At 64.2% G+C, this 56,092-nt stretch carries 59 protein-coding genes, 3 tRNA genes and 1 pseudogene (1 of these 63 cut by a window edge); 41 read left to right on the top strand and 22 right to left on the bottom strand.

The window, feature by feature from the left end; translation table 11 throughout:
- Positions 1–882, top strand: the 3' portion of a protein-coding gene (locus tag ABZ470_RS23965; RefSeq protein WP_362913947.1) for a lipopolysaccharide kinase InaA family protein. The gene continues 81 nt to the left of window position 1, outside the view; the window shows 882 of its 963 coding nt (coding positions 82–963); its start codon lies off the left edge, out of view; it ends in the stop codon at positions 880–882.
- Positions 883–888: 6 nt separating this feature from the next.
- Here ABZ470_RS23965 and ABZ470_RS23960 read toward each other — a convergent pair whose 3' ends face one another.
- The gene (locus tag ABZ470_RS23960; RefSeq protein ID WP_362913945.1) at positions 889–1,785 is read right to left on the bottom strand and encodes an LLM class F420-dependent oxidoreductase; all 897 of its coding nucleotides are present in this window, start codon (positions 1,783–1,785) and stop codon (positions 889–891) included.
- Between the two features lie 94 nt (positions 1,786–1,879).
- Here ABZ470_RS23960 and ABZ470_RS23955 point away from each other — a divergent pair, with 94 nt between their 5' ends.
- From ABZ470_RS23955 to ABZ470_RS23945, 3 genes are all read left to right on the top strand, one after another.
- Positions 1,880–2,413 (top strand): helix-turn-helix domain-containing protein, encoded by a 534-nt coding sequence (locus tag ABZ470_RS23955; protein WP_362913943.1) that lies wholly within the window; start codon positions 1,880–1,882, stop codon positions 2,411–2,413.
- A 91-nt stretch (positions 2,414–2,504) separates the two neighbouring features.
- Positions 2,505–3,452 (top strand): hypothetical protein, encoded by a 948-nt coding sequence (locus tag ABZ470_RS23950; RefSeq protein WP_352015229.1) that lies wholly within the window; start codon positions 2,505–2,507, stop codon positions 3,450–3,452.
- A gap of 11 nt (positions 3,453–3,463) precedes the next feature.
- On the top strand, positions 3,464–4,690 hold the full coding sequence (locus ABZ470_RS23945) for an adenylosuccinate synthetase (protein ID WP_362778123.1): 1,227 nt from the start codon (positions 3,464–3,466) through the stop codon (positions 4,688–4,690).
- Here ABZ470_RS23945 and ABZ470_RS23940 read toward each other — a convergent pair.
- On the bottom strand, positions 4,680–4,973 hold the full coding sequence (locus ABZ470_RS23940) for a Dabb family protein (RefSeq protein ID WP_362913941.1): 294 nt from the start codon (positions 4,971–4,973) through the stop codon (positions 4,680–4,682). The genes ABZ470_RS23945 and ABZ470_RS23940 overlap by 11 nt on opposite strands.
- Positions 4,974–5,240: 267 nt before the next feature.
- On the opposite strand from ABZ470_RS23940, the gene ABZ470_RS23935 reads away from it, so the two are divergent.
- Positions 5,241–5,528, top strand: coding sequence for a hypothetical protein (locus ABZ470_RS23935; RefSeq protein ID WP_352015232.1), 288 nt, complete (start codon positions 5,241–5,243; stop codon positions 5,526–5,528).
- Between the two features lie 110 nt (positions 5,529–5,638).
- Here the strand turns inward: ABZ470_RS23935 and ABZ470_RS23930 are convergent, their stop codons facing one another.
- From ABZ470_RS23930 to pdhA, 4 genes are all read right to left on the bottom strand, one after another.
- Entirely contained in the window at positions 5,639–7,546 is a 1,908-nt protein-coding gene (locus ABZ470_RS23930) for an ABC transporter ATP-binding protein (RefSeq protein ID WP_362913939.1), read from the bottom strand.
- A 463-nt stretch (positions 7,547–8,009) separates the two neighbouring features.
- Positions 8,010–9,380, bottom strand: a complete 1,371-nt coding sequence (locus ABZ470_RS23925) for a dihydrolipoamide acetyltransferase family protein (RefSeq protein ID WP_362913937.1) — start codon at positions 9,378–9,380, stop codon at positions 8,010–8,012.
- Between the two features lie 12 nt (positions 9,381–9,392).
- Positions 9,393–10,376, bottom strand: coding sequence for an alpha-ketoacid dehydrogenase subunit beta (locus tag ABZ470_RS23920; protein ID WP_352015235.1), 984 nt, complete (start codon positions 10,374–10,376; stop codon positions 9,393–9,395).
- Entirely contained in the window at positions 10,373–11,464 is a 1,092-nt protein-coding gene (pdhA, locus tag ABZ470_RS23915; RefSeq protein WP_362913935.1) for a pyruvate dehydrogenase (acetyl-transferring) E1 component subunit alpha, read from the bottom strand. The genes ABZ470_RS23920 and pdhA overlap by 4 nt, the downstream gene beginning before the upstream one ends.
- 345 nt (positions 11,465–11,809) lie before the next feature.
- Between pdhA and purS the strand changes: the two genes are divergently transcribed.
- The 4 genes from purS (at position 11,810) to purL (ending at position 16,275) form a co-directional block, all read left to right on the top strand.
- Positions 11,810–12,055 carry a phosphoribosylformylglycinamidine synthase subunit PurS gene (gene purS, locus ABZ470_RS23910; RefSeq protein WP_352015237.1) on the top strand — a complete coding sequence of 82 codons (246 nt, stop codon included), beginning with the start codon at positions 11,810–11,812 and terminating at the stop codon, positions 12,053–12,055.
- A 562-nt stretch (positions 12,056–12,617) separates the two neighbouring features.
- Positions 12,618–13,136: an ATP-binding protein gene (locus ABZ470_RS23905; RefSeq protein ID WP_352015238.1), complete on the top strand. Its 519-nt coding sequence runs from the start codon at positions 12,618–12,620 to the stop codon at positions 13,134–13,136.
- Between the two features lie 173 nt (positions 13,137–13,309).
- Positions 13,310–13,993 (top strand): phosphoribosylformylglycinamidine synthase subunit PurQ, encoded by a 684-nt coding sequence (gene purQ, locus ABZ470_RS23900; protein WP_362913933.1) that lies wholly within the window; start codon positions 13,310–13,312, stop codon positions 13,991–13,993.
- Positions 13,994–14,025: 32 nt separating this feature from the next.
- A complete protein-coding gene (gene purL, locus ABZ470_RS23895) occupies positions 14,026–16,275 on the top strand; it encodes a phosphoribosylformylglycinamidine synthase subunit PurL (RefSeq protein ID WP_352015371.1) in 2,250 nt (749 codons plus the stop codon).
- 97 nt (positions 16,276–16,372) lie between these two features.
- Here purL and ABZ470_RS23890 read toward each other — a convergent pair whose 3' ends face one another.
- Together ABZ470_RS23890 and ABZ470_RS23885 are read right to left on the bottom strand one after the other, a co-directional pair.
- Positions 16,373–16,498, bottom strand: a complete 126-nt coding sequence (locus ABZ470_RS23890) for a hypothetical protein (RefSeq protein ID WP_352015240.1) — start codon at positions 16,496–16,498, stop codon at positions 16,373–16,375.
- A 105-nt stretch (positions 16,499–16,603) separates the two neighbouring features.
- Positions 16,604–17,221 (bottom strand): TetR family transcriptional regulator C-terminal domain-containing protein, encoded by a 618-nt coding sequence (locus ABZ470_RS23885; protein ID WP_362778139.1) that lies wholly within the window; start codon positions 17,219–17,221, stop codon positions 16,604–16,606.
- Positions 17,222–17,287: 66 nt separating this feature from the next.
- On the opposite strand from ABZ470_RS23885, the gene ABZ470_RS23880 reads away from it, so the two are divergent.
- Positions 17,288–17,656 (top strand): hypothetical protein, encoded by a 369-nt coding sequence (locus ABZ470_RS23880; RefSeq protein ID WP_362913931.1) that lies wholly within the window; start codon positions 17,288–17,290, stop codon positions 17,654–17,656.
- Positions 17,653–17,811 (top strand): hypothetical protein, encoded by a 159-nt coding sequence (locus tag ABZ470_RS23875; RefSeq protein ID WP_352015243.1) that lies wholly within the window; start codon positions 17,653–17,655, stop codon positions 17,809–17,811. Before ABZ470_RS23880 ends, ABZ470_RS23875 begins: the two co-directional genes overlap by 4 nt.
- Positions 17,812–18,237: 426 nt before the next feature.
- On the opposite strand, the gene ABZ470_RS23870 is transcribed toward ABZ470_RS23875, so the two are convergent.
- Entirely contained in the window at positions 18,238–19,113 is an 876-nt protein-coding gene (locus ABZ470_RS23870) for a hypothetical protein (protein WP_362913929.1), read from the bottom strand.
- 155 nt (positions 19,114–19,268) lie between these two features.
- A complete protein-coding gene (locus ABZ470_RS23865; protein ID WP_362913970.1) occupies positions 19,269–19,937 on the bottom strand; it encodes a TetR family transcriptional regulator in 669 nt (222 codons plus the stop codon).
- Positions 19,938–20,664: 727 nt separating this feature from the next.
- Between ABZ470_RS23865 and ABZ470_RS23860 the strand changes: the two genes are divergently transcribed.
- The 14 genes and pseudogenes from ABZ470_RS23860 to ABZ470_RS23795 all read left to right on the top strand — a co-directional run bounded on the left by ABZ470_RS23860 (position 20,665) and on the right by ABZ470_RS23795 (position 28,157).
- Entirely contained in the window at positions 20,665–21,585 is a 921-nt protein-coding gene (locus ABZ470_RS23860) for a PD-(D/E)XK nuclease family protein (protein WP_362913927.1), read from the top strand.
- Between the two features lie 293 nt (positions 21,586–21,878).
- Complete coding sequence (locus ABZ470_RS23855) at positions 21,879–22,310, top strand: hypothetical protein (protein ID WP_362913925.1); 432 nt, start codon at positions 21,879–21,881, stop codon at positions 22,308–22,310.
- On the top strand, positions 22,310–23,131 hold the full coding sequence (locus tag ABZ470_RS23850) for an AAA family ATPase (protein WP_362913923.1): 822 nt from the start codon (positions 22,310–22,312) through the stop codon (positions 23,129–23,131). Before ABZ470_RS23855 ends, ABZ470_RS23850 begins: the two co-directional genes overlap by 1 nt.
- Positions 23,132–23,752: 621 nt before the next feature.
- Positions 23,753–24,073 (top strand): hypothetical protein, encoded by a 321-nt coding sequence (locus ABZ470_RS23845; RefSeq protein ID WP_362913921.1) that lies wholly within the window; start codon positions 23,753–23,755, stop codon positions 24,071–24,073.
- On the top strand, positions 24,070–24,459 hold the full coding sequence (locus tag ABZ470_RS23840; protein WP_362913919.1) for a hypothetical protein: 390 nt from the start codon (positions 24,070–24,072) through the stop codon (positions 24,457–24,459). Before ABZ470_RS23845 ends, ABZ470_RS23840 begins: the two co-directional genes overlap by 4 nt.
- Positions 24,456–24,881 carry a hypothetical protein gene (locus ABZ470_RS23835; RefSeq protein ID WP_362913917.1) on the top strand — a complete coding sequence of 142 codons (426 nt, stop codon included), beginning with the start codon at positions 24,456–24,458 and terminating at the stop codon, positions 24,879–24,881. The genes ABZ470_RS23840 and ABZ470_RS23835 overlap by 4 nt, the downstream gene beginning before the upstream one ends.
- Entirely contained in the window at positions 24,878–25,081 is a 204-nt protein-coding gene (locus ABZ470_RS23830) for a hypothetical protein (protein WP_362913915.1), read from the top strand. Before ABZ470_RS23835 ends, ABZ470_RS23830 begins: the two co-directional genes overlap by 4 nt.
- Positions 25,078–25,629 (top strand): hypothetical protein, encoded by a 552-nt coding sequence (locus ABZ470_RS23825; RefSeq protein ID WP_362913975.1) that lies wholly within the window; start codon positions 25,078–25,080, stop codon positions 25,627–25,629. The genes ABZ470_RS23830 and ABZ470_RS23825 overlap by 4 nt, the downstream gene beginning before the upstream one ends.
- Positions 25,592–25,792: pseudogene (locus tag ABZ470_RS23820) on the top strand (CHC2 zinc finger domain-containing protein); the annotation flags it as partial. The gene ABZ470_RS23825 and the pseudogene ABZ470_RS23820, both read left to right, overlap by 38 nt.
- Before the next feature lie 13 nt (positions 25,793–25,805).
- Positions 25,806–26,507, top strand: coding sequence for a hypothetical protein (locus ABZ470_RS23815; RefSeq protein WP_362913973.1), 702 nt, complete (start codon positions 25,806–25,808; stop codon positions 26,505–26,507).
- Positions 26,504–26,698, top strand: a complete 195-nt coding sequence (locus tag ABZ470_RS23810) for a hypothetical protein (RefSeq protein WP_362913913.1) — start codon at positions 26,504–26,506, stop codon at positions 26,696–26,698. The genes ABZ470_RS23815 and ABZ470_RS23810 overlap by 4 nt, the downstream gene beginning before the upstream one ends.
- On the top strand, positions 26,658–27,035 hold the full coding sequence (locus tag ABZ470_RS23805) for a hypothetical protein (protein WP_362913911.1): 378 nt from the start codon (positions 26,658–26,660) through the stop codon (positions 27,033–27,035). Before ABZ470_RS23810 ends, ABZ470_RS23805 begins: the two co-directional genes overlap by 41 nt.
- Complete coding sequence (locus ABZ470_RS23800; protein WP_362913909.1) at positions 27,032–27,388, top strand: hypothetical protein; 357 nt, start codon at positions 27,032–27,034, stop codon at positions 27,386–27,388. The genes ABZ470_RS23805 and ABZ470_RS23800 overlap by 4 nt, the downstream gene beginning before the upstream one ends.
- A 31-nt stretch (positions 27,389–27,419) precedes the next feature.
- Positions 27,420–28,157, top strand: a complete 738-nt coding sequence (locus ABZ470_RS23795) for a hypothetical protein (protein WP_362913907.1) — start codon at positions 27,420–27,422, stop codon at positions 28,155–28,157.
- 39 nt (positions 28,158–28,196) lie between these two features.
- Here ABZ470_RS23795 and ABZ470_RS23790 read toward each other — a convergent pair whose 3' ends face one another.
- The 12 genes from ABZ470_RS23790 to ABZ470_RS23735 all read right to left on the bottom strand — a co-directional run bounded on the left by ABZ470_RS23790 (position 28,197) and on the right by ABZ470_RS23735 (position 38,920).
- Positions 28,197–28,745, bottom strand: a complete 549-nt coding sequence (locus ABZ470_RS23790) for a histone-like nucleoid-structuring protein Lsr2 (protein WP_362913905.1) — start codon at positions 28,743–28,745, stop codon at positions 28,197–28,199.
- A gap of 1,735 nt (positions 28,746–30,480) precedes the next feature.
- Positions 30,481–30,789 (bottom strand): helix-turn-helix domain-containing protein, encoded by a 309-nt coding sequence (locus ABZ470_RS23785; protein ID WP_362913903.1) that lies wholly within the window; start codon positions 30,787–30,789, stop codon positions 30,481–30,483.
- Positions 30,790–31,247: 458 nt separating this feature from the next.
- On the bottom strand, positions 31,248–32,042 hold the full coding sequence (locus ABZ470_RS23780) for a hypothetical protein (protein ID WP_362913901.1): 795 nt from the start codon (positions 32,040–32,042) through the stop codon (positions 31,248–31,250).
- A gap of 94 nt (positions 32,043–32,136) precedes the next feature.
- Positions 32,137–32,448: a hypothetical protein gene (locus tag ABZ470_RS23775; RefSeq protein WP_362913899.1), complete on the bottom strand. Its 312-nt coding sequence runs from the start codon at positions 32,446–32,448 to the stop codon at positions 32,137–32,139.
- Between the two features lie 225 nt (positions 32,449–32,673).
- Positions 32,674–32,859, bottom strand: coding sequence for a hypothetical protein (locus ABZ470_RS23770; RefSeq protein ID WP_362913897.1), 186 nt, complete (start codon positions 32,857–32,859; stop codon positions 32,674–32,676).
- Between the two features lie 84 nt (positions 32,860–32,943).
- Positions 32,944–33,267 carry a hypothetical protein gene (locus tag ABZ470_RS23765; RefSeq protein ID WP_362913895.1) on the bottom strand — a complete coding sequence of 108 codons (324 nt, stop codon included), beginning with the start codon at positions 33,265–33,267 and terminating at the stop codon, positions 32,944–32,946.
- Positions 33,268–33,600: 333 nt separating this feature from the next.
- Entirely contained in the window at positions 33,601–33,870 is a 270-nt protein-coding gene (locus tag ABZ470_RS23760) for a hypothetical protein (protein ID WP_362913893.1), read from the bottom strand.
- Positions 33,871–34,375: 505 nt separating this feature from the next.
- Positions 34,376–34,798: a hypothetical protein gene (locus ABZ470_RS23755; RefSeq protein ID WP_362913891.1), complete on the bottom strand. Its 423-nt coding sequence runs from the start codon at positions 34,796–34,798 to the stop codon at positions 34,376–34,378.
- A gap of 112 nt (positions 34,799–34,910) precedes the next feature.
- Positions 34,911–35,165 carry a hypothetical protein gene (locus ABZ470_RS23750; protein WP_362913889.1) on the bottom strand — a complete coding sequence of 85 codons (255 nt, stop codon included), beginning with the start codon at positions 35,163–35,165 and terminating at the stop codon, positions 34,911–34,913.
- A 784-nt stretch (positions 35,166–35,949) separates the two neighbouring features.
- A complete protein-coding gene (locus tag ABZ470_RS23745; RefSeq protein ID WP_362913887.1) occupies positions 35,950–36,315 on the bottom strand; it encodes a hypothetical protein in 366 nt (121 codons plus the stop codon).
- A 1,841-nt stretch (positions 36,316–38,156) separates the two neighbouring features.
- The gene (locus ABZ470_RS23740; RefSeq protein WP_362913885.1) at positions 38,157–38,357 is read right to left on the bottom strand and encodes a helix-turn-helix transcriptional regulator; all 201 of its coding nucleotides are present in this window, start codon (positions 38,355–38,357) and stop codon (positions 38,157–38,159) included.
- Between the two features lie 47 nt (positions 38,358–38,404).
- A complete protein-coding gene (locus ABZ470_RS23735) occupies positions 38,405–38,920 on the bottom strand; it encodes a YkgJ family cysteine cluster protein (RefSeq protein WP_362913883.1) in 516 nt (171 codons plus the stop codon).
- 356 nt (positions 38,921–39,276) lie between these two features.
- On the opposite strand from ABZ470_RS23735, the gene ABZ470_RS23730 reads away from it, so the two are divergent.
- The 16 genes from ABZ470_RS23730 (at position 39,277) to ABZ470_RS23655 (ending at position 56,086) form a co-directional block, all read left to right on the top strand.
- On the top strand, positions 39,277–41,130 hold the full coding sequence (locus tag ABZ470_RS23730; protein WP_362913881.1) for a hypothetical protein: 1,854 nt from the start codon (positions 39,277–39,279) through the stop codon (positions 41,128–41,130).
- Positions 41,127–42,905: a hypothetical protein gene (locus ABZ470_RS23725; RefSeq protein WP_362913879.1), complete on the top strand. Its 1,779-nt coding sequence runs from the start codon at positions 41,127–41,129 to the stop codon at positions 42,903–42,905. The genes ABZ470_RS23730 and ABZ470_RS23725 overlap by 4 nt, the downstream gene beginning before the upstream one ends.
- A gap of 174 nt (positions 42,906–43,079) precedes the next feature.
- Positions 43,080–43,487 (top strand): hypothetical protein, encoded by a 408-nt coding sequence (locus tag ABZ470_RS23720; RefSeq protein ID WP_362913877.1) that lies wholly within the window; start codon positions 43,080–43,082, stop codon positions 43,485–43,487.
- Between the two features lie 560 nt (positions 43,488–44,047).
- On the top strand, positions 44,048–44,206 hold the full coding sequence (locus ABZ470_RS23715; protein ID WP_362913875.1) for a hypothetical protein: 159 nt from the start codon (positions 44,048–44,050) through the stop codon (positions 44,204–44,206).
- On the top strand, positions 44,206–48,798 hold the full coding sequence (locus ABZ470_RS23710) for a hypothetical protein (protein WP_362913873.1): 4,593 nt from the start codon (positions 44,206–44,208) through the stop codon (positions 48,796–48,798). Before ABZ470_RS23715 ends, ABZ470_RS23710 begins: the two co-directional genes overlap by 1 nt.
- Positions 48,782–49,852 (top strand): hypothetical protein, encoded by a 1,071-nt coding sequence (locus ABZ470_RS23705; RefSeq protein WP_362913871.1) that lies wholly within the window; start codon positions 48,782–48,784, stop codon positions 49,850–49,852. Before ABZ470_RS23710 ends, ABZ470_RS23705 begins: the two co-directional genes overlap by 17 nt.
- Before the next feature lie 98 nt (positions 49,853–49,950).
- Positions 49,951–50,490 (top strand): C40 family peptidase, encoded by a 540-nt coding sequence (locus ABZ470_RS23700; RefSeq protein WP_362913869.1) that lies wholly within the window; start codon positions 49,951–49,953, stop codon positions 50,488–50,490.
- The gene (locus ABZ470_RS23695) at positions 50,490–51,362 is read left to right on the top strand and encodes a hypothetical protein (protein WP_362913867.1); all 873 of its coding nucleotides are present in this window, start codon (positions 50,490–50,492) and stop codon (positions 51,360–51,362) included. The genes ABZ470_RS23700 and ABZ470_RS23695 overlap by 1 nt, the downstream gene beginning before the upstream one ends.
- Positions 51,362–52,441, top strand: coding sequence for a hypothetical protein (locus tag ABZ470_RS23690; RefSeq protein ID WP_362913865.1), 1,080 nt, complete (start codon positions 51,362–51,364; stop codon positions 52,439–52,441). The genes ABZ470_RS23695 and ABZ470_RS23690 overlap by 1 nt, the downstream gene beginning before the upstream one ends.
- 7 nt (positions 52,442–52,448) lie before the next feature.
- Positions 52,449–52,760 carry a hypothetical protein gene (locus ABZ470_RS23685; protein ID WP_362913863.1) on the top strand — a complete coding sequence of 104 codons (312 nt, stop codon included), beginning with the start codon at positions 52,449–52,451 and terminating at the stop codon, positions 52,758–52,760.
- 74 nt (positions 52,761–52,834) lie between these two features.
- The gene (locus tag ABZ470_RS23680) at positions 52,835–54,010 is read left to right on the top strand and encodes a helix-turn-helix transcriptional regulator (RefSeq protein WP_362913861.1); all 1,176 of its coding nucleotides are present in this window, start codon (positions 52,835–52,837) and stop codon (positions 54,008–54,010) included.
- 79 nt (positions 54,011–54,089) lie between these two features.
- Complete coding sequence (locus ABZ470_RS23675; protein ID WP_362913859.1) at positions 54,090–54,527, top strand: hypothetical protein; 438 nt, start codon at positions 54,090–54,092, stop codon at positions 54,525–54,527.
- Between the two features lie 348 nt (positions 54,528–54,875).
- Positions 54,876–54,946: transfer RNA gene (locus ABZ470_RS23670), tRNA-Pro, on the top strand.
- Between the two features lie 275 nt (positions 54,947–55,221).
- Entirely contained in the window at positions 55,222–55,404 is a 183-nt protein-coding gene (locus ABZ470_RS23665; protein WP_362913968.1) for a helix-turn-helix domain-containing protein, read from the top strand.
- Positions 55,405–55,458: 54 nt separating this feature from the next.
- Positions 55,459–55,533, top strand: a tRNA-Asn gene (locus ABZ470_RS23660).
- A gap of 481 nt (positions 55,534–56,014) precedes the next feature.
- A tRNA-Gln gene (locus ABZ470_RS23655) sits at positions 56,015–56,086 on the top strand.
- The last annotated feature ends 6 nt before the right edge of the window (positions 56,087–56,092 follow it).

Here is a 56,092-nt window from a genome sequence, read left to right as displayed (position 1 = left end):
CGGACGTACCGGAGACTGGCCCGGCTGCTGCACCCCGACCTGACGCCGGGTGCCGAGGCCGCCGGGGCGTTCGCCAGGCTGGCGAGCCTGTGGGCCGAGCACACCGGACACACCCCCACGGACGACCTGGCCGGAACGGTGGTCGGAACCCACCACGTCGGGCGGCTGCTCCACGAGGGCGCGACCGCCCTGCTGTACGACTGCGCCCCCGGCGCCCTGCTCAAGATCCCGCGCGGTCCCGCGGACAACGACCTCATGCGGCGCGAGGCGCAGGCGCTCAGGACGATCGAACGGGAGGGCGATCCGACGCTGCTGCCGTACGTGCCCCGGCTGGTCGACTCCCTCCGGCACGGCTCCGGCGACGCGCGGCGGCGGGCGAACGTGATCAGCCGGGTCCCCGACGGGTTCGTGAGCCTGGCGGAGATCGCGCGGCGGCGGCCGGTACTCGACCCGAGGGACGCGGCGTGGATCTGGCGGCGGCTGCTGGTCGCGATCGGGGCGGCGCACCGCGCCGGGGTGGTGCACGGCGCGGTGTTCGGCCACCACGTCCTGGTCCACCCGATCGACCACGGTCTGGTGCTCGTCGACTGGAGCCAGTCGGTCCCGCTCGGCAGCCCGTTGACGGCCCTGGTCGCCAGGCACCGTGACGACTACCCGCCGGAGGTCCACACCGGGGCGCCCGCGACCGAGACCCTGGACATCAGGCTCGCCACCCGCTGCGTCGCCGCCCTCATGGGGGACCGGGTGCCCGGTGCGATCGGCCGTTTCGTGCGGGGCAGCCTGGTCGCGCCGCCCCGGGACGCCTGGCGGCTGCTGGGTGAGCTCGACGAGTTGCTCGACGATCTCTACGGTCCCAGGACCTACCGTCCGCTGAACCTCTGAGATCCCTCAGACCGAGGCGAACAGTTCGACGGTCCTGGCCCGTTCGCGCTCGTCGCCGAGCGGGTTCACCAGCAGCTCCGTCGTCCCGGCGTCGGCGTATCGCCGTACGGCCCGCGCCACGCTCTCCTCGTCGCCCGCCAGGACCGTCTCGTGGACGCCCGACTTGCCCTGCCGATCGAGCATCGCCCGGTAGCTGGGGAGTTGGGCGGCGAACCCGACCCGCTCGGCCACCCCGCGCCTGATCCCCTCGGGGTCGGCGGTGACGCTCGCCATCACCGCGGCCACGACCCTGGGGGCGGGCCGTCCCGCCTCCTCTGCCGCGCGGGTGATCGCGGGCCTGACGTGGTCGGCGATCGCCTCGGGCCCCGTCCACACGGTCACCGTGCCGTCCGCGAGCTCTCCGGCGACGCGCAGCATGACCGGACCGAGCGCCGAAAGCAGCACCGAGGGCGCCTTCGCGCCGGGCACGTCCACCCGCCCCGAGGCGGAGACGGTCTCCCCGTGGTGGTCGACGGCCTCCCCGCGCAGCAACGGCCGCAGCACCGACAGGTACTCCCTGATGTGCCGGACGGGCCTGTCGTAGGAGTAGCCGAACTGTCCCTCGATGATCTGCCGGTGGCTCGGCCCGACACCGAGGGTGAGGCGGTCGCCGCCGGCGGCCTGCACGGTGAGCGCCTGTCCGGCCAGTGCGAGCGGATGCCTGGGGTAGGTCTGCACGACCGCCGTTCCCAGGTCGACGCCGGGCACCTCACGCGCGGCGATCGCCAGGACGGCGAGCGCGTCCCACGAGGTGAGCTGGCTGAGGAAGGCGCTGTCGAGTCCGGCGTCGGCCGCCTCCCGCACCTGTCCGATCATCGCGTCCAGGCTCAGCCCGATGCCGCTGATGTAGAGGCCTCTTCGCACGAATCCCCCAAAGTGAAGCGGATCTTCCGGTTCCGAAAGACCACGGTACATTAACCTGAGGCCGGGATTCCGGTTAACTCAGGAAGGACGGGCCGTGCGAGCCGACGCGCGACGCAACCGCGAACTCATCGTCACGACCGCGCTCGGCCTGTTCGCCGAACGCGGTGCCGCCGTCTCGATGGAGGAGATCGCCCGTGCGGCGGGACTGGGGGTCGGCACCCTCTACCGCCACTTCCCCGACCGGCAGGCCCTGGTCGAGGACATCGCCCTTGACGCGCTGCGCCGTCTCATGACCTTCGGCGAGACCGTGACCGCCGAGGGCATGACCGGCGACAGGCCGTGCTGGCAGTCCCTGCGCCTGGTCGTCGAGCACTGCGCCGGGCTCCCCCTGGCGCTGATCAAGGCCCTGTCGCCCGAGACGACCGCCAACCCCGAGCTGGCGCGGCTCGAACGCGACCTCAACGCCCTGCTCGAACGGCTGGCCAGGGGCGCCCAGGAGGAGGGGACACTGCGCGACGACATCCCGCCCGGCGAGGTCGTCGGCCTGCTCAACGTGGCCGTCTGCCGCCCCGGCGCCCGCGCGGGCGACCACCTCACCACCGTCATCCTCGACGGCCTCAGACGCTGACCCTCCCGTGACGGACCTCGCGGGTTGACGCGGCCCATTGTTATTCTCATAATGAGATTAACTCAACCTGAGAACAACCAAGGGGACCCACATGGGAAGCGGAATCTGGTCGACCGACGTCTACTCCGCCGCCGCGAGCTACCGCGCCGCCAAGGGCACCAGCGCCTTCGCCTACAGCGACAGCGGCGCGCGCGCCACGCACGAGGACCTCGACCCGTACGGCGTCGCCGCCCGCGAGAGCCGTGACTCCGACGAGCACCCCGACAGCCTCGCCATCGCTGTCCTGTTCGACGTGACCGGCTCGATGGGCGGGGTCCCCCGTACGCTCCAGACCAAGCTGCCCGACCTGCTGGGCCTGCTGATGCGCAAGGGCTACGCCACCGACCCGCAGATCCTCTTCGGCGCGATCGGCGACGCGACCTGCGACCGCGCCCCGCTCCAGATCGGCCAGTTCGAGTCCGACAACCGGATGGACGAGGACCTCGGCAAGATCCTGCTCGAAGGCGGGGGCGGCGGCCAGAAGACCGAGTCCTACGAGCTGGCGATGTACTTCATGGCCAGGCACACCTCGATCGACTGCTTCGAGAGGCGAGGGCGCAAGGGCTACCTGTTCATCATCGGCGACGAACTGCCCTACCCGAAGGTCAGCCGTCGTCAGGTCCGCCAGGTGATCGGCGACTCCCCGCTGCGGGACATCACGACGAAGGACATCGTCGCCGAGCTGACCAGGGCCTACCACGTCTACTACATCCTGCCCGCCGGGGCGAGCTACGCCGGGGACGGCCAGGTGCTGGCCGCCTGGCGCGACCTACTCGGTCAGAACGTCCTCGAACTGGACGACCTGGACGCGGTCTGCGAGACCATCGCGCTCACCGTCGGCCTCGGCGAGGACGCCATCGACCTGGACGAGGGGCTGGACGACCTCGACGAGATGGGCTCGGAGGCCGGCCAGGCCGTGGGCAGGGCGCTGGCCCGTCTCGACCGGCGGACGCTCGCGGTGCCCGAGGAGCCGGGCGCAAGCGGCGTGATCCGGCTGTGAGGGGTACGGGCGTGCGCGAACACGTGATCGTCGCCGACCTCGGGTACGGCGACGCGGGCAAGGGGACCGTCGTGGACTGGCTCTGCTCACAGGAGCCGGTGCGGGCGGTCGTCCGCTTCAACGGTGGCGGGCAGGCGGCGCACAACGTCGTCCTGCCCGACGGGCGGCACCACACCTTCGCCCAGTTCGGGGCGGGGACGTTCCGGGGCGTGCCGACCCACCTGTCACGCTTCACGATCGTGGACCCGCTCGCCCTGGCCTCCGAGGCGGCGAACCTGGCCCGCCTCGGGGTGCCCGACCCGTTCGGGCTGCTCACCGTGGACCGGGACGCCCTGCTCGCGACGCCGTACCACGTGGCGGCCGGGCGGGCCAGGGAGCTGGCGCGCGGCGAGGACCGGCACGGGTCGTGCGGGATGGGCGTCGGGGAGACCGTCTCCTACGCCCTGGCGCATCCGGGCCTCGCGCCGACCGTGGGTGACTGCGCCGCCCCGGTACGGCTGGCCCGCAAGCTGCGCGCGCTGCGCCGGGAGGTCGAGGAGACCTGGTGGGTGGCCGGGCCGGTGGCGACGGAGCTTCCCCCGGTCGAGGACTGCGTCGCGGCCTACCGGGCGTTCGCCGAGCGGGTGACCCTCACCGGCCCCGCGCGGCTCGCGGCCCTGCTGCGCGAGGGACCGGTCGTCTTCGAGGGGGCCCAGGGCGTGCTGCTCGACGAGTGGCACGGCTTCCACCCGTACACGACCTGGAGCACGACGACCTTCGCGAACGCCCTCGAACTGCTCGGCGGGGCGGGTGCCGTACGGCTCGGGGTGCTGCGTTCCCACACGCCCAGGCACGGTCCCGGGCCCCTGGTCACCGAGGACCGGACGCTGCGGGTGCCCGAGCGGCACAACGGGACGGGGCCGTGGCAGGGGCCGTTCAGGGTCGGGCACTTCGACGCGGTCGCGCACCGCTACGCGCTGGCGGTCACCGGCGGGGCGGACGCGCTCGCGCTCACCCACCTGGACGTGCCGGTCTCGCGGATGTGCGTCTCCTACGACATCGGCGAGCCACCCGTGGGTACGGCGGGCGACCTCGACGGGCAGGCGAGGCTGACGGAACGGCTGCTGCGGGCCCGTCCCCACTACGTGGACGGTGTCGACGACTGGCCGGGGGCGGTCGAGGAGGCCCTCGGAGTGCCGGTGTGGCTCGGCTCCTGGGGCCCGACCTCGGCCGACAAACGCGCGTGGGTCAGATCGTGAACTGTACGGCGGCGCGGGAGGCCACGATGGGCTTGATGTGCTTGGCGATCACCGCCTGGTGCTCCGGGTGGTCCCGGTAGACCAGGAAGTCGTCGGCGTTGTCGAAGTCCGCGACGATGGCGAACTCGTGGTTGCCGGGGTTCACACCCGCGTCGGCCCCCAGCGTGTAGGCGCGGATCTCCGGGATGATCTCCGTCAGCCTGAGAAGCTCGGTCTTGACCGTCGCCTTCTGCTCCTCGGTCGTCCCCTCGGCCCAGGTGAACAGCACGACATGACGGAACATGATCTCCCCTTCGGTCGGATGCCCAGTAAGCGTACGGCCGCCCTTTACGCGGGACGAGCGCGGGGCGTCCTGCGGTATTCGGCGCGGCGACTCCCCTTCGCCCGAAATGCTCCGATATATGCCATTTATTTATTATTTATACAGATCTGTGCGCCTTTGCCAAACTATAAGTGCTTTGCGGTGTCGTGGTAGGTGCGTCTCCTGCGATGTTTGGGGTGTTCGAGCCCAGGAAGGCGAAATCGTCTTCCCGTGAAACCGGAGGATCGCATGGGATCGAAGACTGCTGCCTCGCTCTTCGCGAGCACCATGGGCGCGGGGCTCCTCGCCGGAGTCCTCATCGCCGGCCCGGCGGAGGCCACGACCACGCCCACAGCGGCGGTCCCGGCCGTCCAGACGTCCGTCTCGGCCGGATTCCTCACCGCGGGCTGCTGCCGGCGGCGCTGCTGCCGGTGCGGTTGCGGGTGGCGGAGTCGCTGTGGCTGGCGAGGCGGCTGCGGCTGGCGCGGCGGCTGGCGGTGGAGCAACTGGGGATGGGACGACGACTGGGGATGGTGACGGCGGTCGCGTTTCGTCCCGTTCCGGCTTAGGGAAACTCATCGGGAAACGCCTCGCGTGAATCGGTGACTTCCCTCGGCCTCGCCGGAATTCGGGAATGAGAGGACCGGTCAGCCCCTGAGTGGACCCGTCCCCGTCCGGGGGCGGGTTCGCCATGCCGTACGACCGAACCTGGTCCGCGTCCGCCCCGGAGCGGCACCGAGCACGACCGTGCGGGCCGTCCCGGGGACGAACCGCAGGTCATGGGTGAGCAGGATGGTCGTACGGCCCGCCATGAGACGGCCGAGCGGCTCCATGACCCGGGCGGCGGTCTCCGGGTCCAGGCCGGTCATCGGCTCGTCGAGGACGAGCACCGGGGCGTCACGCAGGATCGCCCTGGCGATGGCCAGGCGCTGGCGCTGGCCACCGGACAGCAGCCTGCCTCGCTGCCCGACCTGGGTGTCGTACCTCGCCGGAAGCCGCTCGACGAACTCGTGCGCCCCGGCCATGACGGCGGCCCTGACGATCTCGTCCATCCCACAGCCGGGACGGCCGTAGGCGATGTTGTCGCGTACGGTGCCGGAGAAGAGCAGGTTCTCCTGCTGCAGAACGGTCACGGCCTCACGCAGCGCCGTACGAGGAATGTCCCTGATGTCCACGCCGTCGAGCAGGACACGCCCCTCGGCCGGGTCGTGGAAGCGCAGCAGGAGTTTGGCCACGGTCGACTTGCCCGCGCCGCTCGGGCCGACGCACACGACCAGTTCGCCCGGTTCCGCGTGGAAGGTCAGGTGCCGCAGCGTGGGAGTCGACCTGCCCGGATAGGTGAAGCCGACGTCGGCGAAGTCGATCCGTCCCCGTGGTGGCGCGGCGGGCGGTACGGCCCCGGCGGAATCGGTGACCCGGGGCCGGATCCGCAGGATCTCGATCACCCGGTCGGAGCCCGCCGCGGCCTGGGAGACGGTCAGCGCGAGTTGCCCGAGCCCCTGGACCGCCGGGTAGAGGTAGGCGAGGTAGGCCGCGAAGGCGAGCAGCCCGCCGATCGTGAGGCGGCCCGCCATGATCTCCCACGCGCCGACCCCGATGACGACGAGCAGGCAGACGGTCTCGATGATCTGGACGACCGGCCCGTACATCGCGGAGAGCCTGGCCTGGGTCACGTTGGCCCTCATCCAGGCGCGCCCCTGGGTGTGCAGCCGCCGTGCCTCGGTGCCCTGCCGGTTGAAGGCCTGCACCAGCGCCTGGTTGGCCAGGCCCTCCTCGATGACACCGTTCATGACGCCGTTGCTGAGCCGCTCACGCGCGGCGGCCGTCCTGAGGCGCGAGGCGAAGAGCTTGGAGACGACCAGGAACGCCGGGACCATCGCGAACGTCACCAGCGCCAGGTCCCAGCGGGTCAGCAGGGCGGCCCCGGCGAAGAAGAACACGCTGACGGTCGTCGTGAGAATCCTGACCACACCGGAGCCGACCAGTTCCTCGATGGCCTCGACGTCGTCGGTGAGCCTGGCCATCAGGTCGCCGAGCCTGCGCCGGTCGAAGAAGTCGGGGGTCAGGGTCTGCATGTGCGCGAACACCCGGTCCCGCAGGCGCAGCAGGAAGCGCTCGCCGCCGACGGCGGTGGCGTAGGAACCGAGGAAGGAGGCCAGCCCGGCGACGACCATCAGGCCGAGCCAGACGAAGGCGGGCTCCCAGAAGGCGTCCAGGTTCTGTCCCGCGAGGACCTCGTCGGTGATGCGGCCGAAGAGCCGGATCGCCCCGATCTCACAGAGGGCCGCCACGATCGCCAGCAGCACCCCGGCCACGAACAGCCTGCGGACCCCCCGGGTGTGCGGCCAGAACCGCCCGAAGGCCTCCCTGATGGAGACGAAAGGGGCCGGTGGGGGGTCGTCCGGGGGACGTGCGGGGGTGGAAAAGGAGAACCGGCGGGTTACCCGCCGGTTCGTCGCTGAGGGAACTACCACCACCAGCCGCCCCAGCCCCAGCCACCACGGCGCCAGCCCCGGCCACCGCATCCGCAGCGACGGCGTCGGCAGCCGCCCCACGCGAGCGGGGCACCGCCGGCCGGGAAGAGCTTTTCGAGTCTCATTGGCTTTCCCTTCTGGTGGAACCTTTCGTGAATCTCCAAATCACGACACTAGCACCGATATATGCATTAACCACTAAACCCCCGATGAATGGATAACGTTTTAACCGGATATGTCATGACATCCTCCGACGCGCCACCGGCCACTCCAAGGGGAACATCACCGCAGGTCAAACCGACCCCACGGAGCACGCCGTACGGCAAAGCCCCTTCCCCGAAATCAGGGAGAAGCGGAACACCGGATTCACAGAAAGGTCATCGACCCGCACGGGAGCCCGGTCGCCGCGGACCGGTCCGCGGGCTTCACGCGTCAATCGAAACGCCCCTGGAAAGGCCACGGAAACGGCGGCGCCGCAAACGCCGGGTAAAAGGGGACGGGCCCGCCCCCGTGAGGGGACGGGCCCGTCGGGCCGGTGCGGGGCTCAGCCCCAGGCGAGCATGCGCAGCGGGTCCTCCAGCATGGCGCCCACGTCGCGCAGGAAGAGCGAGCCCAGTTCGCCGTCCACGATCCGGTGGTCGAACGACAGCGCGAGCGTGCACACCTTCCTGGGCACGATCTGCCCGTCGACCACCCAGGGCAGGTCCCTGATCTGCCCGAAGGCCAGGATCGCCGACTCGCCCGGGTTGAGGATCGGGGTCCCGGCGTCCACCCCGAACACGCCCACGTTCGTGATCGTGATCGTGCCGCCCGACATGTCGGCGGGCTGGGTACGGCCCGCCCGCGCGGTCTCGACCAGCGCCCCCAGGGCGCGGGCGAGGTCGGGCAGCGACAGCGCGTGGGCGTCCTTGACATTGGGCACGATCAGGCCGCGCGGGGTCGCCGCGGCGATGCCCAGGTTCACCCGGTGCTTGACCACGATCTCCTGGTTCGCCTCGTCCCAGGAGGAGTTGACCATCGGGTAGCGACGGGCCGCGACCAGCATCGCCTTGGCCACCAGCAGCAGCGGCGAGACCTTGACCTCGGCGAAGTCGTCGAGCAGCCGCAGCCGCCTGACGGCCTCCATCGTCCCGGTCACGTCCACCTGGAGGAACTCGGTGACGTGCGGCGCGGTGAACGCCGAGGACACCATGGCCTGCGCGGTCGCCCTGCGCACTCCCTTGATGGGGATGCGCTCCTCGTCGGGTCCCTGCGCCACGGCCGTCGCGCCACGCCCGGGCGCGGCGACCGCGGCGTGGACGTCGTCCCGGGTGATGCTCCCGTTCGGGCCCGTCCCGGTGAGCGCGCCCAGGTCGACACCGAGGTCCTTGGCGAGCTTGCGCACCGGGGGCTTGGCCAGCACCGCGCCCCGCGCGACACCGGACCCGGCGGGCGCGGCAGGCCCAGCGGGCGTGACAGCGGGCTCAGCCTGCCGTACCGGAGCCGCCGGAGCCGGAGCCTCGACGGCCGCCGGAGCGGGAACCGGGGCGGTGGCCGCCGGAGCGGCGGACTTGCGGGGCCTGCGCTTGGCCGTACCCGGCTTGACGCCGTAGCCGACCAGCACGGGCTGCCGCTCCGGCTTGGGGATCGTGGGGACCATGTCCTCGGCGGGGGTCCCGGCCGGTGTCTCCGGAGGACCCGAGCCGTCGTCGACGGTGATGATCGGCTTGCCGACGTCGACGGTCTGCCCCTCCTCGGCCAGCAGCGCGGCGATCACCCCCTCGTACGGCGAGGGCAGCTCGACGATGGCCTTGGCCGTCTCGATCTCCACGATGATCTGGTTGACCTTGACCGGGTCGCCGGGCTTGACGTGCCAGCGGACGATCTCGGCCTCAAGCAGGCCCTCCCCCACGTCGGGGAGCTTGAACTCCTTCACGTCGTCTCCCCTCTAGAACGCGAACACGCGGTCGACGGCTTCGAGGACCCGGTCCAGATCCGGGAGGTAGTGGTCCTCCAGCCTTGAGGGCGGGTAGGGGGTCGAGGGCCCGCCGACGCGCAGCACCGGGGCCTCCAGGTTGTAGAAGCACCTCTCGGTGACCCTGGCGGCGATCTCGGCGCCGAACCCGTTGTAGACGGGCGCCTCGTGGACCACGACGCACCGCCCGGTACGGCGCACCGACTCCACGACCCGGTCCACGTCGAGCGGGTTGAGCGAGCGCAGGTCGACCACCTCGACGGACCTGCCGTCCTCCTCGGCCGCCGTCGCGACCTCAAGGCAGGTCTTCACCATCGGGCCGTAGGCCAGCAGCGTCACGTCGCCGCCCTGCCGTACGATCCTGGCCTGGTCGAAGGGGGTCCAGTCGGCGGCGGAGGAGGCGGTGTCCACCTCGGCCTTCTCCCAGTAGCGCCGCTTGGGCTCGAAGAAGACGACCGGGTCGTCGCTCCTGATCGCCTGCTGGATCATGGTGTAGCCGTCGACGGGGTTGGAGCAGGCCACGACCCGCAGGCCACCGGTGTGGGTGAAGTAGGCCTCCGGCGACTCGCTGTGGTGCTCGACCGCGCCGATGCCGCCGCCACAGGGGATGCGCACCACGACGGGCAGCTTCAGCTTGCCCAGCGAGCGCAGCGGCATCTTGGCGAGCTGGGTGATGATCTGGTCGGCCGCCGGGAAGACGAAACCGTCGAACTGGATCTCACAGACCGGGCGGTAGCCCCTGAGCGCGAGTCCGATCGCCGTGCCGATGATGCCGGACTCGGCCAGCGGGGTGTCGATGACCCGCTGCTCGCCGAAGTCCTTCTGCAGGCCGTCCGTGACGCGGAAGACACCGCCGAGCTTGCCGACGTCCTCACCCATGATCAGAACCTTGGGGTCGTCCTCCATGGCCTTGCGCATGCCCTCGTTGAGGGCCTTGGCCAGCGTGAGACTCGTCATCCCTCGAACCCCTCCAGGTAGGCGGCGAACTCCGCGCGCTCCTCCTCCATCAGCCGGTGCGGCTCCGCGTACACGTGGTCGAAGATCGCCAGTGGCTCGGGGTCCGGCAGCGCCAGACAACGCCTGCGGACGTCCTTGCCCAGCACGTCGGCCTCGGCGTCGATCGCGTCGAAGAATTCCTGGTCGGCGATCTCGTTCTTGAACATGTAGGCGCGGACCCGCTCGATCGGGTCCTTGAGCTTCCACGCCTCAAGCTCGCTGGCCACGCGGTAGCGGGTCGGGTCGTCGGAGGTGGTGTGGGCGCCCATCCGGTAGGTGAAGGCCTCGATGAGGGTGGGTCCCTGGCCGGAACGCACGTCGGCCAGGGCCTTGCGGGTGACCGCCAGGCAGGCGAAGACGTCGTTGCCGTCCACCCGGACACCGGGGAAGCCGAAGCCGCTGGCCCTGCGGTACAGCGGGATGCGGGTCTGCTTCTCCAGCGGCTCCGAGATGGCCCACTGGTTGTTCTGGCAGAAGAAGACCACGGGGGCGTTGAAGACCGACGCCCAGATGAACGACTCGTTCACGTCGCCCTGGGAGGTGGCGCCGTCGCCGAAGTAGACCAGCGTCGCGTTCTCCGCGCCGTCGCGCTGCACACCCATGGCGTAGCCGACGGCGTGCAGGGTCTGGCTGCCGATGACGATCGTGTAGAGGTGGAAGTTGTGCTCAGCCGGGTCCCAGCCGCCGTGGTTGACCCCACGGAACATGCCCAGGAGGTTGACCGGGTCGACCCCCCGGCACCAGGCGACGCCGTGCTCACGGTAGGTGGGGAAGACCATGTCCGTCGCGGCGAGCGCCCGTCCGGAGCCGATCTGCGCGGCCTCCTGGCCGAGCAGGGAGGCCCACAGGCCGAGTTCGCCCTGGCGCTGCAGGGCGACCGCTTCCAGGTCGACGCGGCGCACCAGGACCAGGTCCCGGTAGAGACCGCGGATCTCCTCCGGGGTCAGGTCGATGTCGTAGTCGGGATGCTCGACCCGTTCCCCCTCCGGGGTCAGCAACTGGACGAGCTCCGCAGGTGCTTGCGCACCACGAGGGGCCTCGGCTGTCACGTGCCACTCCTGTGTGCTCAGGGCCTTGGGAGGTGGGTTCACCACCGCTGTCCGGCCGGTTAGCAGCGCATCCGATCCGACTGGTGGTGGTTCGTATGCGTTTGTGGACATCGTGGCAGAGGTCACATACCTGTGCGCAAGACCTGCCCCGACATCCATCTCGCCCCTTGTTCCCGCCGGATCACCCCTCTCACCCTCGCATGGACCGCTCCCTCGGCGCACGGACCGGTTCGTCGTGTGGAACGTGCCCGTCTCGCGGCCACCCGGGCCCCGGGACCAAACGTCCGGCGGAGCCCGTTACTCTTGAGGCGCCTAACCGTCCCCGCAGCGACCAGGAGGAACACCGTGGCGCGCGTCATCGTCGACGTCATGCTGAAGCCCGAGATTCTCGACGCGCAGGGCCAGGCCATCGCCCGCGCGCTGCCGCGGCTCGGCTTCTCCGGCGTCTCCGCGGTACGGCAGGGCAAGCGGTTCGAGGTCGAGATCGACGGCCCCGCCGACGAGGCCGCCCTGGCCGAGGTCAGGAAGATGGCCGAGACCCTGCTGGCCAACACCGTCATCGAGGACTACACGGTCACCGCCGAGGCGTGAGTTCTTTGCGCCGCCTCGCGGCGGCGCGGGCTTGGGCGCTTCGAGCCAACGCTTTCCCTCGTCGCTCATCCGCTTCGCTCCTTCGCTCCTCAGTCCAAGCGTCGGCGCGCCCAAGCCGGGTTTCTTTGCGGCGTCGCGGGCAGTGCCTTTTTGCTCCGCCTGGCGGCGGCGCGGGGCTTGGGCGCCTCGGGTCGGTGTCTTCCCCCGTCACTGCGTCGCTTCGCTCCTGCGTTCCTCGGTCCAGACACCGACGCGCCCAAGCCGAAACTCCTCGCGCACGGCACCGGTAACCCGTACCTTTTGGCGTCGTGGGTTCGGGGTGGCTGTCATCGTGCGTCGAAGTAGGACCTGGACTGTGGCCTACACGGCGAAGATCCACACAGATCCCGGAACGCCCCTTATCTCAGGGGTAGATCCCTTACGCCCAGGTAGATCACTTTCTGGACCTGCCGTAATCCCACAGCTTGACCAACACTAAATAACATTAAGGTTATTTTGCGGTTAGCCCGGATTCCGCGGGGAAACCTTGACAGGGTGACGTCTGGCCCGGGAAGGGGGTCCGGTGGATATCGAGTTCTCGCTGGCTCTGCCGAGAGAGGCCGTCGGCATACCGATGGTCCGCAGAGCCCTTGGCGACTCGCTTCGCTCACTCGGCGTCACCGAAAGCTGCGTGTCCGACATCCTGCTCGCGGTCACCGAGGCGTGCGCCAACGCCGTACGCCACGGGGGCCCCGCCAACCGCTACGAGGTCGAGGTCGCGATCGGCTACGGCCGTTGTGACGTCCAGATCATCGACAGGGGGCAGGGCCTGGCCCGGCTCCCCGAGCACTACCCTCCGGGCGACACGGAGAACGGCCGGGGCATCCTGATCATGCAGGCCGTGGTCGACGAGATCTCCTTCGGCGTCACGCCGGGCCGGGGCACGACCGTGCACCTGCGCAAGCACCTCGACTGGGACGACGACGCCCTCCTGCTGCGCGAGAGCCTCGCGTGCGAAGGCCTCGTGCGTGAGGGGCTCATGTGTGACAACCGCGTGCGCGTCGGGCTGCCCCGCGAGGACCGCGTCCTCGCCGCGGTGTGAGAGACCCCACAGTTTCACCAGGTCACATGACTGAGAAGGCCTTGCCGTACGGCCCGGCGACCTGCGCGTGTGACCCGCTTGTCGGGAACGGATAGCCTGGGCGCACCGCCGCAGACCGCTGTCCACCGTGAGAGACGCCGGCGCGGCGCTCGTTTGTGGAGGGGAACGCTGTCATGAGTGCTGCCCGCGTGGGCGTCGTCACTTTTCCCGGGACTCTTGACGATCAGGACGCGGCGCGTGCCGTACGTCACGCGGGCGGCGAGGCCGTTCCGCTGTGGCACGCCGACCCTGATCTCAAGGGAGTGGACGCGGTCTTCCTGCCCGGTGGGTTCTCCTACGGGGACTACCTCCGGTGCGGAGCCATCTCCAGGTTCGCGCCCCTGATGGAGGAGCTGATCCCGGCGGCCAGGGCCGGGCTTCCTGTTCTGGGCACCTGCAACGGCTTCCAGATCCTCTGCGAGGCCCACCTGCTGCCCGGCGCGCTGATGCGCAACGCGGGGCTGCACTACATCTGCCGCGACCAGGGCATCAGGGTCGAGAGCACCGCGACCCCCTGGACCTCCGACTTCACCGAGGGCCAGGAGATCGTGCTGCCGATCAAGCACGGCGAGGGCCGTTACGTGGCCGACCAGGAGACCCTCGGTGCCCTTGAGGCCAACGGGCAGGTCGTCTTCCGCTACGTCGGGGGCAACCCGAACGGCTCGCTGAACGACATCGCGGGCATCAGGAACGAGGCGGGCAACGTCATCGGCCTCATGCCGCACCCCGAGCACGCGGTCGAAGACCTCACCGGAGCCCCGAGCACCGACGGCCGGGGCTTCTTCACCTCCATCCTGAAGAAGCTGGTGAACCTGTGAGCGAGCACGAGACCCCGCGCCCCGAAGCGGTTCTGGACACCGTCAAGCGGGCCCAGGACACCCCCGACGAGCGGCAGCCGTACGCCGAGCTGGGCATGAAGCTCGACGAGTACGACCGGGTCCGCGAGATCCTCGGCCGCAGGCCGACCAGCTCCGAGCTGGCCATCTACAGCGTCATGTGGAGCGAGCACTGCTCCTACAAGTCCTCCAAGGTGCACCTGCGCCAGTTCGGCACCAAGGCCCCCAAGTCGGAGGCCCTGCTGGTCGGCATGGGGGAGAACGCCGGCGTCGTGGACGTCGGCGACGGCTGGGCGGCCACCTTCAAGATCGAGTCGCACAACCACCCGTCCTACGTCGAACCGCACCAGGGCGCGGCGACCGGTGTCGGCGGCATCGTGCGCGACATCATGTCGATGGGCGCCAGGCCGATCGCGGTCATGGACGCCCTGCGCTTCGGCGGCGCCGACGCCCACGACACGCGGCGGGTGCTGCCCGGCGTGGTCGAGGGCATCAGCCACTACGGCAACTGCCTCGGGCTGCCCAACATCGGCGGCGAGGTCGTCTTCGACCCCTGCTACATCGGCAACCCGCTGGTCAACGCGCTGTGCGTCGGCCTGCTCCGCAAGGACCAGATCAAGCTGGCCACCGCTCCCGGGCCGGGCAACAAGGTCGTGCTCTTCGGCGCGCTGACCGGCCCCGACGGCATCGGCGGCGCCTCCGTCCTGGCCTCGGCCACCTTCGAGGACGAGTCGCAGGCCAAGCGCCCCAGCGTCCAGGTCGGCGACCCGTTCATGGAGAAGCTCCTGATCGAGTGCTGCCTTGAGCTGTACCAGGCGGACGTCGTCGTGGGCATCCAGGACCTCGGCGCGGCCGGTGTCTCGTGCGCGACCACCGAGCTCGCGGCCAAGGGCACCGGCGGCATGGACGTCAGGCTGGACCTCGTCCCGCTGCGCGATCCGTCGCTGCGGCCCGAGGAGATCCTGATGAGCGAGTCGCAGGAACGCATGATGGCGGTCGTCACCCCCGACGACATCGATGCCTTCATGGCGATCTGCGCCAAGTGGGACATCCCGGCGACCGTGATCGGCGAGGTCACCGACGGCGGACGCCTGGTGATGACCTGGCACGGCGAGACCATCGTGGACATCCCGCCGGGCACCGCGGCCGACGAGGGCCCCGTCTACGAGCGGCCCTTCCACGAGCCCGCCGGGCAGGCCGCCCTGAACGCCGACGTGCCCTCCCGCCTGGCCCGCTCCGAGGACCTGCGCGCCGCGCTGCTGCGGCTGCTCGGCTCGCCGAACCTGGCCTCGAAGGAGTGGGTCACCTCCCAGTACGACCGCTACGTCCGGGGCAACACCGTGCTGGCCCAGCCCGCCGACGCCGGGGTGCTGCGCATCAGCGAGGTCATGCCCGGCGCCGAGGAGACGACCAGGGGCATCGCGCTCGCCACGGACGGCAACGGCCGCTACGCCAGGCTCGACCCGTACGCGGGCGCGCAGCTCGCGCTGGCCGAGGCCTACCGCAACGTCGCGGTGACCGGGGCGACCCCGCTCGCGGTGACCAACTGCCTCAACTTCGGCTCCCCCGAGGACCCCGAGGTCATGTGGCAGTTCGCCGAGGCCACCCGGGGGCTCGCCGACGCCTGCAAGGCCCTCGGGGTGCCGGTGACCGGCGGAAACGTCTCCTTCTACAACCAGACGGGCTCCACCGCGATCCACCCGACGCCGGTCGTCGGCGTGCTCGGTGTGATCGACGACGTGGCGAACCGGGTCCGCAGCGGCTTCACCGCCCCCGGCCAGAAGGTCCTGCTGCTCGGCGAGACCGAGGAGGAGTTCGGCGGCTCCGAGTGGGCGCACGTGGTCCACGGTCACCTGGGCGGCCTGCCGCCGAAGGCCGACCTGGAGGCCGAGCGCGCCCTCGCCCTGGTCCTCACCGAGGCCGCCTCACGCGGCCTGCTGACCGGCTCCCACGACCTGTCCGACGGCGGTCTTGCGATCGCCCTGGCCGAGTCGGTCCTCGCCCAGGGGGTCGGCGCGACGGTCACCCTGCCGGACGACGACGCCTTCGTCGCCCTGTTCAGCGAGTCGTCGGCCCGCGCGCTGGTGACGGTCGCCCCGGAGTCGTTCGAGGCCTTCGCCGAGCTGTGCGCCGCCAACGACGTGCCCTGTCAGTGCCTGGGCCTCACCGGCGGTGACGCGCTGGTCGTGGAGAACGTCCTGGAGATCCCGGCCACCGAGCTGCGGGAGACCCACACCTCGACCCTCCCGGCCATCTTCGGCTGATCCATCCCCGTCGGGGGGTACGGCTCGCGGGCCGTGCCCCCCGACGGCGTTTCTCACGGTCCCCCGCGCCCCCGTGGCCGGGGACCCGCCGTGCCGGTCACCGCTCCTGCTCCGGCTCCGGCCTCTCGTGCCTGCCCGGTCTGGTCCGGGTCTCTGCCTGCTGCCTGGTCAGCGACGGTACGAAGTCCTTCTCCTCGACGGGCTTGCCCTCGTGTTTTCCCATGGAGGTTTCCCTTCTCGCGGGGCTCCCGGCATGACGTACTCACCGTGACTGTAACCTCGCTCCTCGTGTCCGGGGAGAGACAATCGACTCCCCTACCGGCCACCGTCAGGCGAGGCTGTCCAGGTGTGCCCGCAGAACGTCGAGGCAGAGCTCGGGCGAGAGCAGGTCGGGATACAGGACGGTGTTCAGGCTGAGGCCGTCGAGCAGGGAGCTCAGCCGCTCGATCTCAATGTCGAGGTCCAGGCCGGGCCGCAGGGTCCCGGTGTCGATCGCGCGCCGGAGAACGCGCCGGACGAGGGCCCGCATCCCCGCCGCGGCCTCACGGGCGAGATCGGCGTCGATCGCGGGGTGGGTCCTGGCCGCGGTGACGAAGTCGACGAAGACCGCGGCCTCGGCGCGGCGGGCCTCGTCGAGGGGCAGCAGTTCGGCGAACAGGTTCAGGGAGAGCCGGCGCCGCTGCTCTCCGGTGAGAGCCTCCAGGTCCCCCACCTCGTCGATGCGGCGCAGCAGCCGTCCCTCGACCCGGTCGAGCATGGACCGCATGGCGAAGCCCATCAGCTCCTGCTGGTTGGCGAAGTAGTGCCGCAGGGAGCCGATGTTCAGCCCGGCCTCGTCCGCGACCGCGCGCAGGGAGGCCGCCTGCAGGCCGTCCCTGAAGACGACTCTGAACAGCGCGTCCACGACGTCGGCGCGACGGGCGACCGGATCGACCTGCTTGGGCACACCTCTTTTTATCACACCTGTGATACCTTCGATTTATCACACCTGTGATAAATCGAAGGAGGAGCCGTGCAAACGGTGCTGACCCTGATGCTCGTCAGATTCGGCCTGATCGTGGGAGGGCTCGTGGTGGTCGCCCTGATCGCGTTCGGCGTCGCCGTCACACTCAAGCGCCGGGGCAGGGGTGCCCAGGTCCGCCGATACGCCGAGGCCGCCGCCGGCTACCTCGAAACCCGTGCCACCGCACGGCCCGGGCGGGGAGGCTCCCGTGGACGGCTCGCCGGTGAGGCGGTCCGGTTCGCGGCCCGGTACCTGGATGACGGGCAACGCCCCAGGAACGACCGGTCCTTCGAGGACGACCAACGCCTTCGGGATGACCGACCCTCCGAGGACAGTCGGCGCCTCGGGGACGAACGGTACGGGAGGGACGAGCGGTGAGCGGAGACGGGGGCTCGGAACTGCTCGACCACCTGCTACACGACTTCATCGTCAAGGGGATCATCGTGGCCGTCGCCCTGGTCGTCCTCGCGGTGGGCATGGTGATCATCTGGCGGATGGCCGGGCGGAGCGGCCCCCGCGACCGCGACCGATGACACGCGAGGCACGGGGGCACTCGCGAGCGTGGGACCTTCCGGGAGCCGAGGCCTGCCGAGCGCGGAGCGTTTCCGGACACGGGGCTTTCCAGGCGCGGGGCTTTCCGGCGTGAAGGTCCAGGCGTGGAGGTTTCTGAGCGTGGAGGCTTTCCAGGCATGGGAGGTTCCAGGCGTGGGAGCCGTCCAAGGCGGGAGCCGTCCGAGGCGGGAACGAGAAAGGCCCCTCCCGGAGTGCGGCCGGGGAGGAGCCTTCCTGGTCCTGCGTGGGGCGCGGGTCGCGCCCCTTCTGTCCGTGAGTCGCGTGAGGCCGGGTGTCCCGACTCCGTCCTCACGCGACCCACCTGGCCCTGCCATTCGTACGGCGGGGGCCGAGGAAGGGCTTTCCGCATCCGCTACGCGGAGCCCTTCCCGTCGAGCTCTCCTGGATCAGGAGAGGCAGATCACATAGATGGTGCCGCTGGCGTTCTTGCCGGACACGGTCCAGCCGGTCGGGGCGCCGCTGCCGGCGTTGGGAGCGCTCGCGTAGATCTGGGCCGAGCCGCTTCCGCTCCCGAGGCTGTAGCCGCCGCCGGTGGCCTTGCCCGAGTCGCAGGTCACGGTCTTGGAGTTGCTGCCATAGCCGCCACCGCCGAAGCTGAACTGGGCGGTGTAGGTGTTCAGGGTGCCGGCGCCGCCGGAACCGGGCTCACCCTTCTCGCCCTTCTGGCCCTGGGGACCCTGCGGGCCCGCGGGGCCCTGAGGACCCTGGTCGCCCTTCTCACCCTTGGCACCGGGCCTGCCGTCCTCACCGGCCGGGCCCTGCGGACCCTGCTTGCCCTGAGGGCCTGCCGGACCCTGGTCTCCCTTGGGGCCCTGGGCACCGGGCTTGCCGTCCTCGCCCGGCTTGCCGTCCGCGCCGTCCTTGCCATCCTTGCCGGGAGCACCCTGCGGACCCTCAGCGCCCTTGGGGCCCTGCGGACCCGCCGGGCCCTGCTTGCCCTGCTCGCCCTTGGGGCCCTGCGGACCGGCCGGGCCCTGGGCGCCGTCCTTGCCCGGGGCGCCCTGCGCGCCACGAGGGCCGGAGCTGGCGATGCCCTGGCTGACGTTGTTGCCGTCACCCCAGGTCACTCGGATCTCGGTGGGCCTGCACACGGCGGACGGGTTCACGATGCGCGCGTAACGCGTCTTCTTGTTCACACAGGCGTGAATCTCGGAACCGGCCGTCGCTGCGACGGCGCTGCCGCCCACGGTGAGCATGGTTCCGGCCAGCACTCCGACGGCCACGACACTAAGCGTGCGGGCGCCCGGCACCTTGAAAGCCACAGGGCTTCCTCTCTGCTACACCAGTTACTGGTGTGTTGGAAGGGGTCATTTAGGACACGCTTAGACCGTTCCATTCGTTGTCATGCTAATCATCACGTTTTCGCATCACTCCCGCTTCGCCGTACCGAACGCCAGGTCAGGGGTGCGGAGGCATCTCACAACGGGCGTGCCGCACGGCGGGCCGCCATGACCTCGACGCCACCGATCAGCAGGTCGACCCCGAAGGTGTCGTAGACCTCGGCCGAGCAGCCGTCGACGAGCGGGGTGGCCATCTCCACGAGGTGCGGGTAGGACGCGCGGGGCAGCGACTGCAGATTGAGCCGTTTGATCCGCTTGGTCTCGGCCGCCTCGTGGTCCGACGGACGGCGCCGGTCGCGCGCCTCCCCTCCGGCGAGGGCGATCGCGCCCTTCAGGAGGTATCTGGCGACCAAGCAGCTCTCCTCGTAGGTGAACCCGGCCTGGTTGATCAGGCCGAGCGCGGTGTCCCACACCCGCAGGAAGCTCGGCACCTCCATCTGGTCCACCTCCTCCAGCACGGAGGCGGCGCACGTGTGCCGTCGCAGGACGCCGACCAGGTCCGCGACGAGGCCGCGCAGCCGCTCGTTCCACGGCCCCGTGGCGTCCTCCTGGGTCGCGAAGCCGCGCATCAGGTGGTCGCCCATGCCGACGGTCAGCTGCTCCTTGTTCTTGAAATGCCAGTACAGGGCCATGGGAGTGACACCCAGGTCCTGGGCGAGCCGCCTGATCGTGACCGCCTGGAGCCCTTCGGCGTCACCGATGCGCAGCGCCTGGTCGATGACGGCGTCCCGGGTCAGTTTTCCCATCACGGTTGACAACTATACGCCGTACAAGCTCAACTATGCGATGTACATGTACAACGTATAAGTACGCCGTATAGGAGTTGACGTGACGACTGACCGCCGGTGGTGGGCGTTGGGGGCGATCTCGCTCGGGACGTTCATGACCTACTGAGACAGGTTGACGTGTGGTGCGGATTATCATGGTCCGGGAGGGAGATGTCAACCCGGGCCGGGGAACGGCAGGTCAGCGCCTTGACGGCTAGCGGACCCCATCCCCCAAGCATCGTTACCAAGCCGTGATGTTTAGGGTCTTGCGATCTTGGAGATCCTTCTATCTAACTTCTATCCATGGAATCCTTCCAGAGCCCCTCAAAGGGCTCTGGAATAATGATTCATGGAATGGGAATAAAGAACCATTGAATATATAGGCCACATCCTTTTTAGGGATGTGGCCTTATTTTGTCTTCCATCACCTAATTTCCTTCCCCGACCCAACCCCCTACTTCATGGCGGTTACTCTCCGCTTCCCAATGGCCACTCACGGGGACCCGCCAAAACGAGGCCTTGTCAAGTGGACACCCCTCGCGCTCCCGGCATAGCCTTTCAATCGTTCACCCGGAGAGACCGCCCAGCCCTGGGTCCTGACGGGACCTCTCCGGGTGAACAAATCATGGATGAGAATGCTTTACGCGGTTTGTCGCGAACCCCCTCCGGGGATATTTAGGTCATCACTTAATGGCCTAGGAATGACATGCCGCTCACGCCGAGAGGTCCCGTTCTGGACCACCTCTCATATAGCACCATCGAAAAAATGGCCTGCCCGAAGAAGTTTGAGCTTCAGAAGGTGGCCAAGGTCGAAAGCCAGCCGTCAATGGCTGGCGTTGGGGGAAAGGCAGCCCACTCCCTTACAGAGGAGTGGGATCGCCAAGATTGTCCGGACTGGTCAGATGAAGACTGGACTGGGCATGCAGAGATGATTCTTGGGGGTGAAGTTGCCGACACGCAAAACTCCACAGGCGTACCTGTGGAGCAATGGAGAGTTTCCGGCAGGGAATCAAAAGCCTGGCCGAATAAAGAGGATCTTTCCTGGTGGGAGCATCACCTCCCCCTCTTCGGGAAGGCATACGCCGCTTGGCGTACGTCCCACCCTCATCTCACGCCGTGGGTTACCCCAGATGGTGAGCCAGCCCGGGAGCTAGCGCTCCGGGTACAGCTGCCCGGCTGTGAGTCCTGCCCACCACTTGTGGGTTATGTGGACGTCGTCATGACAGACGCCACCCGTGGTGGCGCCCTGGTCGTGCTGGACCTGAAATTCGGGAGCATGATGCCCGAGGACCTGGTGCAGCTGGCGACTTACGCGGCCATGGTGGAGACCCGATACGGGCCTGAGTACCGGCCCGCGCTGGGGGCGATCTACTCCGGGCGCAAGGGGCGCCTCACACCCATCTTCAAGGATGGCGCTGAGTTGATGCCCCTGGGGCACCTGCCTACGTCGGTGATCTCCGGACGAGTCGCGGACTACTGGGCACTGATCTCCACGGGCCGCTACCCCGCGCGCCCTGGTCGCCACTGCTCATGGTGTGACGTCCGCTCTGCCTGCGTCTGGGCCAAAGGCCCGCAGGCATGGCTCTACGACAGCTCCCACCCGTTCTACCGAAAGGAGACGGCATGACCGCCATCCGGCCTGGGGGCCTGATGCGGTGCTGCATCGGCAGCTTGAACGGCGGACAGCACGGCCTCCCCCATGAGGGACCTTTCCCCGAGGGCCTCGAAGGAGAGCGCAGGAAGTGCCGCTACTGCAGCACAACCGTCATTTTCCGCCTCGGCGCCTGGGAATGGGACCGCCCACAGAACCAATCGCCCTAAGCGATTGATCTAGAAATAGATAGGGGCGCTAGCCCACTCGCAAAGCCGACTAGCGCCCTGGATCCACCCCTTCGGGTTTCAACAGAAAGACAGTAACACATGACGGACTTCGGAATCCAGCTTTCCCTGAAGCTCAAGGACTCTGACACACTCCTTAATATCCGTGCGGACGATCACCAGGATTTCGAAATGCTGGCTGACTGGGCATCGGAGAACGCCGAGATCTTCACCCGGGTACACGAGGCCGTTCGCGGAGTGCCCCGGGCGACGGATGGAGTGGCTCTCATTCAGGAGATGATGCCTGGAAGCACAGTGATCGCCGAATATGGCGCTCCCCCGCCCAGCCACCCGACGCCGACCGCGGCGGCAGCCCAGCCCTATTGTGATCGGTGCAAGAAGGCGCCGGTGTGCGGTGTGTGTGGCCTGTCCAGCAGGCCCCGCAAGTCCATTAAGGATGGCAAGTACTGGATCCATGACTGCCCCCAGGACACCGCGCACAAGGGCGTTTGGTGCAACGAGCCTAAGGGCTAATGCTCTCCCTCCATCGGGTCATCGATGGGGATCTTTCGGCCGGAGATGCCCTCCCTGGCGTCTACAGCACATTTGAGAAGCACGATATTCGCTTCTACAGGTCCGCCCTGCATATGACAGCAGGGCGGCCTGGAGGCGGGAAAAGCATCCTCGCGCTGGATCACGCGCTCAAGTGCAAGGTCCCCAGTCTCTATCTCTCCTGTGATATGAGTCGATTCCAATTTGCCGCCCGCGCGGCGGCAATCCTCACCGGGGATTCGGCCGGCAGTGTCAAGGAGATCATCAAAACTGCACAGGGGCGAGAGAAGTACCGGGCAGCCCTAAAGGGGGCTGACCATCTCTATATGGCCTTTGAGAAGCGGCCTGACCAGGATTGCCTGGAAGACATTCTCTTGGCCTTTGAGGAGCGCTGGGGGATCCCTCCGGAGCTAATCGTGGTGGACAACGCAATTAACCTCGTCCCTCCCACGGCAAAGGATGAATGGTCCGGACTGAGGGAAATCAGCCATCTCCTGGAGTGGTTCGCTGACGAGCTAGGAAGCGCCGTCCACCTGCTCCACCACACGAACCTCCCCGGCTTGAAGCTCGACCGGCCTGGTCCGCTGAATTCCATCAAAGGGCAGATCGTCGAGGGAGCCAGCCTGATTCTGTCCGTCACGAAGACGGACGACGAGTTTCGGGTAACGGCGGTCAAAAACCGCAACGGTCCCGAGGATCCCACGGCGCAGCAGTTCCTCACCCTGTCCCTGAGTGGCGCCCTGTCCCTCTCTGACCCCCCGCCGACGCCAGTTCTCCCCGCCCAGTTCCATGACTGGGCGTGAGATCGGATGCTCATGACTAATGACCGCTTCTGGCTGCTGGTCATCTGCTTCTGCATCGCCTATTTCGTCGTCAGAGCCTTATGGAAGGAGTGACACATGATCTGCAAGCCGTGCTCCAAAGACCTTCACCCCATATGCCTAGAGGGGACGTGGTGCGACTGTCAGCACAGGGAAGGCCCTGCAGTGCTTGCGCCCTCGAAAAGCACTTCTCCTGTGACAGATGGCGCTGCCCCTGCAGCTGCCGCACAGTCCATCTCTCCGGCCGGGATCGAGTCCCGGGAAGCGCACGGATCCATGTGACCGACGCGCGTGTGATCAGAGGCCGGGAAACTGAAGACCTCGCCGCGGAGTATCTCCACAACATTTGGCCGGACTGTTTTCCTCCAGAGGCAAGCGCCCCGGGCGCCGACCTGATCGGCACTCCCGGATTCGGGATCGAGATCAAGGCCCGGAGGGGCTTCAGGCCCCTGGAGTATGTGCGGCAAGCGAGCCGCAATACCCCTGCAGGGGAAAAGCCCTTGGTAATCGTCAGAATGACCGGCCAAGGAGCCGGTCAGATCGGGGAGTGGCTGGCTTTTATGCCGCTCCGACACATGAGAGATCTCATTAGGGAGGCTGGCTATGCTCCCCTGGGAGGAAGAGATTCCCCCGAGGATTCGAAAGCTGATCCATCTAGGCCTGGACCTGGAATGGATGAATCACACGAGCTTGGTATCGCGATTTCAGAGGCCGTCAGCTCAGCCGTTTTTCGCACACTGGGATTACGTCCCCCTGACGGGCCGGTGGAAATTCATCGGGGCCAGGGCGATTAACCCAGTGGCCCCTGGTGGCCTGATCTCCATGGGCGCCCGCGATATCGAGTACATCCTTCAAGACCCAGAGCTTCAATTCGTCCTTTCCGCCACACAAGAAGAGAACCGGATCAAGAAAGAGAAGCGATGACGATCTCCGACCGCCTCAAGAAGGCCCTTTCTTTCCTTCAAGAGAACCAGTGGGGAAAGTACCACACCCGCCTACGCGAGGCAGACGGCACTTACACCTACTGCGCCGAAGGCGCTATTCGGTGGGGCGCTTTCTCCGAACTCGCCCGTACAGACGAGCACGGGCACGAGCACACTCCGGACGGGGAGGGGGTTTCGAAGGCTATTCGCTTCATGGACCGGCACGCCGAAGAGATGGCGAGGGAAATGGAGCTGTCGGGCGCCTGGGGCATCGACGAGCTTTACGAGTTCAACGACCATGGTCAGACGACCCGAGACGACGTGATCGCCCTTTTCCAGAGGGCGATCACGGATGCAGAGGCGAAGGAAAAGGCGACAGTCGCGTGAAGACCTACCTTCTGGGCGGCGTAGACATCCGGAACGACAAGGGCGAGGAGGTCAAGTATTGCGCGCTTGGCGTCTACCTGGCAGAAAAGCATCCGCAAGCGCTGGAGGATCATTACTCCGGCAAGGAGGACGCGGACGGAAAAAGCTTCAGCATATATGAATACCTCCCCCGGGTCGCGTCGGAGGATCTCGCCTCCATGGCGGAAGTCATTCGACTCGAAAAGGAGAGGCTTGGGCACGCTGATATCGATCGTGAGGACATGTCACTGATCTATACGGCATCAGACCAGTATGCCCCCCTGGACCTCCTAGAAAGTGCACTCGCTGCCGCGGGCGTGCACGTCAAGCTCAAGGAGGGACGTAACTCGGCGAAGCCTCGTGAGGGCTACTGGACCACGCCGAAGACGCCATTCTGGGCATGACAGCGAAGACAGCCACCGAGCAGGAAGCGCTCCGGCGCTTCCTCGCTCTCGCTAGAAGTGTCGAACGGAACCGCACGAAAATTCTTAATCTTCTGGCGACACTGCAGACCAGCAATGGGGATGATTGGCGCACCCTGTGCAGGGTGCGCGATCTCCTCGACGAGATCACCGAACCCAGAGAATACGGGAGAGACCTGTGACTGTCATTGATGTGTATCCCCGCCCCCTGAAGGCGAAGGCCCGCCAATACCTGGGAGGCGACGACGAGGCAATGAAGGAATTCGTCGGGATCTCCAATTGGCTCTCAGTATCTCGGGGACTTCCCAGGGTATGGAATTCTCACACCCACCAGTGGGCCGACGTACGTCTGGGGGACTATGTCCTTCTTGACAACGAGGGCAGCGCGCGACCGGTGACCAGCCAGGAGATGGACGCGCTTTACGCGCCCAATCGCCCACGAGAGGAGAGGGACCAGGCTTTGAGGTCCGTCCGCAACGCCCAGATCAACCTGGGTGATTTGCGGACCATCGTGACCGGCTTGACCGCCTCTCTGGAGGCAGTCTCCGCCCAGCTCGGGGATGACGTCGCAGCTTTCCGGCGGCAGGGCCGGGACGACAACGACACCAGAGCCCGGGACCACCTTAGGGACGTGGCCGAAGGGCTCCTCATGGTCTGCCGGGAGGCCCGTAAGAGCGTGGGACAGGCGAGTAATGACCTTTCGCATGCTGCTGGATCACTACGGCGTTAGGTATGGGGAGAGGTCCGGGGATCAGACCATCCAGTGTCCTTTCCCGGACCACTCCGACCGCCGCGGATCGTTTCGACTAGACCTCGATAAGGGGGTTTGGTTCTGCTACTCCTGCCCTGCCGAAAAGCAGGGCGGGGGTCTCCTTGATTTCATAGAGCGCATGGAGGGGTGCAGCCGTGAGGAGGCTAGACAAAGAGCAGCTCAGCTCACTGGAGGAGACTTGCCGCGACTACGAGATAGCGCTGAGCGTGAATCCGGAGGCTCTCTCCTACCTGCATGGGCGCGGCCTAAGCCTGCCGACAATAGATCGTTTCCGGCTAGGCCTCGTCGAAAGCCCTTCTCCTAGCCATAGGACAGTTGCCGGCTGGCTCTCCATGCCGACGCTTAAAGGCGTCGGCGTGACCGGTTTCAAATTTCGGTGCATCAAGCCGGAATGCGTCTCTGGGGAGGTCGAGAAGCACGATGGCCACCCTAAGTACCTGACGTACGATCCGCAGGCCCTAGGCAACGTGGCGGACCTAGACACCGATCTGGGATTCATCGTCGTCTGCGAGGGCGAGCTAGACGCTTACATTCTGTCTGGTGAATGCGGGATCCCGGCAATCCCCATGCCCGGGGCAAGCGCCTGGAAGGGGCATCGCCATTGGCGACGGCTCCTCAAAGATTTCCGCACCATCTATGTCATCCCGGATGACGACGCCCACCTGAAGGCGAATGTGGGGCGCAAGATGGCAGAGGAGATTAGGGCCGACCTACCCCAGGCGACCATCGTCGAGTTGCCCTCTCTGACTGAAGGCAAAAAGACGGACGTAAATGACATCTTCATAGCCCGCGGACGGGATTACCTGCGATCCCTAGTGGGACTGGAGGCGGCATGAGCAGCGTGTATCGAATATCTGGCAATGGCATCAAAAACCGCGTATATACCTCGGCTCTTTGGGCCAGTCGTGCCCTGGATCTGATGGAAGCCCAAGGGTACGCCGCAGGGGTGGAAGTCATCCGCGGAGAGTGGAAAAAGGTGAGCAAGGATGAAGTGGATTCTCTTCAGGCGGAAGAAGAAGAGGAGTGAGCCGTTGGCCGACGTGATCTCCCTGGGGGATGTCGATCCCGCGTTTCTTCCCGGGGGGTGTCAATCCCCCTTCGGGGGCGACCCAGAGGCACCTAGGGCGTGGACGTCGGAGGAGATCGTGGAGCACATCGGCAGGGACATCCTGCCGTCCGGCCTGCTTCGGGAGATCTACGCCGTCTCCTGGGCTACTGACGACCGGGAGGGTGTCAGGATCTACCACAAGTCAGGAGGCATTCGCAGTGCTCTCACTCAGCTAGGCCTCAAGGAGGACGGGCGTGTGTGGGTCGGCGAGGTCACCTGGCGCGAGGTCACCGATCAGTATCGGACGACGGTATGAGAACGATCGGTGCGGACGGCGCCGTACAGGAGTCGATCCCCGGGACTCCGGGGGAGTTCTATGTACTTCTCCATCACCCTGCCGTCCTCAAGCACGGCAAGGGTGTCAGCTCCCTGGAGTTGCAGGACTTCGTGGATTCCCTGGCAGAGATCGCCCAGGCGCGCATTCTCACGGTAGGCCACGAGCAGTACGGCATGGCGATGCTCCAGAAGTTTGAGACCATGCGAGCCGCGGAACTCGGCGAAGGGCTTATCGAAGAGATTGCCGACGTCTACAACTATGTAGCAATGCTCACGATAAAGTATCTTTCTTTGCTGAAAAGGCTTGACAGCTCGATTGCCGAGAGTGCTTGACGGGTAAATCCACAGCATGACTGTGGAAGCTATGGAAGAGGCCTCCTGGGAGGCCTCTTCTTCGTTTATAGAGGACCTGTATCCATATGCCGGCATCATCTCCGCGGAGCTAGCCCGACGCTATTCTCTCGTGGATCGAGACGACATCACCCAGGAGATATGCATGTACGTCCTGGACAATGATGCCGTCCTGGAGGAGTGGCGAGAGTACTGCTCGGGGGACTACGTCGAGAGCCGCGACGAGCGCCACGCATCGGCCCGTATGCGGCTCATCTGCCGCAGGGCGGGGGAAAGGTACTGTCGCAGGGAAACGGCGGCGAGAGTGGGCTACAGCCCCTCCGACGAGGCTTTCTACTCGACTGCGGTGCTCAAGCTCCTAGTGGAGCACTTCTTTCGGGACGGCATCACCGAGCGAGACTCTCAAGGGTCCGACCTGGGCAGGCAGACGAGAGGCAATCCGGCCACTGCTGGCACGTGGCTGGTGTCCCTCATGGATGTGGAACGAGGCCTTTCCCGCATCCCCAGGAAGTACCGACACAGGCTTAAGCTCCGATATCAAGACTTCGGCGACAAGAGCGTGACGGAGCTGGCGGCGATGACTCAGAACCTCGCCATCCCCCGAGGGGCCAGGGAGCGCATAGAGCGGGCTCTAGGCACCACGGAGGACCAGATCCATGGGCGGCTCAGGATCGCGCTCATCAAGCTCCAGAGGGCACTGGGAGGCTCCAACCCCTACGGGCCTGATCGCCCCTCGGAAGAAAGTCCCTGAAACGCAAAAAGGCCCCAGCCATACGGCTGGGGCCTTGAGTCAGCTTGCCCTCCTGGCGGTCTCCGCCGCACCGAGGGCGCGGGCGGGGGCAGTGTCGAGGTCGGTTCCCGCAGGGATCGGTGCCCAGTTCGAGCGGTCAGCGTAGAAGGTCTGATACGCCTCCCGATATTCCTTGGCAATGGGTGCCCGGGAGTTGAGATGCCAGCCTTTCGCCTTGCACCACTCGCGCACCTTGCGCCGTGCCTCCCGAGGGTCGTCGCGCCGGTCGGGCGCCCATTGCGCCCACTCGACGGCGTCGAGGCTTTCGGGAGCCTCGCCTTCGTCACCCCCGGGCGCCTGCGTCGGCGCATGGACGGCGGTGAGCCACGGGGGATCACCAGCGCGGAGCCCCGCCTTGACGATACTGAGCGGCGGTCGCCTAGCGGCCCGCAGGAAGGGCGCCAGGCCCTCATGGAGCAGCCTCTCCGAGTCTTCGCCAAGGTCCAGCTCGTAGGCGAATCCATCGATCGCCAGCGTCGTTGTTGTGACCGGAATATTTTCTTCCCCGGTGAGATCGTCGTAATCGATCTCGATGATCCTCTTACCCATCTGATCCTCCTCTGTGCCATAAGCAAACGGGCAGCCCGAAGGCTGCCCGTTTAGAATTCGTATTTGATTGATGGCTATCTAGCCCCTCACGGCGCGGCTATCGCCAGTGTGGCGGCTAGACGACTAGACAGCCATCAGGAAATCGTCGTCAATCGGCTCCCCCCTACGGGAGCGCCATGTGGTGCGCATGGCCTCCGCCATGGCCCGATTAGGCAACCCTTTTTCCAGGAGCCAATCCAGTACGGCGGCTAGGGGCCAGTCCATCCGCGGGCGCTGGTCCGATCCTCCGATGCGAGCCCCCCGAGGAAAATCGGGCTTCCTTGTCCACGATCGCGCGGTCTTGCGGTCCACTCCGGTCAGCGTGGCTAGCTGCGGGATCGTGATCCGTTCCTTGTCCATACTCCCTCCTCCCTGTCGTCCTGGTCGGCACCGATGATAGCCCCGCCTGGGCGGCCGGCTGCTGCTGCTGGGGACGCCTCATCATGGCGCCCTCAGCGAGGCCGCTCCGATAGGCGTAGTCGAGAGCCGACTCCGCCAGTACGGCGGCGATGATGCCGACGACCATCACGAGGATGAGGAGGGTAAAAAGCACCCAGGTGGCTACTGTCGTGGTCATGAGCCCTTGTCCTTTCTTGTGCGCGTCCACCAAAAAGCCCACGGGGTTTATCCCCGTGGGCTTTGGAGGCTGCTAGCTTCTGTGAGCTACCTCTAGTAGTGAGTGCGCCCTTTCGAGCGCCCGCCCCGTAAGGGTCGGTGCATGCATTCCGTGAAACTCGATTGCCGCAAGGAGACCGGCTAGAACCTCCTCGTATGCCTCCTCGGGGGCCTCCCCAGGGAGCGCATTCGACGGGGGATCAGGATCGATCCCGGCCGCCTGGAAAAACGCGTCCAATACGACCTGGACACGCTCCAGCGCGGATTGCAAATGGGGTGGTAGGACGTGCTGATATTGCTCCATGTCATGATCCCTGGCTAGCGAAGATTGGTGGCGTCCCTCGCCACCGGGCAGGCATAGATCGGGTGGCTAGCCCTGCCTGCACGGCTTTAGTCGTCCCACCTCCCCTCGCCCGCCCCACGCGGGCGCTTACTGTCATCCGTCCCACCATGATCCCCCCCAAAGGGAGAAATCTCCAGAGGCGCGCATTCTGGGCTGGCTTCTGCCCTCGCCAGTGGGCGGTCTCCCTGTAGTGCCCGAAAGAGGCGCCTCATACATCCCCTACCAATCGCGTGGCGGCTACCTCCGCCCACAGGGTCAGGGTGAGCAGCCCGCCCGCCCCTACATGTCCCCACGCCGACACCGGAGCCAGGTACGCGCCCAGCACGTACCCACTCGCCCCGGCCACGCCTACGGCTATGGCCAGTTGCACCCTAGCCATTTTTCCCTTCCTTCATTTCACTGCTTAAAAAATGCCAAAGCTGCGACCACGGCTAGAGCTGTGACCACTACAGCCACAGTCCCCAGGATGATCGGAGAAGCTCCCGAGGCCTTAAGGACCTGGAAAACAGCGATCATCCAAAGAGTTCCGGCTATGAGGAGATTCCCCTTAGTCGGGAACATGCTCGGCTTCCGTCTCGGCGCTCATCCCCCGGGCTAGCCCTTCAAGGATTTTGTCGTTATCGGAGAGCCTCGCCGACGCGAGAGACCCCCTTCCCTCAAGCCGCTTGACTCGCTTATGCGTCAAGTACAGCAGCCCGACGAGGAGGCCTATGGCACTCCATGTCACCGCTAATGCCATTACTGCCTCCCTGGCCATTCTCCGGACCTGAGGACCCAGCTAACATAATCGGCAGGCACCACGCGATATCCATCGATTTCAATGGAGGGGACTTTCCCCCCTTTGATGTAGCGATAGATCGTGCTCTTGGAAATCCCCAGGATCTCCACCAGGCTGTCAGGCCGGTAGACCTGGCCCCTAAGGATGGCTTCCTCCAGGGCGCTCTCCCGTGTCTTCCCTGCGCTGATGCGGGCGACACTGGCCGTGCCAATCCCACGCTTGGCTGCAATCTTCGGCTGGGAAATCCCCTTCCGGAGATCCTCCTGCACGGCGCGAATTATCGCGTTGGAAAGACTATGTCTCATCCCTTCCCCTTCCGGGCATGACTGAATGACCCCGGGATCAGACCCCGGGGTCATTCAGTTTCTAGCTATTCCTTGATTAAGGGCCTCGCGTCCCTGACCCTTCGGGCGATGACTCGCCCGATTACCCCCGACGCCCATTCCTGGGCCTGCCGGAGGCTCTCCTCCAGAGAGCCATTCTCCGGGAAATACGTGGTCTCGATGGGAGCCATGATTTCGCTCCCTCCACCTCGCACGCGGACAGACCACACTGGGTCATCGGCGTGCCGTTTTGCCACAATGGCCAGTCGCACGGATGGAATATCAGCAATCCAATACGCTCCGTGCGGAGATTCCTTCCTTTCCCATGTTTGGATCATTTCTCCTCCCTTCCTGACGACCCCTTAAGGCCCATCCCTTAGGTCGGGATGGGCCTTAGGCGACCGTCACGCGGCCTTCAGGCACCCCTTACAGCTGACGTCCCCTCCAGGCTCACCGAGCGGCTTCCGCTTACCGCAAGCCGTCGTTGCGATGTGGATATAGGGCTCAATGGTCTCCAGTGCCCGAAGGCGATGAACGACCTTCCCCGTGCCCGTAGTCGCAGTATCCGGCATCTCCACCGGGCTCTGGGTCTGGGCGATCTCGGCGGCCGTGGACGGCGCTTCCGTGCCGACGCCGGAAGCAACCGGCGCCGGGACGGACGACCTCGCGTCCACGCATCGCTGGCAGTCCACCTCTCCCCCGGATTCTCCGAGGGTCATGGCCCTGCCGCAGTAAGAGACCCCTCGCCAGTCACCCTTGTCCGTCCGCGTGACATCGGTGAAGCCGTGGGTGACGTTGCCCGTCTTGGTGCGCGCCGTGGTCGGCGCTTCCTCCTGGGCTTCCTCGGTCGGCATGGTGGCCAGCGTGAGCCAGGGGCGCACGGTGACAGTAGCCGTCCTGGTGTCCTCTCTCTGGGCTTCCGTCTCGGCGCTGGTCGCCCGAGACGGCCCACTAGCCGATCCAGGCGGGGAAACCGGCGCCTCCTCCTGGAGGGCGGTGTCCGCCTCGATCGTGTCCGGCTGAGAAAGCACGGCGTGCCGTGCAGACCAGGGCATGTCCTCCATAGAGGCCATGGTGTCTCCCCACCAGATCACGCTGAGGAGCGACTCCAGCCACCGATAGACCACCCGATACTGCCGACCCTTGTCCGAGATGTAGACCCCGCCAATAACGCGCGGGTCCTGAATCGTCGTGCTCATTGTTGCGCTCCCTTTTGACTGGTCTAAGACCCCTGACTGGTCTAAGAACCATGGAGGCCCTGGCCTTGAATGGAGGCCAGGGCAACCAAAGTGCTTAGATCATGGCGTCGCATGCGCCGTCAATGGCCATGAGGTCAAATCCGTACCTCACACCATCGACGGTGATTTCTCCTATCCAGGAGTCGGACACGGCACCCTGGAGACAGCCATTGAGAAGCTGCCCGTATTCCTTAGAGACAAGATCGGTGACGACTTCAGGGAGATACAATCTCCAACTCTCTTGGGTCACTACGATCTCGCGCGAGAGGAAGTCTCTCGCCTTTTCCAGCTGACCAGTCTCCCCATGAAAGCAAACGCTTTCCACGAGGAATCCGCTTTCTGAAGTGCGCGCGTGCCAGTGCTGCATTTCGCTCCCTGTCATGAGCCCTGGATTCCCGGACGGCTGGTCCCGGGGGAGTCTGATCACTCCATTGCATGCCCAGGCTTTCGAACCTGGGCACTGGTGCAATGATCAGCTATTGAGGTTGCGGCAGTCTCTCATCCCAGTAATCACCCGGAAGGCGACCGATCCACTGGGCGATTGCCTGTAGTGCTTCGGCGCGGTCCACACTGGCCAGCTCTGGAAAGGTCGCTAGTCCTGGTTCAACTCAAATCCGAGAACCTCAGTGCAGTCATAGATGTTTACGACCGAATCCCACTTCTCTTGATTGTCCTTTAGCCACGCCTCCACGTTTCCCCGCTCAAGGACTTCGGAGGGGATATCCAGGGTGGCCCTGTAGGTGTCCCGCACAGTGACCGTGACATCGACCCTTGGCATTGCTTCGCTCCCTGTCTCTCTGGAGTCTGAGGACTCCCTAAAGCGCTCCCTACCCCCGATGGAAGGGAGCGCTAAAGGCAGCTATCAGGCTGCAGCTGGGGACGGCATCAGGTACGGCGCCAACAACTCACGGGGGTCCGTGTCGCTGTTGACGATGGCCCTGATGTCCTCCAGATCCGCCCACCGATCGCCGTCCGAGATGACGACCTGGATAAGGCAGTGAACCGCGTGCCGGTCCCCCTCCAGTCGGATGCACCGGTTGCGGAGATCCTTGGGGTAAGCGGCCACGTGGGTGGTCCTGTAGTCGATCCCGGCGCTAGCCAGCTCCTCCTGGAATTCCTTCCAGTCGGCCCTGTACGCGCGGATCCGCTTAGTGACCATGTCCAGCAGTGCGGCGTTGCTCATCATGATTTTGTGCTCCCTGTCTTTCTCCACTGGCCAGATGACCAGCTAGGGACGGCACACCCCATTCCTGGGGTGTGCTCGCCTAGCAATCTCATCAGACGTAGATTGGGCCTAGCCGGTGGCTGTATGCGCCCACGGCCATCGCCGCCCCACTCCGGAAAAGCCGATCTAGGTAAGGGCCGAATTCCGGATCTTCAAACGCAATCCGAACTTCCGAGTACGGTTGCACGGCGCATACCGCGCCATTGATCCGAGCCTCATACTGCTCGGCCTGGTCGTCCGTGCAGATATCCACCATGAGATCCCCTATGGGGATCCTGGCGACCCTCACGGCTATCAGGCGGGGACGTAGACGGGAAGGGTCACGGGAATTTCCTCCCGATAGCCCAGTTCGCACGTGTAGACGATTGTCTGAATCGCCTTCCCCATGGGGATGCCGGTCACGGGGTCCTTTTCGTAGCGTCTGCCGTAGCCGTGCCATTCGCGGAAGGTGTCGGGAAATTTCCCGTCCGCCGTCAGGTAGAACTTCTGCCCGGAGGCAAGGAGGCCTGCCCTACTCTCCCTCAGGGGAGGGATCGCTTCCGGCGTGTGCGTGAATTCGCTCATTGCATGCTCCCTGATGTCATGAGCCCTGATTTCTTACTCACAGGCGGCTAGCCCTGTGTGGCCCTAAGGACCATGGAAGTCTTTAGCGGGAAGCTCACAGACTTCCCGCTAAAGGCAACCAAAGTGCTTAGAGAGACGGGAAAAGGCTCTCTGCGAATTCGGGGTCTAAGACCTTCAGTTTGTCCTCATATCTCCGGGTGACTGGATGGTCATTTTCTCCCCAGCACCCTTTGCCCATGCGCCATACGCGACACCAAAAGGTGATGTCACCTGCTGCGGGGTTAACCTTTTCCGTTCGGCTGCGAACGCAAAAGAACGACCTATGAAGCTGGATAACGTCCCCATCCTCGATCTCGTGAGCCTCGATCTCCTGAATTTCCATATGCGCTCCCTGGTCGGCTGTTCATGAGCCTTTGCGCGGGCGGCTGACCCGCGTGATCCCTAAGGACCATGGAGGCCTTTAGCGGGAAGCTCACAGGCTTCCCGCTAAAGGCAACCAAAGTGCTTAGGAGAGTAGGAGTCCCGTACACCACAATGTGCACGGGAACCTTCGGAATCGGTAGCTTTCCGGCATGTCGCAATCTCCGCACTTGCAGAAGATCCGGCCATCCTCGGAAAGTAGGCCGTGCCTTACCGTGATCCCGTCGATAGACGATTCGGGCATGTAGTGCTTCTCATAGAAGCCGTCCGAGTGGTCATCACCGTCCGGAGGCGCAATCCAGATAGTGATGTACTCCCTGGCGCACAGCACGCTCACGATCTTCCGGGCGCACTCAATGGAGTGCGCTTTCCCCACCATGTGACCTTGGGAAAACCGGTGGAACCGGAGATGGCCGTTGTAAGGGTTGTACGCGAACGTTCCGAACCGCTCCCCAAATCGCCACTCCACGTGGCTAATCGGGTGGTGGATCTCAATTGCGTCTTCCATTGTTGTGCTCCCTGTTGGGTCATGAGCCCTGGTCTTAAGGGTCCGGCTAGTGACCCCCTGGTTCTAAGAACCATAAAGGCAGGAACTCAATGAGTGCCTGCCAATAAAGCGCTTAGAACTTGAATCGCTTGACATTCTTTTCTGCCCAAGCCTGCGCAGCGTCAGCCTGGACCTTACTGAGTTCCTCCGCCCACCATTGGATTCGCCCTGTGGAGATCTCAATGATCTCCCTCCTGACGATTGCTTCAATGTTCGCCTTTCTCTGCAGCTTGACATTGATCTTGCCAACTGCGCTGACCTTGTCGGAGATGTAGTAGCGGAGGAAATCCCGCACGTCTCCCTCAGAAAGGTCAATTGTGATCTTCATGTGTGCTCCCTGTATCGCTTCTAAGGACCATGGAAGCGCTGGCCTACAGGAGGCCAGCGCAACCAAAGTGCTTAGATCATTTCGATTGGGACCACGGCGCATTCGCCCCTAAAGGTCCTGACGTTCGCACGTCCCGACGCATGCGCGCTTTCGGTGCCCTCGTGAAAGCTCACCGCCGACCACTTGCCATCAGGCCCAGGACGGTGAACCGTCACATAGTGGCCCAGGTCCCGAGCCCTCTTTGGTGTGGGTGTGACGCGCCATTCATTCACCTCCCCATCGGGATGGGTAGTACGAATGGCGCCCGGACCCCACTCCTGAATCGTGCCGTCAGGAAAGACAGCCTTGTGAGTGGCCTGGAAATTGCCTGCCTTTTGCATCATGCGCTCCCTTTCTTCGGACTCTTCTCTAAGAGCCATGGCAACGCTCCCCTTTCGGGGGGAGCGTTGCCAAAGTGCTTAGATAAGCGAGTGATACTGCCTGCCATTGCCGTAGCGGTGAATCCTCATGCTGAGGTCAACCAGCTCTTGAATGGCCATGGTGAAAGCCTCATGCCAGCAGACCGGGAATGAGGATCCCCGGACCCACCAGCCATGAAAGAAGTCACCATTCCTCGGCTCGTATGTGATGACCTTGTATCGCTTCGTTCCCGTAAGCCAAACCACAGCTTGTCCGGTATTGAAGTCGAGGCGAACCGAGATATCCATGCTGTGCTCCCTGACTGGTCTAAGAACCATGGAAGCCCTGGCCTCTGGTCGAGGCCAGCGCAACCAAAGTGCTTAGATCATTTGATTTGAGTCTTTACGATCCCGTTCTCTGTCCGTCTCTCCACGTAGACCGGAGCCGGTCCTGCGAGGAACCCCCGCAAGAGATCCGCCGTCGATCGGTGGTATCCGATGCCCTCGTAAGAAGTGCACTCGCTTGACCAGTGAGGCTCTCTATCGGGGAAAGCCTCCGATACCTGCTTGCCCCTGCGGGCACCCCAGGTCCCGGTGTGACGGATGTAGATCTCATCCCATTCGCCGGAAAGCCTCACGCCCCTTTCGTACTGCTGCTGGGCGTAGTCGTCTTCCTGGTCGTATCTGGTGGCGAATCGCTCCGGGAAGAGGAATTCCTCCGGTGCCATCGCGTTAAGAGTCTCGTAATCCATTCCGTGCTCCCTGTTGGGTCATGAGCCCTTTGCGCGGGCGACTGGCCCGCGTGGTTCCTAAGAACCATGGAAGCCCTGGCCTCTACGGAGGCCAGGGCAACCAAAGTGCTTAGAGCCCAAATCCGTCAAACTCTGCTAGGACGAAAAGGCACTCCGTCACGGAGTGCAGATCCGAGTAATCGATTTCTGCCCGCTCCTGAATGAGTCCCCTAAGCCCGTTCGGACCGTTGGGTAAATACCTCTCCATCATCACGTCCAAAGCAGTGGAAGTGATCCTGAATAGTCCGTGATTAGGGATCTCTGCGGAGAGAATGACCATTGCTGCGCTCCCTTGTCTGCCCTAGTTGGCACGGAAGACCAGCTCCGGAAAGAGCTGGTCAACCGAACCCCTGGGGTTGCTCCTGCGCTCTTGACCACTGGGCAGCGCCAGAACGGCGACTTACAAGCCCGGAGTGCGCAAGCGATTTGGAGGCCAGGGAAAGCCTCCTGCAACAGTGCTCTGTGATGTGGCTAGAGAGATGCGCCGGAAGGCGCATCTCGCCACATCGGAAATCCTTGGATCAAAGCCCGATTGACGGCTCCCCAAGGCTTATCGCAGTCGTCCGCGTCCGCACTGTCGCTACTCCTGCAGCTTCACATTGCCCTGACGAATTCACGTCGGCATGTGCAGGAGGATCGGGGGCCTGGAAGCCCCCTAGAGCACATTTGTTGGCATTCACTGTTGAATTCTCAAGAAACTGCCTGTCCCTACCTGCGGTCACGGTCTGGCCGATCTACGCAGGGGCGGGTAGGACTCAACGGAACCGCGCATTGGTCCGGGGAAAGGCCCTAAGACCCTGCCCCGTCCGCCGTGCTGTTCTGTTGTGGTTCCAAGATTGGGGTAGTACCCCAAAAGCTGTCAAGTCACAGACCGATAACGGCTTAAAAAGGGTCGCTGAGCTGGGGAAACATGGAACGGACAGCAACCCCAGGAAGCCGATGGCAAGGCTCCTGGGAGCGACAGCGACCAGGGGGCGCGGCAGATCTAGGACGGCACCGGGAACGGCCCTGAAAGCCGTTCTCCGGGGGCGGAGCTGGCGCCGTTCCTAAGGGGCTCGAAAGGGAAGCCGAGTCGGCAGAGGGCAAGGTGGAGGCGAGGGCCGGGAGGGGAATGGAGACGACAGAGGAATGCAGCTGGCGAGCTATGGAGCTATGGAGCTGTTGATTGTCGGCGTCTGCCTGCCCGGGGGAATGCGCCCTCAAAGGGGCGCAATGGAGGCCAGGAGGGGCGCATTGTGGCTTTGAGCTGCCACGTTGTGCCCTTATCAAGACACCAATACTGCAATACCTCAGCATTCCCTAGAGCATCGAACCTGTGTTCGCGGGCTCTGACCTGGGCAAATGTCCGGCGCGTGGCGTGGTCCGTGCCCGTCGTTAGCGGGCTTGACCCGCCCCCTTTTAAGCGCCCTCCCCCCCACCCTTACTATCCCTCCAAGAATTTCTGCACAAAAATCCGGCCTCCAGTCGGCTCCCCTGGGGTAGGAGCCGGCCCTTCGTTTCGGAAGAATTTTCGCGCATCGTCCCAGGCCAGGGAGGTATATCAAATTGTTATCAATTTACGGTCACGGCGGGGGCCTTCCGTACCCCAATTAATAGATGGGGGATGGAAGTACGGGCGACGCGGGCACCGTCGCCCGTAGGCGCCCCGCAGGGCGCCGGACGGCTGCCCCTATGGAGGGCGCCCCGAAAGCGCCCCTTTGGGGGGCAGCCTTATAGGCCCTTTAGATGACAATGGCACGGACAGCCTTTGAGGGGCTGCCGTGCCTAATGAATAGTCAGAGTCCCTGAGTTTCTTCCCCGGCCTACGGCTCCCGAGGAGCCTTGAGGGGCACCAGCCGGACGACCGGCTTATAGCCCAGCCCGGCCGCCACGTCCTCTAGGTAGCTCAGGCTCGGGGCTCTGGACAGGGTCTCGATCGCTTCCACGCCGCTTTCTGACCGCCCGGCGCGGTCGGCTAGCTCTACGCGCGTGAGTCCCTGGCGGACGCGGAGGTCCTTCAGCATGTGGGCGACTTGCAGCTCCAGCTGTTTGAGTGCCCTGCGCCGCTTTGTCATTGCTTCCCCCAGTCCACCCGATGCCGGATCATCGAGGGGTGCTGCCTCACCCCGTACTCCCGGAGTCGATCGCGGGTCTCGGGATCCTGGAGCCAAGCCCCCACGACCTCCAGAGGTATGGGCCGCTCCGCGGTGCCAAGCTTGAGAGCCGCGTCCAACAGCTGGCGGGATTCCGCGTACGTCAGATACTTCCCGGCGAGGGGCCTGCAGCCATGAGGACAAGGGCGGTCGTTGTCTGCGTAGTACACGCGGCAGATCATCGGGCGCACGTCGTACGCTCCGCACTGACCATCGCTCGTAAGGGCGGGGCAGGTATAGCCCCGGTCGGCCCGCTCGTCGAGTGCATCCTGTAGGCGGGGAATCCGAAATCCCCGCTGGCGCATTCTGCGCTGCTCTACCGGACCTAAATCGATCACGGTACAGCTGTCCGAGCAAAGCCCTTTGCAGGCTATCGGTGGCACTTTCGCGTAAAGCGCTTCCAGCTCAGCCTCTAGGGCTGCACGTCTCGTCATTGAGACTCCTCTTATGCAATTCACCCTTGATGAGGTCATGGCATCTACGGCCTCGCAATGGGCGCTTTCACTTATAGAGAGCCCACCGGGTCACGGAAATCGGCCGCGAGGGGTCCCCGGTGGGCTCTCGGGATTTCCTGTCAGAGCCAGCCTTCCCCCAGGATCGGCCTTCCGATGGAAATCCCCAGTCGCATCCTGCGGCGGATACGGCTGGTCTTTGGTGTGGAGCTGGGCGGCCGGGCCGTGTGCCCACGGCCTTCCTGGGGTCCCCAGGGCTCCGCCCAGCTCCACTCAGGGAGCGCAACATCGGGTGTGAGGGTTACCCCGGTGAAGCAAGACAAAACCTACACATACGGATGACTAGAAATCAAGCCACCTACCGCCCTGGAATATCAGAGGCTAAGCGGCTCGCCCTGACGGCGATCCGCGAGGGCAAGTCCTGGGCTGCCGCGATGGCAAGTGTGGGCAGGTCAGAGCGGTCCTATGAGAACTGGATCAGGACTGACCCCGCCTTCCGGGCGGAGCTTGACCTGATCCGTACGACCCTCCACAACAAGGCGGGTTTGGTTGACAAGCCCAAGATCACCTTTGAGGAATTCCGCAAGCGGTACCTGCGGAGCACGACCTTCCCCCACCAGTTGAACCTGGTGGACGTGATCGAGGGGAGGGGACCCAGGTGGCTGCACCCCTCGATGCGCTACGAGGCGGCCGACCCACAGTTCGTCCTGATCAACATTCCGCCGGATCATGCAAAAACCGTCACGATCTCCATTGATTACGCGACGTACCTGATTTGCACTCAGCCCCAAGAGCGCATTGTTTTGGTGTCGAAAACTCAAGAGCTTGCTAAGCAAATGCTCTGGGCAATCAAGCAGAGATTGACGCATCCGAATTACCGAGACCTCCAGGCCGACTACGGGCCGGCAGAGGGTTTCGACAGTGGCGACGCGATTTGGCAGCAGACGCAAATCTATCTGCCCTCAGACCTTCGCGACCCTGACGAGAAAGACCCGACCGTGCAATGCATCGGCCTGGGCGGTCAGATCTACGGCGTGCGCTCCACGCTCATTCTCATTGATGACGCGGTGCTCTTGAGCAACGCGAATCAGTACGAATCCCAGTTGCGTTGGCTACAACAGGACGTGATCTCGCGTGTCGGCGACACTGGTCGTGTCGTCGTCATCGGAACGCGCGTGGACTCGGTTGACCTTTACCGGGAGCTGCGCTCCGCGGAGCGGTATGAGGACGGCAGAAGCCCGTGGACGTACCTCTCTATGCCCGCGCTCCTGGAGGGCGCGGACGACTCCCGGGACTGGGTGACTCTGTGGCCTCGCTCTGACCGGCCCTGGCCAGGAAGCAAAGACGGCTGCGACGCAGACGGCATGTATCCCCGATGGGATGGACCTCGCCTCGCGCGCCGACGCTCGGTCATGGATCCCCGGACGTGGAGCCTCGTCTACCAACAGCAGGACGTCAGTAGTGACGCGATCTTCTCCCCGAAGGATGTCCGCGCCTGCGTCAACGGCAGGCGGACGGTTGGTCTCCTGTCTGGGGCCAACGAGAACCACGGCCGCCCGGAAGGCATGCAGGGACTCAGCGTCATCTGCGCCATGGATCCGGCGATGGCTGGCGAGACTGCCACGGTCGCCTACGCCGTCGATCCCCGGACCCTCAAGCGCTGGGTCCTGGAGGCGCACCGCATGCGGGCGCCGTCGCCCCAGGCGATCAGGGACCTGATCACGGCCTGGACCATCAAGTATGAGCCGACGTGTTGGGTCATCGAGAAGAACGCTTTCCAGATCTATCTGACGAGAGATGAACACGTGCGGGGCTTCCTAGCCTCGCGCGGGATTCCCCTCCTGGAGCACTACACGGGAACCAACAAGCTAGACCCTGACTTTGGGGTTGCTAGCCTCGCTCCGCTTTTCACGGAGCGGATGATTGAGCTTCCCAGCTCCCACAACTCTGAGGGTATCAAGGCCCTCATTGAGCAATTGATCACCTGGCGCCCGGGGGCGAAGGGGAAAGATCTCGTGCAGGACTTGCCCATGGCCTTGTGGTTCGCCGAGATCAAGGCGCGAGAGATCGTCGATTCCCGGACCATGAGAGCCAACTCTCATACCAATACGAAGTATGTTCCGCGCTACCGGCGCGGGCGGCAGACGGTTGTCAGGATTGACGACTACTTGCATGACCAGATGAGCGCATGACGCATCCACATCAAGGGATCTTTGATAAGGTCCGCAACCTCCGCACTTCCGCCACCGAGCGGGATGCCGCCGATCGTCGTATCTACGATGTGCGCAATGGGCGCATTGAGGATGTCTTCCCCGGGATGTTTTCCGAGGACTTCCCGAAGCCGATCATCGCGAATTTCGTGGATATTGCCGCGCGATCCGTCGCGGAGTCCCTAGCCCCACTGCCGGCCTTCAATGCTAGCGCCACCAATATGGTTTCTGATCAGGCCCGGTCGCGGGCCGACAAGAAGACCAAGGGCATGTGGCACTACATTGAGCGGAGCAACCTGCAGACGCAGATGTACTCCGGTGCCGACTACTACGCCTCATATGGTCGGATGCCCATTCTGGTGGAGCCAGATTTCGCGTCGAGGGTTCCGCGGTTCCTGATCCTGGATCCCCGGAATAGCTATCCTGAGGTCGATCGGTGGGGTAAGTGCCGGTCATACAGTCGGGTCTTCAGGAAGACCATCGCGGAGCTGTGCGCGGAGTATCCGGAGCACGCTCAGCGGATCGCCGGACCATACGAAAAGCCCTATTCACAAAGCATGGTGGAAGCCGTCCTCTACATGGACGACTCATGCACCATGCTTTATCTCCCCGACCGCAAGGATTGCGTCCTCGCCTACGCTGAGAACTCCCTCGGTGAGTGCCCCGTCAGGATTGCTCGTCGCCCCGGCCTCGTTGAAGGCCGGGGGCAATACGATGACATTCTTTGGACGCAGGTAGCCCGAAACCGGTTTGCGAATCTGGCGATGGCTGCTGCTGAGGCAGCCACCGAGGCGCCTCTAGCTGTCCCTTATGACGTGCAAGAGGTTGCTCTCGGACCCCTCGCGCTCATCCGGTCAAGCACCCCGGAGAAAATCCGGAGGGTCGGAACCGAGCTTCCGCAGGCGGCTTTCGCCGAATCTCAACTCCTGGAGCAGGAGCTAAGGATCGGCGCCCGTTTCCCGGAGTCGCGCTCCGGAAATGTCGATGCAAGCATCATCACTGGTCAAGGCGTACGCGCTCTAGAGGGCGGATTTGATAGCCAGATTCGTGCTGCACAAGACGTTTTTGTAGACACTCTCGGACAGGCCATGGAGCTTGCTCTCCGAATGGATGAGCACTACTGGCCTGACGTAGAGCGCTCAATCCGCGGGCAGCAAGACGGCGTTCCTTATGAGATCAAGTGGAAGCCTTCCCGCGACATCGCCGGGGACTACTCCTGTGACGTCTCCTACGGCTTCTCTGTGGGCCTGGACCCTAACCGAAGCCTGGTCTTCATCCTGCAGCTTCTGGGCGCCCAGCTCATCAGTAAAGACCTGGCACGCAGGCAGTTCCCTTTTGGAATCAACACAACCCAAGAGGAGCAGCGGATCGAGATTGAAGGCCTGCGGGAGGCCCTCCTCGCTTCCGTGTCGGGCTATGCCCAGTCAATTCCCATGCTGGCCCAGTCGGGAATGGACCCCTCCGAGGCCGTTAATCGCATGGCGGCGATCGTCAAGGGGCGGCAGAAGGGCAAGGCCCTGGAGGATGTCATTGCATCCGCTTTCGCGCCACCCAAACCCCCGCCCGGGGAAGTGCCGACCGGTTCTGAGCAGCTCCCCCTAGCTCCCGGTGGAATGGCTGCCCCGGGCGGGCCTCAAATGCCCGCAGGAATGCCGCCTGGCGGTGGTGGATTCGATGTGTTGTCGATGCTGGCCGGCCTCAATTCAGGCGGATCACCGACGACGAATGTCAACGTGAAGAGAGAAATTCCCATCTAATGAAGATCGGTAGATATTGGAAGTCGGCCATTGCGCTTCTAGGCGCAATGGCTATGGCTGCTGAGGGCGTTGTGTCCGACTCGGTGATCACTCCTGAGGAATGGGTCAAGGTCGCGCTCGCACTCGTCACCGCCGTAGGCGTGTATTTCGTACGGAACGAGCCGGGAGCGGCAAGTGGTCAGTGACCTTTCCTGGCGATTTCAGTACCACCCTGCCGCCACCGAAGATGTCGCGCTAGCGCACTCCCGCGTGCGGCAGAAGTGCTTTGATGTCGCCCTCTTTGCCGAGGCTGTCATCCCGGACAGCCGGGAAAGGTCTCTCGGAATCACCAAGCTCGAAGAGGCGATGTTTTGGCTCAACGCCGCAATCGCCCGAAAGGATGCAAACATGAATAACAAGGTTCCAACCAAGTCCCTGCAGGGCTCTTGCGCCCCCGCCTATGAGCAGCCTGTAAAGGTCCAGGCCTCCATGCCTGGCGACACGGGCAATGGGGTCTATGGCCATGAGACCCGACTGAATATCACTGAAGAGACCGGGGGCACCCGGGGCGATGCCGCCTGGGTGCGCACTCCGAGGCACTAATGAGTCTGGACGAGGAAGAGGGCGAGTCCGCGGAGATCACCCCCCGGCGATTCTCCTGGATCACCATTCCCACTCTGGCCGTAGAGCTACTGGGGAACGTGGCAGGCGCCGTGTCTGACGCATGCGCGGCGGGGGCGTGCGTTCTCGTCGCCCACATGAATTACGTAGAACAGCAGCGAGCCTTTCATGAGGCTGCCGCACGCGAGATTGAAACGATTACCAGATAGATGGCCAATGGTCACGGCGGATACCGCAAGCCCTCAAAGCCTGCCCCTGTCAGCGCCCCCGGGAGACTATCCAGGCGGACGGATGGCGGCCCCGGGCAGAAGGTCCGGCAGCTGCCGGACGCGGGCTATGGCGAGCAGGCAGCCTTTGAGGCTGCCCAGTCCGGCGCGGCCATGGAGCTGTCTACCCCTGCCCCTGGTGGTGGAGCTGCTGGCGCGATCCCCCCGGGGGCGATGCCGCCTGCACTGCCCGTAGAGGTCACTCCTTTCGGCGCTCCGTCTGCCAGGCCTGGCGAGCCGGTCACGTCCGGCGCCGCCTTGGGGCCTGGCCTAGGCATGGATGCCTTGGGACTGCCGAGCGAGGCAGACCTGTATCGCGAGGACAAGCAGCGCCTTGCCGCGTATTTGCCGGTCCTGGAATTCTTGGCGAACCGCCCCAACGCCATGCCGAGCCTTCGTGCCTACGTGCGCAAAATCAAGGCGGTGATTTCCTGATGCAGTGGTATGAGCGATTCGGCCTGGCGGCTTCCGCCCTCGGGGATGCTGCCAGTTCTTTCTGGGATCTCATCCAGGACAGTGACGACAAGACCGCGGGCGAAGTCCTTGGTACTGCTCTGCTGGTCCCCATCCATTTGGGAAATGCTGCTTTCCAGACTGTAGCCGGACCCGTGCAGGGTGTCATTGAGCCGATCGGCGCTGCCGCCGAATGGGCGAATGACACAATCACCTACCTTCCGCGCACCTATCAGACGGCGATCAATCTTTCGCGCTCGCCTACCTGGCAAGCGCAGCAGGGCCTTACTCCCGGACATGAATCTGAGTATTCGGCTTTCATTGACCCTGACACGTGGGCGAAGGCATGGGAGAAGGCCAGGACCACGAGTCTTGGTCAGAGCATCACTTTCGCCATGGGGTATGGCCCGGGAACTCCGGGCAATTTCCGTACCGACATCCTCGACCTTAAGGCCGTTGAGGAGATCAAGGATGACCCGCTTTTCAATGTGGTCTCCGGATTTCAGGATGGCCTGGTGGCCTGGTATGCCGACCCTATCGCGGGAGTCGGCAAGGGCGTTAAGGCATTCAATCGTGTGCAGAATGTTTTCCAGGCGGGATCGAGAGTCTCTGACCCCTGGCTTGAGCGGCAGCTTTTCAAGCTGCCGAAGGTCGGGCAGAAGGAAATTGACCCTGACAGGCTGGCCAACAGCGACGCAACCAAAGAATTCCTAGCATGGGCGTCTGGCCGGTCAGCCCGGCAGATCCGGCGCCATCCGCTGATTGAGCGGATGTCTCGCCCGGATGACGCTGCAGGCATCCTCTCTGGCCTTCTGGACAGGCAGGATGCGGAGACCGCCGCCAAGGTGCTGGCGGTCGGCTGGGGGTCAGAGAACGCCTTCAGGGAGCTTTTGCGTACGAATGTTAGTTTGGCCAATCGGATCCAGGACCTCCGGGAGGGAAGTAACCGACTCCTGGATATGGAGCTGGCTCTCCGGGACGCGAATAGCGAATTCGTGGGGTTCCGTGGAAGCCGTGTACGGGATCAGATCGGCTCCCTAAATCCCGCCAAGGACGACTATCACGAGCGACTCCGCAAGCTGCTGATCGTCCACGACGACGACACCAAGAAGCTCCTTGAGGCTGCCGTTGGCGATGTGTCTGGGGCGTCCGGCATGTGGGGAGCCGCAGTAGACCAGGTTCCCCGTGCTCGACTCAATCGTAAGGCCAATCGGAATCTAGCTTACGACACGGGAGATTGGGCGACTTACTACCAGTCCACAGCTTTCGCCCCTCCGCAAAAGCTGATTCTCCCGAAATTCCTCGGCACCCCCATCAAGGTCATCACCGGCTTCCCCTTCAAGGTCGCCCAGGGCTTCACGAACAAAAGGCCACCGTCCTGGATCGACCCTAACCGACCTGATTCTTCGGCTGGTTTTAGTGCCTACCTCCGGCATGCCGGCGTGTTCGACGAGACCAAGGCAAACCACTATCTGTCTCGATACCTTGAGGCGGTAGACATCCAGGGTAGGCGCCGAGTCGTCGAGACTGCCGAGAGGGATGCCATTGCCGAGCTGGGCAGGCGTGCGGGCCTGTCCGCGGACTACTCCGATTTGCTCGCCCTGAAGTCAATGACCGCCAGGAATTCCGCCCTGGCTGCCGCCAAGAGCGGCAAGCGGGACGGCATTTACGGCATGGATGGGGACGGGAATGAGATCCGCTGGCCGATCCTGGAGACGCAGGAAATCAATAGCTTTCCGCTCCTCGATCTCCAGGCCTACAAGCGGATTTTTGAGCACCACGGGACGGCACTCAAGGCTTTCGAACTGAGTGGGCCACGCCTCGCCCAGGCGGCTGACGACGCCTGGGATGTCTTCTCCGGTCTATGGTCGGCCACGACCCTGCTCCGTCCTGGCTACTTGATCAGGAACCTGAGCGACTCGGCTCTCCGGATCATGGCCTCTATGGGAGCCATGACCCTTCTAGGGCACGTCGCCCAGGGCGCCCGCGCGGGCATCCTGGCCAACGCCGCAACCAGGACGTCAAACGCCGTCATGCGTGCAAAGACTGCTGCCGGGGCTGCTGGCGATATCGCCGGGTGGATGATCGGCGGCCGGACACGGGCGGAACTGGAGCAGTCTCTCCGCTCTCGCGTCGACCAGCTGGGCAGGGACCTGGGGAGCGTGCGCACACAGTCGGCCCTGGGAGTCGTCTATAAGGGCGTCCAGTACGAAAGCCCATATTTCGGCAAGGCTGAGTCCTATCAACAGCTGGTTGGCAGCTCCATGGAGAGCATCGCCAGAACCCGGGATGAGATGCTCTCCAGTCTCCGCAACCACTATGCCCAGTGGGATGTGGTGCAGCCCGACGACCCCGACCACCTAGAGGCGTGGGTCCGCGCGATCCATCACCAGATCGGGAAGAGTGCGATCGGGCGCCGCTTCTTGCATGGGGGTTCGGCTGATGATGTCCTGCGATGGCTGACCCGTGGCGATGGGTCTGCCCTACTGCGCCGGATCGGCGGTCGGGACACAGACCCTCGGGAGGTGGTCGGCCACGCCCAGGCGGTCATCGATCTGATTGTGCCCCTCGTCCCCGGTCCTGATCCGCTCCTCCTGCGCCGGGCCGCGCTTGACGGCACGGTAGACCGAGAGCTTCTGGAGCAGCTTTTCCCCGACGTCTCGAAGCGCCCCCAAGTGCATGGCCCAACCATCGATGTCAATCTGCAAGAGGGTCCTCTGCCCCGGGTCCTCGACGGAATTACGGCCTCTGCTTTTAAGTGGATCGCCCAACTCCCCGAGGATAAGCTGATCCGCCACCCGACGTTCAGGTCACTGATGGTCGGCAATATCAAGCGCCTCCATGACAACCTGGAAAGCCAGCTAGGGCATCCTCATCTCACGGCCGAGCAGGTCTCTCGCATCCAGCATGCCGCACGGGAGCAGGCTCTACAGCAGCTTAAGGGGCTGCTGTATGACGGCACCACCAAGAGTAATATCGCTCACCGCTTCCGGATGCTGTCGGCATTCTTCTCCGCGTGGGAGGACTCGCTGACCAAGTGGACCAGGCTCATCAAGATGGACCCGTCCATCCTGGTCAATGGCGGAAAGCTGTGGATGGCTCCGAATGAGATGGGGCTAGGCGCCACCGTCGATCCGAATACGGGTCAGCGCGTTCCGCGGCTCCAGGTCTTGAAGTATGACGAGAAGGGCGCTCTTAAGCCAGCGCCGTCCACCTGGAACATTTTCGATATGAATGACGAATCATTCATCGAGGCTCGCCTCCCGGAGTGGCTGGCGAAGCACCTTCCAGGGAATCCTGGGGATGCCGTCCGGGTCTCCAAGGCGTCATTGAACTTGGTCTTGCAGGGCAACGAGTGGTGGCTTCCCGGCGCGGGGCCGGTCACTCAATTCTCCGCCTCGAAACTGGCGATGGAGCATCCGACGCTCATGACGGATGTCTATAAATGGGCTATCCCTTATGGTCCGGAGACTGACGTCGCCATGGCGCTTTTGCCTGCGTGGGCAAAGCGCTTGTGGCAGGCGGACGCCAATGTGGCGGACTCCGGCTATGCGTCGGCCATGGTGATGATTGCCCAGAATATGGAAATGGAGTCTCGGCTTCACGGCCGGACCCGCCCATCTGATGCGGATTTCTACCGGGAAGCCCAGGCGAGGACTGACGCATTTTTCAAGCTGCGATCGTGGGTGAATTTCTTTTCCCCTGTCGGCATGCAGTTCGTCAGCCCGTATCAATTCTACATTGACCAGTATCGGGAGCTGCGGCAGCGCGATCCCGAGACGGCCGATGACGAGTTTCTGAGTCGCTACGGCAATGACTTCTACTTGTTCACGACGAGCCTGAGCAAGAACAACTTGGGCTTGCCTGCATCGCGGGAAGTCTGGGACAAGTCGCAGAAGATGCGAGATCTGATCGCTGATGATCCGGAGCTGGCGGCTATCCGCCTAGGCCGGGTCGCCGATGCGAGTTTCGATCAGTACGTCTACGCGAGCCAGTTTCAGCAAAGAGTCCAAGAGGGGTCCTCCAAAACGGTGCGCGAGAGACGCGATCCGATGGAGGCCCTGAAGGAGAATCAGCGGAATCTGGGCTGGCAGCAATACACCCAATACATGGACGCGGTTGACGGTATTCAGTTCGACCCCGGGCAGGATCCGGAGTTCATCGATTTCCTGCGAAGCTTTATCGGCAAGACTCTTGCCGCAGGCAACCCCGAGTTCGCCAAGGATTATTTCGCAACCGACATGGAGCGGATCCCCAACCGGATCGCGAAATTCCAGAAGCTGGTGACGGACAAGCGGGAGCTTCAGAAGCCGGAGATTCGCCAGTTGGCCAAATACCTGTACGCCCGGGACCAATTCCTTGCTGTGCTGCAGCAACGCAAGGGGGCAGGCGGGGCAAGCACTCTGACGGCTAAAGCCAATCAGGACCTTGCCGCTCAGTGGAAGCTCACCCAGCTAAAGCTGGCCGAGGAAGACACCCAATTTGGCCGGATCTTCTGGCGGTATCTCTCGAACGAGAGGCTACAGCTTTCCGCACTATCCACATTGGAGACTAATAATGGCTTGGTGGGATAGCCTCGACGTCAATTTCAAGGTCTTCCTTGAGAATCTCTTCGAGGCGGATCCCCAGACAGGACTAGGGGACCAGCAGGATTCACGGTATGCATCCGGGGATCTTCCCCCGAATGCCTTCGTCGCGACTGATCCAAAGCTTCCGAAGGTCGTCGCCTCGGTGGCGGCCGACGCCACCAAGACAGTGAAGAAGGGCCTGGCCTCGCCTCCCTCTGCTGTGGCGCCAGTGACAGCGACGCCGACTCCTTCTCCCTCACCGTCAACCAGCTCCCCGGCGAAAACGACCCCAGAACAGGCGGTCGCGAAGATGGCGGAGCAGGCTAAGGCGTTGTTCGCTGCCCAGCAGAAACCGCAAGCGCCACAGGGTATCACCGACCAGTCGCCGGTCTGGATCCCCAAGTGGGAGGTCTACAAGGGTCAGCAGGACATCGGCAAAGGCCGATTCCTGCCCACCACGGTCGGCGCAGCTCTGGAGGATTTCCAGACCTGGAATGACAAAAAGCTGAGGGCCTTCTCCGAAAAGCTGGTGAGGGCAGGTGTTCTCGATGAGCCGACAATCAATCACGAGAAGCTAGAGCCTTTCTGGGAATCCTTGGTCGGTCGCAGCGCTAAAATGTACGCTGCGGGCCGCAAGATGAATCCCTGGGACATCCTCTCTCGGCTTTCTGCGGAGGGCGGAGGCGCGACTACAGGGCCGCGTACGGTCACCTCTACCAGCACGCAATACACGGTGACAAGCGCCCTGACGGCTAAGCAGCTGGCGCATGCCGCTTTGTCGCAAAGACTGGGCAGGGACGCCACTGATGCGGAGGTAGTCGAATTCACCAAGGCTCTGGCTGCTGCGGAGAAGAAAAACCCGACCACAACCACGACGACGACGACGACGGATCAGAAGGCCGGTACTCAAACGTCCAATTCTACGACGCATGAGGGCCTTGATCCGAAGGGCTTCGCGATGGACTACGGTCTCACCCACAACAAAGAGGAAGCGGCAGCTTTTCAAGCTGCCGGGTTTTATATGCCTGCCTTTTTTGAGGCGCTGGGAGCGCCGATCTAATGCCCTGGCCTCCTACCGGCTGGATGGAGCCTCTCCTCTCCCTGAGAGAGCAGGTTTCCGCCCCTGTCGCGCCTGGCGCTGCTGCGGACACAAGCGCCGTGCAAGCCGTCGCCCCGCCTGTCGCGCCGACCAGCGCGCCGACCGATCCGCAGACAGGCCTGGTCGCTCCGGGCGTTATGGCCCCGACCCTCGATGAGATCGACGTCGAGTTCGACACCCTTCCCCAGAAGGGGGAGGAGAAGCTCCAGGCGCCTGTGGGGTCGAGCAAAAAACGGGATCTCGTGATCCAGTACGCCCGCGAAAAGCTGGGCATGTGGTACGTGTGGGGTGGCGAGTCGGATGCCGAAGGCGGTTACGACTGCTCGGGCTTGCTCTATTACGCTTTCCGAAAGGCAGGAATTGACATCCCGCGCGTATCCATGGCGCAGGCCGACAGAGGCCGGCGGGTGCCTTTGAACAAGCTTCGTCCCGGGGACTTGGTCGCATGGGAAAACAATCCTGCTCAGCGGGGAGCGGACCATATCGCTCTATACATCGGCAATGGGATGATCCTCGAAGCTCCGAAGACCGGCCTAAAAATTAGAATCCGCAAACTGGGCGCCAGTGAGGGCGCCTGGGGTGTCGCCCTGGACTATTAATGCCTCCCAAGAAAGGCTCTCCTGAGAAGGATTGGGCCGAATACTACGGCTGGGCCGTGGCCCTGCTCAAATCCGATCCGTCTCTGGCGAAGCTTTTCCAGGACGCGATCAAGCAGAACTACACACGCGAACGCTTCGTGGCCGAGTTGAGAAAGACGAAGTGGTACCAGAAGAACGGGGAAAGCGCTCGTCAAACTCTGGCGCTGAAATACAGCGATCCTGAGACGTGGCGTCAACGGGTGCGGACGATCTATCAGAACATTCTGTCCCTTGCCGGGACCATGGGCGTCAAGGCCAATTGGCAAACCATGTGGGATATGGCGGAAGACGCGCTGATGTTTGGCTGGGACAATGCAAAGCTGCGTTCTACCTTGGCCGGATACCTCAAGGCCGGAAAAGGCTATGGCGGGGAAGCCAAGCAATCAGAAGACCAGCTCAGGCAGTACGCCTACAGCATGGGGATCCGAATCGACGAGTCAGCCATAGGAGGCTGGCTCAAGGGCATCCTCGGTGGCACGCGGACCATTGAAGACTACAAGGGCTATATCCAGAAAATGGCCTTGAGCGCCTTCCCTTCGCTAGCCGACCAGATCAAGGGCGGCCTTTCCGTCCGAGACATCGCCTCTCCGTACACGGAAGCGATGGCGCGCATTCTGGAAATCAACGGCGGGGACCTGGACCTGTTTGACTCGCAGATCCGCAAGGCCATGACGAACGTCAACCAGCAGACCGGGAAGTCCGAACTAAAGCCCCTCTGGCAGTTTGAGGAGGAGCTGAAGAAGGATCCGCGGTGGCTGAAGACGAACAATGCCAGAGAGTCCCTCAATGGCGTAGCGCATAACATCCTGAAGGATTGGGGGTTCGCGTACTAATGCCGTACGTATACGATCCCTACAATTTCTCTTACGTCTGGTATGCGGAGGGCACGAAGCCCCCGAAGCTGAGCCAGAAGGGGCAGGAATATATCCCGGGCATGACGGATGCCTATGTGGAGATGTTCCCCAACCAGCCCTATTCGCAGCAATTCCCGCAGGGCACCAAGGGCAACTCTACTGGGCTTGATCCTGACGTCGCTCCGGTGGCTTCTAGCTCGTCCTCTTCGGCCTCCTCGCCCTCCAATTCCTCTGCCAACCAGAATGCCCAGCGAGACGCCTACGAGTATCTCAAGCGCCTCTTTGACGGCTACGGCCTGGGGAGCCTCGCCCCGAAGATCCTTGATTACATCCAGCAGGGGTATGGGGCGGACACGATCTCCCTCATGCTGCAGGACACGCAGGAGTACAAGGCCCGATTCGCGGGCAACGAAAAGCGCCGCGCGGCAGGCCTGCCTGTCCTGTCCCCCGCCGAGTATCTCGCGGTGGAGCGCAGCTATCGGCAGATCCTAGAGTCTAATGGGATGCCGAGAGGCTTCTACGATTCACAATCCGACTTCACGGACTGGATCGCCTCGGACGTATCTCCGGCAGAGCTGCAGTCCCGAGTGGAGATCGCGGCCGACGCGGTATCCAACTCCGATCAAAATTACCTGTCTTCCCTGCGGGATTACGGTCTAGGGCAAGGTGACCTGATCGCCGCTGTCCTTGATAGGCAGCGCGCTTTGCCTGCCTTGCAGAAGACGGTGAAGGAAGCCAGGATTGGCGCTGAAGCCCGCCGAAATGGACTGGCTCTCAGTGAGCAGAGGGCAGGATATTTCGCCGATCTCGGCGTTTCTCAGGATCAAGCCCGCGGAGCCTATCAGGCCATCGGAGAGGCACTGCCGGCCGCCGAAAATCTCGGTCGCATCTACGGCGAATCTTTCGGCCAGACAGACCTGGAGGACGAACTTCTCGGCGGGTCGGGCCTGGCGTCGGCAAAACGAAAGCGGCTCGTCACGCGGGAAGCGGGCGCTTTTGGCGGTTCGTCCGCCGTTGGCCAGAAATCCCTGGCGATCAAGTCTCGCGGAGAGTTTTAGGATTTAGATGTCATCTCACGTTTCTAGCGTCAACAAGAAGACCGGCAATGTGACCGGCGCCGATGTGCTCGGTGCCGTCTCCGAGGCCGGCACTTCCGCCCGTATGGGTGTAGCCACCCTGGTGGGTGGCACGGTCACGGTGTCCAACACAGCTGTCACGGCCAACACCAGGATTTTCGTCACCTCTCAGACGTCCGGCGCCGCAGCTGGCGCCGTGCGGGTGTCGGCAAGGGTCGCGGGGACAAGCTTCACGCTCACCTCCTCGTCTGGCACGGACACGTCCCAGGTGGCTTGGCTCATGGTGGAGCCTGCCGCCTGATCTCTTGATCGGCCGGAAGCCGTTCACTTCTGGTGGGTAGCCTGAAATCACAGGAATAGTGAAGGCGGACCACCATGGCGAACGAGGACACTCCAGCGATAAGGATTGCCCAGGCGCGGAAGCACCGGGGGCTCACACAGGAGGGCCTGGCGCTGAAAATCAACGTCAGCCGCTCCTTGCTCGCCCACGTCGAGCGGGGAGCCAAGCCCGCCTCTCAGGCCTTGATCGGCGCCGTCGCCCGTGTATGCGGCGTGGATGTGGCCTGGCTCCAGGGCCAGCCATACGAGCCTCTCGACGGGCTTATCCCTCCTCTGCGGAGGGCGCTCTCCCACCCCAGCATCCTGCCCCCACCGGATGTGCCTCCCAGGCCTCTGCCCACTCTGGTGGTGGAGCTGCGCCGTCTACAAAGGATGCAGGAGGACACCGATCACACCGCCCTGGGTGCGGCTCTCCCCTCCGTGCTAGAGGAGCTGGTCGCCACAGCTACCGAGATCGGCACTCCCCAGGGGTACAGAGCCCTGAACCATGGCTACGCCATTGCGGCCTCCCTGGCGAGGCGCCTGGGATACTTCGACCTCGCCCAGGTCGCGCTGGATAGGGCATCCTGGGCAGCAGATCGCGCCGACAATCCCGACATCCCCGGCCTCGTGGTGCTGGGACAGTCACTTCTGATGCTGACCGTTGGATCGAGTGACATCGCCTTGAACATCCTGCGTCCGGCCATAGCGCGCGTGGATACCTCCACCCCTGAAGGGCTCTCTGTTCTGGGTGCGCTGCGCCTGCGGGCCGCCATCGCGGCGGCCAGGATGGGTCACGCCGGGGAGGCCTGGGAGCACCATGGGATTGCCACCGAGGCCGCGGAGCGGGTGACGCAGGTTCTCCGGCGCGATCCTTACGGGGCTGAAGTCACGCCCGCGAACACCGCCATCCACGGCTGTGCAGTAGCCACGGAGCTGGGTGACCCCGACGAGGCGATCCGCCGGGATTCCGGCCTCGTGCTCCCTCAGCACCTCTACGCGGAGCGCCGCGCACATCACGACCTGGACATGTCCAGGGCTCTGCTGCTGGCTGGGTCCTATCAGAAAGCGGCATCCCGCTTGGTGAGGGCTGGGGAAATTGCTCCCCAAATGACCCGATTCCATCCGGCGGCGATGGAGACACATCGACACATTAGGCACCATTTGCGTCGAGACAATCCGACGCTTCGGCGCCTGGATCGCATCATGGGAGAGGGCGCCGCGAGAATGTGACCGAAGTGTGCACACCGTCAGCATCGCCAGTCCCTACCGTCTCTCTTGCGCAATGAGATGGACGGCGAAGGGATGAGCGATGCTGGCGGAGGCGATTGAAAAGCTGTCAGTCGAGAGCCAGGAGAAGGCTCTGACGGGCCTCCAGCACACGCTGGTCTTGGCCGGGGCGGGAAGGATCAGCCGAGTCACCCTTGTTTCCAGGGTGGGACTGGCTTTCTCCTCCACCGGGGAGCGGCAGCCCCTCCAGGACACCGACACTGAGCAGCTCGCCGACGTCGTGCCCGCCCAGCCCAGTGGGGACCGGCCCCGAATCATCGCGCCCCCTGCCGCCCCCCTTCCCCCGGAACTGTGGGTCTATCGCTACGAACGGCTAATCGCCACGGTGACAGTCGGGGATCACTCAGGATCTTATTTGATCTCTATCCCGATACCCCTTGGCGATCCACGCCGGGACAGGATCCAGATCGAACGCAAGGCCCCTCGGGCGGTGGACGCGATCCTGAGGATCCCCGAGTGACCAAGCGCCCTCAATCCCAGGTTCGGACCGAGCAATGCCCCGGCCTCACGGCCCACCCGCCGCCCTTCCCTCAGAAGGATTTCCGGCGGCTGGATTGGCAGCAGCCCTTTCCGGCTGGCGCCAAAGAGCGTGTAGCTAATTACACGTGCTATTGCGGTTCTCCGGTATACGAGCTAATCGAAGCCGGTGGCGCTGCCTTCGTCAGGCGGACCACCCGCCTCGATGGCATCAAGGTCACTCATGAGACCTCCCGTGGGACACATTCCGAGATGCGGCAGCTCTGGTCGGACATCATGGCCGGGAGGGCGAAATAAAGACCACGCCCCGCCTCGGGGGGCGGGGCGTGCAGTGGACGTAGGTTAATGGTAAATCGACTGGTTTGGGACCAGGCGTTGGAGGTTCGATTCCTCCCGTCCGCACGGATGAGGCGTCAACCTGCGTTCGAGGTTTTTGATTTCACTTGGCCTCGTAACGTTTAAGGTGCTTGGCTGGCCTTGGCTTTTTGGCTTTCTTTCTGCTTTGGCCGAGTCTTCGCATCCCTTTACTTGCGGAAAACGGCACCTGCGCCTCATCTCTACCCATTTAGGGCTCATGACAGAAGGCCTCTCCGTTCACGGAGAGGCCTTCTCGCTGGGGAGGTTCTATGTCGGAGTCGGGTGCGGAGATCGTAGCCGTCAAGCGGAACGGTATCTTCATCACCGAGGCCGGGACGGCTGAGCGGCTGCTGACCTCCAGGGAGGTCGGCCAGATCTTCGGCGTGGACGCCAAGACCGTCACCCGATGGGCGAGGGACGGACGCATTCCCTCGGTAAGGACCCCCAGCAATCAACGCCGCTACCGGGAGAGCGACATCAGGGCAATTCTCGCTCCAGAATGACATGCCCCATAAACGAGAAGACCCCCCGAAGAGAGGTCTTCTTCGCCTATTCAATGGCCATTAGCTCAGCTGGCAGAGCGCCGGACTGTTAATCCGCGGGCGCAGGTTCGACTCCTGCATGGCCAGCCACAAAAAACAGAGGGCCTCCTTGCGGTCACCATATACCCTAATCGGCTGGCTCCTACGGAGGCCCTCTGCGGCAGTTCTTGCGTACCCCCCTAGGGTCCACAAGCAATAGTAGTTTACTGGAATTTAGTCGCCTTCGCCCCGATTTTCCAGGGCAACTTTCCCTGCATCTGTGATGACGACTCGCTCTCCGAACAGCGGGGAGTGAGCGTCATTCGCCCAGTGCCCGCTGCTGCCAATCCACCACCATTTCATCTGGCCTGACAGGCCACTCCTCGGGAGGGATCGGCGCCTTTCCGGTGGCATCCCTATAAGCCTCGTCCACGCAGCAGGACCCGCAGATCAAGACGTTCCTCTTGACGGTGAGCCGGGATCCCCCAGGAGGCCCGTTCTCTTTGTAAGCGCCCGCGCATCGGGGGCATCTGGTGTCGGTCACGCCCGACACCGTAGCCGCTTAGGCCCGGCGAGTCCATCAATTCGCCAATCCCTGTTCGTCCAATCGGCAGGACGCCGGACTTTGGATCCGGCAACGAAGGTTCGATTCCTTCGCAGGGAGCCCATA

The organism is Streptosporangium sp. NPDC020072 (assembly GCF_040631445.1).
Lineage (GTDB): Bacteria > Actinomycetota > Actinomycetes > Streptosporangiales > Streptosporangiaceae > Streptosporangium.
The sequence above is the reverse complement of the archived record's forward strand: the minus strand, read 5'-3'. Positions and strand labels throughout refer to the sequence as shown.

Coding starts and splice junctions, on each gene's coding strand:
- ABZ470_RS23950 (WP_352015229.1), top strand. CDS start 2,505: ATGGGAAGCGGAATCTGGTCGACCGACGTCTACTCCGCCGCCGCGAGC.
- ABZ470_RS23940 (WP_362913941.1), bottom strand. CDS start 4,973: ATGTTCCGTCATGTCGTGCTGTTCACCTGGGCCGAGGGGACGACCGAG.
- ABZ470_RS23935 (WP_352015232.1), top strand. CDS start 5,241: ATGGGATCGAAGACTGCTGCCTCGCTCTTCGCGAGCACCATGGGCGCG.
- ABZ470_RS23920 (WP_352015235.1), bottom strand. CDS start 10,376: ATGACGAGTCTCACGCTGGCCAAGGCCCTCAACGAGGGCATGCGCAAG.
- purQ (WP_362913933.1), top strand. CDS start 13,310: ATGAGTGCTGCCCGCGTGGGCGTCGTCACTTTTCCCGGGACTCTTGAC.
- ABZ470_RS23890 (WP_352015240.1), bottom strand. CDS start 16,498: ATGGGAAAACACGAGGGCAAGCCCGTCGAGGAGAAGGACTTCGTACCG.
- ABZ470_RS23865 (WP_362913970.1), bottom strand. CDS start 19,937: ATGGGAAAACTGACCCGGGACGCCGTCATCGACCAGGCGCTGCGCATC.
- ABZ470_RS23860 (WP_362913927.1), top strand. CDS start 20,665: ATGCCGCTCACGCCGAGAGGTCCCGTTCTGGACCACCTCTCATATAGC.
- ABZ470_RS23855 (WP_362913925.1), top strand. CDS start 21,879: ATGACGGACTTCGGAATCCAGCTTTCCCTGAAGCTCAAGGACTCTGAC.
- ABZ470_RS23850 (WP_362913923.1), top strand. CDS start 22,310: ATGCTCTCCCTCCATCGGGTCATCGATGGGGATCTTTCGGCCGGAGAT.
- ABZ470_RS23845 (WP_362913921.1), top strand. CDS start 23,753: ATGCTCCCCTGGGAGGAAGAGATTCCCCCGAGGATTCGAAAGCTGATC.
- ABZ470_RS23840 (WP_362913919.1), top strand. CDS start 24,070: ATGACGATCTCCGACCGCCTCAAGAAGGCCCTTTCTTTCCTTCAAGAG.
- ABZ470_RS23830 (WP_362913915.1), top strand. CDS start 24,878: ATGACAGCGAAGACAGCCACCGAGCAGGAAGCGCTCCGGCGCTTCCTC.
- ABZ470_RS23810 (WP_362913913.1), top strand. CDS start 26,504: ATGAGCAGCGTGTATCGAATATCTGGCAATGGCATCAAAAACCGCGTA.
- ABZ470_RS23805 (WP_362913911.1), top strand. CDS start 26,658: ATGAAGTGGATTCTCTTCAGGCGGAAGAAGAAGAGGAGTGAGCCGTTG.
- ABZ470_RS23800 (WP_362913909.1), top strand. CDS start 27,032: ATGAGAACGATCGGTGCGGACGGCGCCGTACAGGAGTCGATCCCCGGG.
- ABZ470_RS23795 (WP_362913907.1), top strand. CDS start 27,420: ATGGAAGAGGCCTCCTGGGAGGCCTCTTCTTCGTTTATAGAGGACCTG.
- ABZ470_RS23790 (WP_362913905.1), bottom strand. CDS start 28,745: ATGGGTAAGAGGATCATCGAGATCGATTACGACGATCTCACCGGGGAA.
- ABZ470_RS23780 (WP_362913901.1), bottom strand. CDS start 32,042: ATGAGCACGACGATTCAGGACCCGCGCGTTATTGGCGGGGTCTACATC.
- ABZ470_RS23775 (WP_362913899.1), bottom strand. CDS start 32,448: ATGCAGCACTGGCACGCGCGCACTTCAGAAAGCGGATTCCTCGTGGAA.
- ABZ470_RS23770 (WP_362913897.1), bottom strand. CDS start 32,859: ATGCCAAGGGTCGATGTCACGGTCACTGTGCGGGACACCTACAGGGCC.
- ABZ470_RS23765 (WP_362913895.1), bottom strand. CDS start 33,267: ATGATGAGCAACGCCGCACTGCTGGACATGGTCACTAAGCGGATCCGC.
- ABZ470_RS23760 (WP_362913893.1), bottom strand. CDS start 33,870: ATGAGCGAATTCACGCACACGCCGGAAGCGATCCCTCCCCTGAGGGAG.
- ABZ470_RS23755 (WP_362913891.1), bottom strand. CDS start 34,798: ATGGAAGACGCAATTGAGATCCACCACCCGATTAGCCACGTGGAGTGG.
- ABZ470_RS23750 (WP_362913889.1), bottom strand. CDS start 35,165: ATGAAGATCACAATTGACCTTTCTGAGGGAGACGTGCGGGATTTCCTC.
- ABZ470_RS23745 (WP_362913887.1), bottom strand. CDS start 36,315: ATGGATTACGAGACTCTTAACGCGATGGCACCGGAGGAATTCCTCTTC.
- ABZ470_RS23740 (WP_362913885.1), bottom strand. CDS start 38,357: ATGCTGAAGGACCTCCGCGTCCGCCAGGGACTCACGCGCGTAGAGCTA.
- ABZ470_RS23735 (WP_362913883.1), bottom strand. CDS start 38,920: ATGACGAGACGTGCAGCCCTAGAGGCTGAGCTGGAAGCGCTTTACGCG.
- ABZ470_RS23730 (WP_362913881.1), top strand. CDS start 39,277: ATGACTAGAAATCAAGCCACCTACCGCCCTGGAATATCAGAGGCTAAG.
- ABZ470_RS23725 (WP_362913879.1), top strand. CDS start 41,127: ATGACGCATCCACATCAAGGGATCTTTGATAAGGTCCGCAACCTCCGC.
- ABZ470_RS23715 (WP_362913875.1), top strand. CDS start 44,048: ATGGATGCCTTGGGACTGCCGAGCGAGGCAGACCTGTATCGCGAGGAC.
- ABZ470_RS23710 (WP_362913873.1), top strand. CDS start 44,206: ATGCAGTGGTATGAGCGATTCGGCCTGGCGGCTTCCGCCCTCGGGGAT.
- ABZ470_RS23705 (WP_362913871.1), top strand. CDS start 48,782: ATGGCTTGGTGGGATAGCCTCGACGTCAATTTCAAGGTCTTCCTTGAG.
- ABZ470_RS23695 (WP_362913867.1), top strand. CDS start 50,490: ATGCCTCCCAAGAAAGGCTCTCCTGAGAAGGATTGGGCCGAATACTAC.
- ABZ470_RS23690 (WP_362913865.1), top strand. CDS start 51,362: ATGCCGTACGTATACGATCCCTACAATTTCTCTTACGTCTGGTATGCG.
- ABZ470_RS23685 (WP_362913863.1), top strand. CDS start 52,449: ATGTCATCTCACGTTTCTAGCGTCAACAAGAAGACCGGCAATGTGACC.
- ABZ470_RS23680 (WP_362913861.1), top strand. CDS start 52,835: ATGGCGAACGAGGACACTCCAGCGATAAGGATTGCCCAGGCGCGGAAG.
- ABZ470_RS23675 (WP_362913859.1), top strand. CDS start 54,090: ATGCTGGCGGAGGCGATTGAAAAGCTGTCAGTCGAGAGCCAGGAGAAG.